Source organism: Streptomyces sp. NPDC006997, from assembly GCF_040635175.1.
Taxonomy (GTDB): domain Bacteria; phylum Actinomycetota; class Actinomycetes; order Streptomycetales; family Streptomycetaceae; genus Streptomyces.
This window is the reverse complement of sequence record NZ_JBEYHH010000042.1, coordinates 1-56498: the sequence shown is the minus strand read 5'-3', so window position 1 is coordinate 56498 and position 56498 is coordinate 1. Positions and strand designations below refer to the sequence as shown.

Below are 56498 nucleotides of genomic sequence, written 5' to 3'. Positions count from 1 at the left end.
GAACGTGGGACCCGGACGCCCCCCGCAGGAGCCACCCCTGCCCTCCGCTCCCTCACCGACACGGGGGGACTGGGTCCTGGTCGTGGGATTCACGCGGGACCGCACTCCTGGATCCACGCCTCCGGCTCTGGCCCGCTACCGGGTCGCATCCGTACGGGGCGACAACTTCGTACTGGAGTCAGCGGCGGCCGACCCCGTGCCCCTGTCCGGGGCAACAGTTGTCGACCTGCAAGGCGCTGTGATCGGCATGGTGTACCGAAACACAGGCGACAGGGAAAACCGGCTTCACGCCACAAGGATCCTGCCTTCGTCGCAGACGGCCTCCCGGACCCCGGGGTCCGTTTCGAGCCGCGTCGTGCTCGATCCAGCGCGTTCACGCGCCGTGCTGATCGGAGCCGACAGATACGAGCAGTTCCCAGACCGGCCCAACTCCGCGGAGCAGGCCCTCGCGTTGGCGCGCGCGTTGGGACAGACTCAGGAGTCCGGTCCGTTCGACGATGCCAACGTGTCACTCTTCTGGAACCAGCACTTCCCCGAACCTCTCGTCGGTTCGCTGGAGGACCTCTCCCAACAGGCCGAGCACACGCTTCTCGTCCACTTCACAGGGCATGTGCTGGAAACACCCCGCGGCGTCTTTCTCGCCTTTTCCTATTCCCATCGCGACCGGCCCGATCTCACCGCCCTGTCCCTCCGGCGTCTGGTCTCGCTGATGGAGGACAGCCCCGCCCGGTTCAAGGTCCTCATCATCGACGCCTACTTTGCCGACGCGGACAGAATACGGTCGTTGCTGAACTCCCGATCCATCCATGGGCACTGGTCCCTGATCACCGCGCCCCAGAGCCCCAAGCGGTCGCGGTTGACGCTCACGAACGAGTTCGCCACCGTGCTCACCGAAGGAATCCCCAAAGCTCCGGAGTTCATCAGCCTTGGGGACATGACTGCTCGCATCCGCGACCGCAGGCTTGTCATCGGTATTCAGACCTTTGACGACGCCAGCACCGATTCCCGGGGCCCCCTCCTGCGCAACCCCGCTTTCGCACCGCCCCTCGAAGGCACCGTCAAATGGTTCAACAACGACAAGGGCTACGGATTCATCGCCGTCGACGACGGCCGTAATGTCTTCGTCCACTACTCCGCCATCCAGATGACCGGCTTCCGCGGGCTGGAGGTCGGCCAGCGCGTCCAGCTCCGGATCACGCAGGGTGACCGCGGCCCGCAGGCGGAGAGTGTTCGTCCCCTTCCCACCGAAGTGTGACGCGAATCGCGCAGCGCCTGGGCAAGCTGTTCGCGAACAGCCTGTTCCTTGGCCACCTCCACGGCCGCTCGCCAGCGAGCTTCGCGTTCCGCGCCGGCCCGCTGCCCGTCCTGGCCTTCGCCGAACATCCTCTGCCGCTCGTGCCTCGATCTCACCAAGAATCACACCGAGGGCCTCTTCGCTTGAGGCATCGGATGATTTTGCGTTGGGTCTTGCCTTCCTGGGGGGGCGTTCGTAGCACGCCTGGGTGCGCAGGTCGTGGCGCAGGCGGGTGAAGACGATGCGGTGCAGGACCGCGTTCGCCTGGCGGTCGCCGCCGCGGTTGAACCGGCGCGTGCTCCGCCAGCCGGATGAGTACTCGATGGGGCTGACTCCGCAAAGGGCAGCCAAGGACGCCTCGGTGTTCAGCCGATCAGGTTGTCTCCCATGGTGATCAGGAGCATGACGGCGCTGTCCGGTCCGATGCCCATCCGCTCGAGCAGCTGCTGTGCGTGCGTGGCGTACGACGACCCGGGTCAGGCGCTGGTTCAGCTCATCGATCTGCCCGGTGAGCAGCCGATCTCATGACGAAGCCGCGCCGGAGCTCTCCGGTGCGGCTTCGTCGTCTCACGGCTCCACGCAAAGCCCCCAGGCGGGGCCTCGCCGTATCACTCGTCTATCACACAGCCATCACCAACTGGGCGGACCCTCTCAGAGCAACAGGCCCTGACCTGCTATTCCCTGCCCGCGCTGGACTGGCGTAGACGTCCCTGGACGGTCTCTACAACCTGTGCCATGTGGTACCCAGTGAGGGACCCAGGATCAGGACAGGTGCGTCTTCTGGCCCGTCAAAGCGGTATTGCAGCGTTTCGATCTTGGCTTCGGTCACGGGTTCACACCTTCATCTGTCACGATCTGTCACACGCCCCCTGCGAGACCTCCCCATGCCTCCGCCGCTGGAAGCAGGTCCGCCACGTCCGGCTTCACGCACCACCTCTTCGTCGTCTTCACGTTGGTGTGCCCGGCCCACAGAGCGAGCAGGTGATCCGGCACCCCATCGTTGGCCAGGTACGTGACGCAAGACGCCCGAGCATCGTACAGACGGACCCTACGAAGACCGATTGCGTCCATCATCTTGTAGGCCCGCGTTCGGAGCTGCCGACCGTTCAGCGCGCCCCCAAGTTCATCCACGAGCACATACCCGCCGCCCTCGTACCCCTCACCCACCTCCGAGGCGTTCCATGGCTGGACAACGGGCCTTGACCCCGACTCCCCGACCGTCCTGCCCGCCACGTCAGACGACTGACCGTGTACACCACGAGAAGGCACGAGAAGGGACATGACCACTCACCCGGCAACGGTCACTGACCGCCGACATGTGGGGCAGGAACGGGGCCGCGGCTTTCGCCTGCCGCGCGGCAGGCGAAAGCGATGTTGCCAATGCGACACCGTCGCTTGGAACTTGGTCCGCAGCGTTCCTGTGGATGCGGTCCGGCCGTCCTGGGTGAAGCGCTGCCCAGACCGCATCGCATCATGCGGCGTAAGCTCTCCCGCTGCTGTCAGGGCGGTCAGCGCAGCTTGTTCAGCGCCTGCTGGAAGGCAGCCGCGTGCTTGGCCTCGTCGGCGGCGGTGTCGCGGAAGTAGTCGGCTGCGCCGGTGTCACCGACGGCGGCGGCGCGCTCGGCGAACTCCGGGTACACGTTCCTCGCCTCGTCGTGCTCCCCGGTGACGGCCTTGCGCAGGTTCTCCTTCGTCGTACGGACCAGCCCGGCCAGAACCGCCTCACCGGCGAAGTGCTCCTGCAGCTCGACCTTGGCCGTCCCCTCGAAGAGACGAGCCAGGGCGGGCTTTCCGGTCTGCCGGGCGTGGGCGGCGAAGAGCGAGTACTTGGCCTGGGCGAGCGCCTCGCCGTGCAGGGCGGTGTCGAGGTTGGCCTTGGTGCGGCCGGCCTTCACCTTCGGCAGTCCGGCGGGCACCTTCACCACGTCGGCCGTCGGCGGTGCCGGTACGGTGCCGCGGCCGGTGGACAGGGCGGTGAGGGCTGCGCGGAAGGCGTCGCGATGACGGCCCTCGTCCGCGGCGATCTCGCTGAAGAGCTCCGCTGCCTCCAGGTCTCCGTCCTCACGGGCCTGATCGGCGAAGCGCCGGTACATGACCTGGTGCTCGTAGGTCTCGCCGCTGATGGCCTGATTCAGGTTGGCCGTGTTGAGTCCGACCGTTCCGGCCAGGGCGGCCGCTTCGCGCAGGTGCTCGTTCAGCTCGGTGTGCGCCGTGCTCCGGAAGAGCTTGCCAACTGCCGGCAAGCCCTGGCGATCTGCCTCGGCGGCGAACAGGCGGTAGGCGGCGTAGGCGTACGCCTCACCCTTCATCCCGGTCGCCAGGTCGGCCAGTGTCTGCGGCTGGGGAACACCGGTCGTGGTGTGCGGTGACGGGGGAGCCCCCCCGGCCAGAGCCGGTACTGCCGGCACGGCTGCGGCCAGCGCGCACAGACCCACTGTGAGCGCACGTATCGGATGGCGGAACACCATGTCCTCCTTACCCTGCGCACCCCCGGTGGGTGCGAACGTCCCTTCTCATGCCACCCTCGCCTGCAGGAGACTGCCCCATTACGTCACCCGTAGGAGTGAATACGCACAGTAATCGCACGTCGGTCGGTGCTGGGGAGCTGTTGCACTTCCGGGCTTGAGGGCGGCGTTTTCGCTGGTCGGGCGTAGGGCCGACGGCCCTGTGGGAGTCGTGGTCTGTCGTGTCGCCGCTGCTGTGGAGGTCATGGGTGCCGTTGGTCGTGGGGCTGCTGGCCGCGGCCGAGCGGGAAGGATCTCCGACCTGAGCATCGCGTCGATCAGCGGCGCGGCCTCGTCCACCACCCGCCGAGGCCGCTGATCCGCTGCCGCTCTCTTCGGCGGCGCGAGCGAGGCCCGATCCCTGAGGTACTCGCTGACCGTCCGGCGATTCAGCCCGGTCTCCTTCGCGATCTCCCGCAGGCTCATCGCACCGGACTCGTACAGCGGCCGGAACCGCCTCAACTCCAGCCATCGATGTGGATCCAGGACCACCGTCAGCCGCCTCCCTGCCGCCCCGAAACGGCAGCGGCAGACTCACGGCCGGCACCCCGCCACCGCATCAGGAGGGGTGCGCTTTCATCCGTACGAGGTGGTGCACGTCCGCTTGTACGCCGACACTCGTGAGCAAGCTGGCGTTCAAGGACGCGAAGTCGTCCTCGACACGCTGGAGCGGAGCGCGGCGGCCGTCGCCCCGATGTGCCCGTCCCAGGCCAGCGCCCGGCCGCCGCATCCCGTAGTCAGATGAACCGTCGTGCGACGGTAAGGGCCCGGCGTCCCGAAGCCGGGATGCCGGGCCGGCCCCCTTACCGGGGCGCGATCAGGCGGGGCGGATGTTCTCAGCCTGCGGGCCCTTCTGACCCTGCGTAACGTCGAACTCGACCTTCTGGCCCTCCTGCAGCTCGCGGTAGCCCTGGCTGGCGATGTTGGAGTAGTGGGCGAAGACGTCGGGGCCGCCGCCCTCCTGCTCGATGAAGCCGAAGCCCTTCTCGCTGTTGAACCACTTCACTGTGCCCTTGGCCATGACTGTCTCCTTCGAGGGAAACCGGGCACGCACGCTGCGCGACCGGGAGGTGATCGCCCTGGTCCGGAGAGGCCCTGAACAGCAAGAACGCCCGTGATGGCGATCACGGGCGAACGGAACTTCGGAACCACGACTGCTGATCACAACGCTATAACGGCATGACGGAAGCCGCTAGCGAAAACGCGCCAGCATCCGGCCCGGAAGGAGATCGCACAGGCGATGGATCACCCTGTCCCGCTCTCCGGGTACCGTCAGGGTATGAGTCATCCGCACCCCGAACTGAAAGCCGCCCCGCCTCTTCCCGAGGGAGGACTGCGGGTCATCGCCCTGGGCGGCCTGGGGGAGATCGGCCGCAACATGACCGTCTTCGAGCACGCCGGCAAGCTGCTCATCGTCGACTGCGGCGTGCTGTTCCCCGAGGAGACCCAGCCCGGTGTGGATGTGATCCTGCCGGACTTCACCTCGATCCGGGACCGGCTGGACGACGTCGTGGCCGTGGTGCTCACCCACGGCCACGAGGACCACATCGGCGGCGTGCCGTACCTGCTGCGCGAGCGGCGCGACATCCCCGTCGTCGGCTCGAAGCTGACGCTGGCGTTCCTGGAGGCCAAGCTCAAGGAGCACGGCATCCGGCCGCGCACGGTCCAGGTGCGGGAGGGCGACCGGCGCGGTTTCGGACCCTTCGACTGCGAGTTCGTGGCGGTCAACCACTCCATCCCCGACAGCCTCGCGGTCGCGATCCGTACCCGGGCCGGGATGGTGCTGCACACCGGCGACTTCAAGATGGACCAGTTCCCCCTCGACGACCGCATCACCGATCTGCGCGCCTTCGCCCGCCTCGGCGAGGAGGGCGTGGACCTGTTCCTCACCGACTCCACCAACGCCGAAGTACCCGGCTTCACCACCTCCGAGCGTGAGCTGAACCCGGCGATCGAGCAGGTGATGCGCACCGCGCCGCGCCGGGTCATCGTCTCCAGCTTCGCCAGCCATGTGCACCGCATCCAGCAGGTCCTGGACGCCGCCCACCAGCACGGCCGCAAGGTCGCCTTCGTCGGCCGGTCGATGGTCCGCAACATGGGCATCGCCCGTGACCTGGGCTACCTGAAGGTCCCCTCCGGCCTGGTCGTGAGCACGAAGGAGCTGGAGAAGCTCCCGGACCACCAGGTCACTCTGGTGTGCACCGGTTCCCAGGGCGAACCGATGGCCGCGCTGTCGCGGATGGCCAACCGCGACCACATGATCCGCATCGGCAAGGGCGACACCGTCCTGCTCGCCAGCTCCCTCATCCCCGGCAACGAGAACGCCATCTACCGGGTGATCAACGGACTCACCCGGTGGGGCGCCCACGTGGTCCACAAGGGCAACGCCAAGGTGCACGTCTCCGGGCACGCCAGCGCCGGTGAACTCGTCTACTGCTACAACATCGTCAAACCCCGCAACGTCATGCCGGTACACGGCGAATGGCGCCACCTGCGGGCCAATGCCGACCTCGCCATCCGTACCGGCGTCGACCCCGACCGGGTCGTCATCGCCGAGGACGGCGTCGTCGTCGACCTCGTCGACGGGCGCGCGTCCATCACCGGCAAGGTCCCCGCCGGCAACGTCTACGTGGACGGCATGGAAGTCGGTGGCGCCACCGAAGCGTCCCTCAAGGACCGCCTCACCCTCGCGGAGGAAGGCGTCGTGACGGTGGTGGCGATCGTCGACGCGGACACCGGTGCACTCGCCGAGGCCCCCGACTTTCTGGCCCTGGGCTTCGTCCACGACGACACCACCTTCGAGCCGGTCGTCCCCGTCATCGAGAAGACCCTGGCCACCGCGGCCGAGGAAGGCGTCGGGGACGCGCGCCAGCTCGAACAGCTCATCGCCCGTGCCGTGGCGAACTGGGCGTTCCGCACCCACCGCCGCAAGCCCCTCATCATCCCCGTCATCATCGACGCCTGAGCCACAGCCCGGCGGCACATCCCCCGGCCCCGGTCGCGGCCCCGCCGGCACCGGGGGTTCGCGCATCATGGCCCTCGGTCCGTGCTCGGCGGAGGGCTCCCTGCCCACTGCCGTAGCCGGGGGCCGGCTCCACGGACCGCCCGCGGACGGTGACGCCGAGACTGCCGAAGGTGACCTTGGCGCACTCGCCCCACCGCCCCACTACGGTCGCCCTCGCGCACACCCAAGGTGACACTGGAGACACCAAGAGTCACCGATGCCCGAGTCGGGACGTCCCGCGGCCGCCGCGACGGTCCGGCACGGCACTTCCTCCTCGCGGCATCCGACGAGTCAGGAGGAATCACCATGGGTCACGTCGCCCCGAGAGTCAGGGCCTCACTGACGTGCGCGATACTGCTCGCCGCCGCCGGGTGCGGCCAGCAGCAGGCGGGCACGGGGTCGGGCACGTCCGGCGACCCGATCAAGGCGGGGCTGGTCGCGGACCTGCGGAAGAGCGGGTTCGACGTCAGTCCCGGATACGCCAGGCTGTACACCCAGCAGGATTGCAAGGACTACACGTACCCGAAGCTGAAGAACTGCGAGGCGAACAACCCCGCGGCCCCCTATGTGGTACCCGTCGTGAAGACCTGGCCGGGCGAGTACGTCGACCCGGCGATGGTGAACGCCTTCGGCGCGACACGTCCCGGCTACACGTCGAGCTACCGGCTCAAGGCCCGGGACGCGCTCGTGCTGTACGGCAGGATGCCGCCTCCGGGCCGCTACATGGGCCTGCAGACCTTCGCACTCGGCCAGCAGGGACACTGGAAGACCAGCGACTACCTCAAGTGGCAGCGCACGACCGACGTCGTGCCGATGCAGTACCTGTTCGACACGATCCCGCCCGACGGCCGGACGTCGGACCGGACCCAGAGCTTCTCCTCGCTCGGCGACATCGTCAACAACGTCGGCATGAAGCGGCAGTCCGGTCACTCCTTCGACAAGGACCGGTACTTCATCGTCACCCCCAGCGCCACCACCGACCGCGCCGTACGCCGCGCCCTGCAGGCCCAGGGCGTCCCCGCCGAGGACATCTTCACCGAGCAGATCCCCGACCGCGACAGCCACGGAGAGATCGGGCCGCTCGGCATGGGCAGGAACGCCCTCGACTTCTTCACCGCGTTCCGGTACGCCCTTCCCGACCCCGGCCAGGAACAGGCCGCGGAGAAGTGGCGGAGCAACCCGCCGATGACGGTGATGCGCGTGCGCGCCCCCGCCTCGTCCGGGCCCGTCCAACGCTACGGACCGCTCACCTACGCCAAGCGGACGGCCCACAGCGAGGCCCCTCTGGCGGGCGACATGACCAACCTGATCAGCGCGGTGTGCGACCGCGTCCGCAGCACGACGAACCTGCGGGCCAAGGACTGCGCGCACCCGCTGCCGGAGTCCACCAAGATGGCGGACCCGGTGCGGGACTACGGCTGGACCGGGCCGTACTGCCGCGGGATCAACATGAACTGCCTGGGCGACCAGCAGGACGCCGCCTACTTCCTGGCCCCACCGCTGCCGCTCGACTCAGGAGAGGTCTACGCGGTCGTCGACACCCTCGCCACCGAGACCGGCAACGCGACCTACAGCGCGCTGTCCGTCAACGACGCCTCGCTGCTGGCGGGCGTGGCCAACGTACTGGACACCACCCTCAAGGGCTCCGCCGACGGGTATGGGAAGACGGTCAGGAACAGCGGCAAGTTCTTCGTGCACTACTTCACCCGGGACTGCGCGGTGCTCCGGGGCCTGCCCGGCTGGCCGAAGAACTGCACCTCGATCAGCACCGAGTTGCTGCCGTCGCACCTGGACACCACCGCCGAGGGCGACCCCGCCCTGCACGGCAAGTTCATGACCGCGCTACGTGACTACGTCAAGCCGGGTACCGAGCACGGCCCGGACTCCTCGAAGCTGCTGTCCCCGAGGATCCTGACGTTCACCCAGCCCGGAAAGTAGCACGCGCCCACCGGTCTCCGCCGTACCGACGGACCCGATCCGGCTCACCCACGGGGGGAGCCGGATCGCGGTGGGACGGGGCCGACGGTCCACCAGGACCCGAAGCGGGCCGACGGCACCCCGGGGGCCGGCTCCGCCCCACCGGGGGACGGCCCGCCCCGCCGGCATCCGTGCGGTGCGGCACCGCCGGACGGTCCCCGGCGGCCGCCGGGGGCCAAGGTGCTCCGGCCTGCGCCGCGACGGCTGCGCGGGCGTCGCCGAGGGAGCGCTGCCCCGCCGCAGTCCGCCCCCTACCGGGGCGCCCGGCGGCGGGGCAGCGGCACGAGAGCCAGTCCCGCCACGATGAGCGGCAGGAAGCTGACCAGCAGCATGGTGAGTTGCAGCGCCTGGGTGAAGTCCAGCCCGAGGCGGAGTCCGGAAGCCTGACGGAGCAGGTTGGGATCGTAGACGCTGCCGCCGACGTTCTGTGCCATCGCACTGCGTACGGCATCGACGGCCTGCTGAGCCTCGTTCACGGACAGATCGCGTGACTGCGCGTCCGCCAGCCAGCGCTGCTGGAAGAAGAAGTTGAAGAGCAGGAGGTAGACGGTGGGCCCGAGTGCCGAGCCGGTCATCCCGAAGGCCATCTGCACGGAGGCCACCGTGCCGGACCGCCCCGGCGGTGCCTGGGCGAGGACCGTCTCGGACACCGCCGCGGAGGTCACCACCGCCCCCAGGTTGGTCAGCCAGGTGGCCAGTACGAGCAGCCACAGCGCCATCGTGGGGCTGACGGTACCGGCCAGCAGCAGAGCGCTCGCCGCCATCGCGAGCAGACCGGTGACCATCACCGGCCGGGGACTGTGCCTGCCGACCAGGCGCCCGGCCATGATCACGGCGCCGGCGACGAGAAGCGTGCCGGGCAGGTACAACAAGCCGATCTTCTCGGGGGACAGCCTCAGCACCACGCTGCCGAACTGCCCCAGAACCAGGCTGAGCCCGGCCCCCAGGAAGTTCAGCGTGAGGGCCGCCGCCAAGGCCACACTGAACGGTGCGCTGCCGAACAGCGCCAGATCCAGCGCGGGTTGCGCGGTGCGGCGGCCATGCGGCACGTAGAGCACGACGGCTACCGCACTGATCACCAGCGGTACCCAGGTCTGGGGCCGGGAGACGCCGTTCTGCGCCGCGGCGAGACCGACGACCAAGGCCAGCAGGGCCGCTCCGATCAGGCTGACACCGGTCACGTCCACGGGACGCCCCTGCTGAGCGGGGGTCGGCGGCACATACCGGGCCGTCAGCCACAGCGAGACCAGAGCGAGCGCGGGGGCGATCAGGAACAGGAACCGCCAGCCGACGGCCGCCACCGCCCAGCCCGTGAACGCGGGGATCACCCCGCACAGGGTCATCTCGACGCCCATCAGGACACCGATGGCCGCCGCTCGTTGCTCCTCGGGCACCGACACTTTCAGCAGGGCCAGCGACACCCCCAGCAGCATGGTCATCCCCAGCCCGTCCAGGAGGCGCATCGCCAGCAGGAACCCGTAGCCGGGGGAGAACGCGGAGAGCACGTTGACGACCGTGACGACCACCAGTCCGCACATCAGCAGCCGCTTGAGTCCCACGGTGTCCGCGAGGCTGCCCGCGGCGAGGACGGAAGCGGCCATCACCAGCGTCGCGGCGCCGCTCAGCAGCCCGACGGCCTGGGGCGGCACCTGCAGGGCCCGGTCCACCTGGGCCAGGTTCAGGCTGAGGACCAACGGGTCGACCACCGTGACGGTGAAGGCGAGGGAGAGCCCTAGGACGATCGCCAGAGGCATCCTCCTGGCAGGCGGCCCGACCGCCGGCACGGCAGTACCGCCACTGCTTCCACGTCCCATGCCGGTCGACGCTAGCCGGGTGGCAGCGGACCGTCCGGCTCGCCCGGTCCAACACGCGCGGAAGCCAGACGATCGGGTCAGCGGGGAAACCGGCCCGGCCACCCGGCCCCGGGCTCCGGGACTGCACCAGGCGCAAGTCGGACCGCTCCGGACGCGCCCGGAAGCGCACGGAGCGCGTGCGGGTCGAGGGGCGGGGGGTGGCGAACAGGAGGTCGAAGCGGGTGTGTGTTCGTGGCGCGTGACGACTGCGGCGGCGTCGGTGGGGGCCGCGCGCCCTTGCCCAGACCTCGCACGGGCATCGTGTGGTTCAAGATCTGTCCGGTGCTGCCCATGAAGAGAGACGTCCCGTCCTCCCGCCCCGGCGCTTCACTGGTCGGTGAGCGAACACGCCAGGGAGTGAGGAGACCGCTGACCGCCTCCGCGGCTCTGTTGCTGGTTGCCGGCGTCATCTGAATCGCGGTCCTGCACCAGGATCCGGCGGTTGCCGGTGGTCGACTCCCCGTAGCCCGCGACGACGCACCTGGTCGGGATCGCGTGCGAGACACCCCACAGCAGGACCAGTCCGGCGGCGACATAGGCGAGGACCTCTGCCCTACCTCCAGGGTTCGCCCGCGGCGCGGGCCGTGCAACTGCAATGAGGACAAGGGCGGGTCGACGGGCGCTGCACGGGGGCGCCCCGGTCCACCCGGCCGCCCCGTCGGGCGGCCGGGTGCCGGCACGGGGAACCAGGCCGCAGACTACGCCCCTTCGAACCCCAAGCAGCGGACCTCTCGCAGCCACCGTTCACGTTGCTCCTGCGTCGCCGACCGCATGTGGGCGATCAGGGTGCGCCGGACCGGACGGAACCCGCAGTGGCGGAGGAAGGCCCTGCGCATGTTCCGCCAGAACAGATCCTCCCGTGCCAGGAACGCCACCAGCTGTGGGGAGTTCTGCGGGTAGATCACCCGCGCCGAGCGTCCTTGACTTCCGGCGTCCGGATGGCCGTCGATGACAAGAACGCGTCGCACTCGTGCTCCCGGTGAATGGACAGGCACGGGTGTCCACCCGGGCGCCGACTCGCCGCCCGGGTGGACGGGCCAGATTCCCCGGTTCAATGGCATCACGGGCCCGTACCAAGCAGTGCGCGTGGTCGTCCGCTGCCGACTTCCAGCAGTTTCCGGACTTTCACACGCCGAGGACCGCAACACCGTCTCCGGCACGCCCGGTCACCCTATGCTTCTACGCACCTGTAGAGAACGACCGGGCGTTCCCGGTTGTTCCAGCCACAGGACGGACGCACAACAGACGCACGAAAAGGAGTGAACGCCGCGATGGTGTTCAAACGACTGCTCGGCTCGCTCGGCGTGGGCGGACCCACGGTCGACACGGTCCTCGACCCCGGCACCGCCCGCCCCGGCGGCGCCCTCACCGGGCAGGTCCATCTCAGGGGCGGGGACGCCGACTTCGACATCGAGCACATCGGTCTGGAGCTGGTGGCGCGGGTCGAGGCCGAACACGAGGACGGCGAGAGCGAGGGCGTCGTCACCTTCGAGCGGTACGTCGTCGGCGGCGGCTTCCGGCTCGCCCAGGGCGAGGAACGCAGCGTGCCGTTCAGCGTGCCGCTGCCCTGGGAGACTCCTGTCAGTGAGCTGTACGGCCAGCCCTTGGGCATCGTGCTCGGCGTGCGCACCGAGCTGTCGGTGGCCGGTGCCAGGGACAAGGGCGACCTCGACCAACTCACCGTGGGCCCGCTGCCGGTCCAGGAGGCGATCCTGGAGGCGCTGGGCCAGCTCGGCTTCGGCTTCAGGTCCGCCGACCTGGAGTACGGCCGCATCGGCGGCACCGGACAGCAGTTGCCCTTCTACCAGGAGATCGAGCTCACTCCCGCCCCGCGGTACGCGCACCAGGTCAACGAGGTCGAGCTGACCTTCCTCGCGAACCCGGGCGGGATGGAGGTGGTCCTGGAGGCTGACAAGCGCGGCGGGTTCTTCTCCGAGGGCCACGACGCGCTCACCCGCTTCACCGTCGGGCACCACGACGTCCGCGACTGGAACACCGAGGTCGACGGCTGGATCCGGCAACTGGTCGAGCACCGGTCCTCGTACGGCGTCCCCTCCTCCTGGGGGCACGAGGGCCCTCACGACCACTACGGGCACCACGGTCACGACGACCACCACGAGGGCCACCGCTCCGGCCCGGGCATCGGTACCGCGGTCGCCGCGGGCGCGGCGGGCCTGGCGGTGGGTGTCGTCGGCGGCATGGTCGCGGCCGAGGTCGTCGACGAGATCGGCGACTTCTTCGAGGGTGACGAGGAAGGCGAGGAGGACGAGGGCTGAGCCGCTCAGCCGGGCCGGGCCCAGCTCTCCACGGAGCCGGGCCCGCCCCTTGATGAACGTCTCGGGAACGGCCGGAACTTCTCGGCCTCCCCGCTAGTTTCTACGATGCTGTAGATCTCTTACGGCAACGAACGCACACCCGACCTATGGAGTTCTCATGGCCCTGTGGGACCGCATCAAGGAGTCGGCATCGACGATGCAGACCCAACTCGTGGCGAAGAGGAACGACCTCAAGAGCGGCGCCTTCCGCGACGCGAGCATGGCGATGTGCGCCCTCGTGGCCGCCGCCGACGGCACGATCGACCCAGCCGAGCGGCAACGCGTCGCCCAGCTGATCGCCACCAACGAGGTGCTTCAGAACTTCGACGCCGACGACCTGCGGCGCCGCTTCGAGGACAACCTGAACAAGCTGACCGCCGACTTCGCCTTCGGCAAGGTGAGCGTCCTCCAGGAGGTCGCCAAGGCGAAGAAGAAGCCCGCCGAGGCACGGGCCGTCATCCAGATCGGCATCGTCATCGGCGGCGCCGACGGCGACTTCGACAAGACCGAGCAGGCCGTCGTCCGTGAGGCATGCTTCACGCTGGACCTGCCGCCGCACGAGTTCGACCTCTGAGGTCCAGTGCCCGGCGGCGCTCCGCTACAGGGGCGTCGCCGCGTGCAGCAGGACGGCCAGCGTCAGGGCGGAGTTGGCCGATGCCATGGCCGATACGACCGTACCGGCGGCCGCCGTCCACGCCGCCACCCCCACGGCCGTGAACGCCGACGGCCAGAAGCGCGCCAAGGGGGCCGGGGCGAGCAGGGCGGCCACCCGGCGCGGTACCGGACCGGGAGCCGCCAGTCCCGCCAACGTGGACACCGGAGTGCCACGGGAGACCAGGGCCGCCTTGCCGATCGCGCGGGCCACGGTACGACGGCTGCCGACCGCCTCGGCCGCCTCCTCGTCCGCCCACCGCTCCGCCGCGTAGGACACCGCCATACGCAGCGGATGCAGGAACGGGTTGGCCTGCGCGGCCAGTCGCACCGCGAGCAGGCAGCGGTGGTGGCGGGCGGTGAGATGGGCGCGCTCGTGGGCGAACAGGGCGCGGCGTTCGGCCGGTTCCAGGCGGGACAGCAGGGCCGTCGTCACCACGACCCGGTCACGCGCTCCGCCGGGCAGCGCGTACGCGTACGGTTCCGTGGCGGTCAGTACCGCCACCTCGGTCGGCGGCAGCGCGGCCAACGCCCGGTGAGCACGCCGGCGTACGCGCCAGTGCCGCCAGAGGGTCCTTCCGCACGCGGCGACCACCACGAGGAGAACGGGTACGGCCGCCCGGCCCGCGACCTCGTCGTACGGCACCGCCTCGCGTACCTCCGGGTCCGACCAGCCGTCGGGCAGCGGGTTGCCGGGCAGCTGGGCCGTCCCCACCACCATCAGCAGCCCCAGAGACACCGAACTGCACGTCGCCATGGCCCCCGCCAGACCGGTCAGCAGGCGCGTGGCCGTCCGTGGGTGCAGGTGCTGCTCGGCGAGGCGGGCGATCGGCCACGCCGTCAGCGGCAGGACCAGCGGAAGAAAGACGAACACCCCCATACGGCTTCAGTCTTTCCCTTCCGCCTTCGCCCGGCCCAGCAGTTCCCGCAGGAGCCGTTCGTCTCCCGGTTCCAGGGAGGTGACGAAGCTGGCGAGCACCGCCTCCCGGTCACTCTCGCCGTCCAGCAGCTTGCGCATCTTGTGCGCGGCGAGCCCCGCCTGGTCCGACACCGGCGTCCAGACGAAGGACCGGCCCGTGCGCTCACGGGTCACCATGCCCTTGGCGAGCAGGCGCGTGAGGATGGTGATCACGGTCGTATAGGCGAGGTCACCGCCGAGCCGCTCCCGCACCCATCCCGCGGTCGCCGGCTCTCCGACCTCTCCCAGGACCGCCAGAACCTGCACCTCCAGCTCGCCCTGTCCGCGGCGCCGGGGGCGCTGCCGCTGGTTCGTCACCCCTTCTCTCCCTTCCGCTGCGCTGCCGTTCATGAGCGCTACATCGTAGAGATCCCCTGCACCGCTTCGCTGCCGACGGGCAGCACGCGAGCATCCCCGCACCTTCTCTACGAAATTGTAGAAGCTACGCTGCCGGAACGTTCCCTCCGTGGCACACGAGGGCTGACACGAGGAGAGCGAGAGACATGGGCGTCATCGCGCGGCTGATCCTGGGACTACTCGCCGGGGCGATAGCCAGGGCCCTGCTGACCGGACGCGATCCTGGCGGACTCATCGGTACGAGGGTGATCGGCGTCGTCGGCGCCTTCCTGGGCGGCTGGCTGTCAGCGAGGTTCCTCGACCGTCCGATCCAGCGCGAGTTCTCCGGCGAGCTCTACCGGCACGGGGCGGAGTGGAAGTTCCGCGGCGGCCGGGCAGGCCGGTGTTGACCTGGAGTCCGGAGGCGTTGGTGTGGGTGGTGGTCGCCGGTGCGGCACCTACCCCCGGATCCGCGCGGCGATCAGGGCGGGCGCCGCGCGGATGTGACCCCGGGCGTACGGCGGCTCAGGCGGCTCAGGTGTAGATGATCTGGCCGCCCGCCGCACGCTCGTAGAACTCGCCGACCGTGATGATGCCCTCGATCTGGTCGACGAGGTCGCCCTTGTCCAGTTCGAAGAGGTCCACGGACGCCTGGCAGGCGTACAGGCCCGCCCCGGTGTCGGCGATCATCTCGATGAACTCGGGGATCGGCGGGATGTCGAGCTTGGCCATCTTCCGTTCCATGACCCGGGTGACGAGGTCCGGAACGCCCGGCACACCGCCCAGCAGGGTCGGCAGGTGCAGCCCGGGGTTGCCGACGGTGGCCAGCTTGATGTGCTCCCAGCGCTTCTTGGTGACGGCGTCCAGTCCGAAGAACGTGAAGAACAGGTCGGCCTCGATGCCCTCGGCGCGGGCGCCGTTGGCCAGGATCAGGGCCGGGTAGATCCCTTCGAGGGATCCCTTGGAGACGATGATCGAGACTTTCTCGACGGTGGCGGTGTCGGCCATGACGGCTCGCTCTCCTTCGCTGTCTCCGACGGCTCAGACGCAGCCGCGGGGCTTGGGGATTCCGGCGATCTTCGCGGCCGTCTTCGCCGGTCCCTTGGGGAAGAGCTGGTACAGCTCCTTGACGCTCACCCCGGAGGTCTTGCCGAGGACGCGCACGGTGGGGCCGGTGCCCTTGGCGGCGTACTGGTCGCGCATGAAGCGGATGACCGTCCAGTGCCGGTCGGTCAGCGCCTCGACGCCCGCCTCGCGGGCGAGTTGCTCGGCCATGGGTTCGGTCCACTGGCCGGGGTCGGTGAAGAAGCCCTCGTCGTCGACGGGGACGGTGGTGTCGGCGTAGGTCGCGGTGGGCATGGCGGGGTCCTCTCCCCTCGGACGGATACGTGCCGGTCCCTCAGACGGCCACGTGCTTCTTGCCGCGCTCGGGCATCGCCGAGCCGATGCCGGGCAGTTCCCGGCCGGGCAGCAGGCTGTGCCAGTACAGCCACTCGAAGGCCAGCTTGCCGAGGTGGCTCGCGTGCGACTCCCGCAGCAGCGGCAGGCCGACCGGCCCCGGGAAGTGCCCGGGCAGCGGCTCGGTGTCGTAGTTGAAGTCGATCAGCAGCGCCTTGTGGAAGCCGGTCTCGACGAAACAGTTGGCGTGCCCGTCGAAGGCGGCGTCCAGCGGCTGACCGGCCAGGAAGCGGCCGATGTTGCGCACCAGCACCTCCCCCTCGAAGTGGGCCACCGAACCGGCCTTGGAGGCGGGCAGACCCGCGGCGTCCCCGATCGCGAACACCTCCGGGTGACCGGGGAGCTGGAGGCTGTGCGGGTCGACGGGCACGAACCCGAGTTCGTCGCCGAGCCCCTCGGAACGGCTGACGTACTCCGCGCCGCCGTGCAGCGGCACGACCACCGCCAGGTCGTACGGCAGTACACGCTCGTCGTACGAGACCAGGCGGCCCCCGGCCCCGTCGACCTCGCCGAGCGTGAACTCGGTGACCAGTTCGACGCCCTTCTCCGCCAGCAGCCCGCCCAGCGCCTCGGCCGCGACCGGCTTGGTGAAGGCCGCGTCCAGCGGGGTGGCGTACGTCAGCCGCACGCGGTCGCGGATGCCGCGCCGCTGGAAGTACCAGTCGGCCAGGAACGCGAACTCCAGCGGCGCCACCGGGCACTTGACCGGCAGGTCGGCCACGTCGATCACGATCCGCCCGCCCTCGAAGCGCTCCAGCGCGTGGTGCAGGCCGATCGCGCCGTACAGGTCGTAGAAGGTGAGGACGTTCTCGCCCCAGCCCGGCCCGGTCAGCCCCTCGGTCTCCTCCGGCAGGAGCGTCGCCCCGGTGGCGACCACGAGGACGTCGTACGGCAGCCGGATGCCGCCGGCGAGGTGCACGGTGCGCGCGTCCAGGTCGACCCGGTCGACGCGCGCCTGCTTGTAGTCGACCGCGGGGTTCAGCTGCCGCGGGCGGGACCGCACGAGGTGGTCGGGCTGGGCGAGCCCGAACGGCACGAACAGCAGTCCCGGCTGGTAGAGGTGGTCGTCGTCCTGGTCGACGACCGTGACCCGGCACTCGCGCTGGCCGGGTGCGCGGCACAGGCGGTTGGCCGTCATGGTGCCGGCGGTGCCGCCGCCGAGAATCACGATGTGTTGGCCCATGACCCCACTATCGTGCGGCCGATGGGCCCCCGGGCATGGGCCACTGGTCCCTGGCCGGGTACCCGGGCGGGTATATTTCCGCTTCCCGGTCAGGCGCCGGGAGCGAGCGTGCCCAGACCCGTCAGGGCGCCGACCGGGTCGGCGTCGGGGGTGCCGCGGGGCCACCAGTCGTCGGCGCCCGGCTCGGACTCGTAGGCGTACCACAGGCCCTCGCGGCCCAGCCGGAGCTGGACGTGGCCGCGGGGGTGGGTGAGGCGGTTGCGCCAGGGGCGGAAGGCGGGCAGGTCGGCGGCGAGCAGCAGCGGGCGGGCGCGGTCGAACCGCCCGGCCGGTGGGTCCCAGGGTTCTTCGAGGGCGGCGAGTCCCTCGGGCCCGCCCTGCCGCCAGGCGGCGACGGCGCGCGCCAGTTCGGCGGGGGTACGGCCGGACGCGGCGGCCAGCGAGGAGTACAGGGCGCGGGTGGTGGCGGTGAGCCCGGCGCCGGGGCGGGCCGCGGCGAGCCGTACCGCGTCCTGCCACAGCGTCAGTTCCGCCACCGGGTCCCTGCCGGTGACCAGCAGGGCGTGGGCGCGGGCGGCGGCGTCGGTGGCCAGCTGGTCCAGCGCGAACGGGTCGGGGCCGCCGGGTGCCGCCGGGTAGACCGGGGGCTGCTCGGGGTGCGGGGGTCCGGGCAGCGGGGCGGGCGGGGGCGGGGGTTGGCGGGGGGTCAGGGCGTCGGTGGCGCGGACGCCGGGCAGCGGTTCGGGTTCGCGCTCCTGGGCGGCCCGGGCCGCGCGGGCGGCGTTGCGGCGGGACAGCGCGTCCAGCACCTCGCGCTCGCCGCGGCCACGCAGCAGGAGCAGGACGAAGGGGTCGGCGTCGAGCAGGCGGGCGGTCTGGTAGCAGAGGGCGGCGGCGTGCTTGCAGGGGTGGCCGCTGTCGGGGCAGTTGCACCGGGGGTCCAGGTCGCCGGGACCGGGCAGCAGCGGGACGTCGCCCTCCGCGAGGGCCTGCGGCATCTCCTTGTCCAGCAGTGCGGCGATGTGCCCCGGCCGTTCGGCGGCGGCGTCCAGGAAGCGGTCCCACTCCGCGTCGCCGAGGGTGCGCAGCCGCACCTGCACGCGGTACGGGCGCGGACGGCTGCCGCGCACGTACGCCAGCACCAGGCCCGGCGTGACCGTGATGGCGTCCACCCGCCCGCCCTGGGCGTAACCCCGGCCGCGCGCCAGCCGCATGGCGTCCAGCGCGCCCTCCTCCAGCGCGGTCACCCAGGCGTGCCCCCACCAGGTCTCGGCGAGGGGCGCGTCGTCCGAGGCGCGGGAGGGCAGCGGGGGGAACGCCGGGAAGGTACGGCGGAGTTCGCCGTCGCGGTGGGGGGCGGCCATGGAGCGGGGGGTGGTGGGTGAGGGCGGGGGTGGTGCGGGGGTGTCCTCGGCGGGTGGGGTGATCGGCGCCGGGCGACGAGCCGCCGTCGTGCCGGGTGTGGGTGCGGCGTCTTTCGCCTTCCCCGCGTCGGCGTGCTCCCGGCGGGCGGCGCGCAGGGCTTCGCGGGCGGCGTCGCCGGGGCGGGGGGATGGGGCGGACGGGGTCGGCTTGCGGGCCGGTGCCGGGGCGGGAGCGGGGGCGGGAGCGGGGGCGGCAGGCTCGGGCGTGGGCGTGGGGTGCTCGCCGGGGTGGGCAGCTCCGTCTCCGGCCGTCGCCTTCGCCGGGCCCTGGTGCGCCGCCCACCGCAGCGCCGCACGGGCCGCGTCCCCCGGACGGGGCTCACCGCTCACAGCGGGCCGGGCCGCCGCACGGGCCACCGGAGCCTCCTGGTCGCCGACCGCACCCGGCGCCGCTGACTCGCCGGACGCCGCGCGAGCCGCCCGCAGCGCACGACGGGCCACATCGGCGGGCCGCTCCCCGGACACCCCCCGCGCCTCTACCTCAGCGGGCCGCTCCCCCGACACCCCCGGCGCCTCCACCTCAGCCAGCCGCTCCCCCGACACCCCCAGCGCCCCCTCCTCAGCCAGCCGCTCCCCCGGCACCCCCGGCGTCTGCTCCCCGCTCATGACGCCCTCCGCAAGGACACCAGGTCCGACAGCTCGCGGTCGGTCAGTTCCGTCAGGGCCGCCTCGCCGGAGCCGAGGATCGCGTCGGCGAGGGCGCGCTTGGCCTGGAGCATCTCGGCGATGCGGTCCTCGACGGTGCCCTCGGTGATGAGCCGGTGGACCTGGACGGGCTGGGTCTGGCCGATGCGGTAGGCGCGGTCGGTGGCCTGCTCCTCCACGGCCGGGTTCCACCAGCGGTCAACGTGGATGACATGGCCCGCGCGGGTGAGGTTGAGGCCGGTGCCCGCGGCCTTGAGGGAGAGCACGAGGACCGGCGTCTCGCCGCTCTGGAAGCGGTCCACCATGCGCTCCCGCTCGGGCACCGGGGTGCCGCCGTGCAGCAGGTCCACCGGGACGGCGCGGGCGCCGAGGTGGGCGGTGATCAGGCGGGCCATGCCGACGTACTGGGTGAAGACGATCGCCGAGCCGTCCTCGGCGAGGAGGGTGTCGAGGAGTTCGTCGAGCAGGGCGAGCTTCCCGGAGCGGGCGGCGAGGCCGTCGCCGGTGCCGGGCGGGTGGTCCTCCCTGAGGTAGAGCGCCGGGTGGTCGCAGATCTGCTTGAGCGAGGTGAGCAGCTTCAGGACGAGGCCGCGGCGGGCCATGCCGTCGCTGGTCTCGATGGCGAGCAGCGACTCGCGCACCACGGCCTCGTACAACGCGGCCTGTTCGCGGGTGAGCGGCACCGGGTGGTCGGTCTCGGTCTTCGGCGGCAGCTCGGGGACGATGCCGGGGTCGGACTTCCTGCGGCGCAGCAGGAAGGGCCGGACCAGCCGGGCGAGCCGGGTCACCGCCTCCTCGTCCTCGCCGGTCTCGACCGCGCGGGCGTGCCGGGCGCGGAAGGACTTCAGCGGGCCGAGGAGTCCGGGGGTCGTCCAGTCCAGCAGGGCCCACAGCTCGGAGAGGTTGTTCTCCACGGGGGTGCCGGTCAGGGCGACGCGGGCGGGGGTGGGGACGGTGCGCAGCGCCTTCGCGGTCGCGGAGTAGGGGTTCTTGACGTGCTGGGCCTCGTCGGCGACGACCATGCCCCAGGGCTGTTCGGCCAGGGCGGGGGCGGCCGAGCGCATGGTGCCGTAGGTGGTGAGGACGAAGCCGCCGGGCAGGTCGTCCAGGGTGCGGTCGGGGCCGTGGTACCGGCGGACGGGGACGCCGGGCGCGAACCGGGTGATCTCCCGCTGCCAGTTGCCGAGCAGGGAGGCGGGGCAGACCACGAGGGTGGGTTCGGTGCGGGCGCGTTTGAGGTGCAGGGCGATGACGGTGACGGTCTTGCCGAGGCCCATGTCGTCGGCGAGGCAGCCGCCGAGGCCGAGGGAGGTCATCAGGTCGAGCCAGGCCAGTCCGCGCAGCTGGTAGTCGCGGAGGGTGGCGTGCAGCCCGGCGGGCGGCTCGGCGGGCCGCACGCCCGCGGTGAGCCGGTCGCGCAGGGCGGCCAGCGCGCCGGTCGGGACCGCCTCGACTGTCTCGCCGTCGACCTCGGCGGTGCCGGTGAGGGCGACGGACAGCGCGTCGACCGGGTCGAGCAGGCCCAGTTCGCGTTTGCGGGCCTTGCGGACCAGGGCCGGGTCGACCAGCACCCACTGGTCGCGCAGCCGGACGACCGGGCGGTGGGCCTCGGCCAGGGTGTCCATCTCGGCCTCGCTGAGCTGCTCCCCGCCGAGCGCGAGCTGCCAGCGGAACTGGAGCAGGTCCTCACTCTCGAAGAAGCCGGTGCCGTCGGTCGCCGTGCCCGGCGCGGGCCGCACCACGGCGGCGGCGGTGAGGTCCTGCGCCAGGTCGCGGGGCCAGTGCACGGCGACCCCGGCCGCCGCGAGCCGGGTGGCGGCGACGCCCAGCAGGTCGCTCAGCTCCTCCTCGGAGAGCGCCAGCACGTCCGGGACGTCCTGCTCGGCGAGCCGGTCCAGCGGCGGCCAGACACGCGCCGCGCGCCGTACCGCGAGGGCGGCGTCCACGCGCGCGCGTGGCCCGAAGACGGCGTCCGCCTCCCCCGCCCACAGGGCGCTGGCGTCGGCGACGAGGGTGGGGTCGGCGAGGCTGTGCACCTGCACGACGGCCGCGCCCGCCCGCCGCGCACCGCCACCGCCGTCGTCGTTGACGGTGTCGAACAGGTCGTGCGCCGACAGGTCGAGGCGCAGGGAGATCCGCACGCCCGCGTCCATCCCGGCGGCGACCTCGGCGGCCCACGCGTGGGCGTCGGGCAACCGCTGCGGCCGGGTGTCGGCGAAGGGCCTGCCGCAGGCGTGCGGCGCGGCGGGGGTGCGCGGGAGGGTGTCCGCGACGGCGTCGAGGAAGGACCGCAGCAGCGCCTCCGGCTCCGGCAGCCGCAACGGTCCGGGGCCGGGCAGCGGGACGGCGTGGCCCTCGGGCGGCAGGGCGGCGGCGATGGCACGCAGATGCGCGATGTCGTCGGGGTCGAGGGGGCCCGCCCGCCAGGCGTCGTAGCCGGAGGGACTGAGGCCGGGCAGCAGACGGCCGCGGGCGGTGAGCCGCAGCGCGTGCAGGGCGGCGGCGCCCCAGCAGGCGGTGGCCGGGTGGGCGGCCGGGTCGTGCCGGGCGCGCACGAGCAGCGGGAGCGCGGCGCCGACCGGCAGCTCCAGCGCGGGGGTCCGCCTGCGGCGCGCTCCGGCACCGTGACGTCGTACGACCGTCAGTTCGGTGGTGGCGCCGGGGAGGGGGGCGGTGCCGTCCGGGTCCCAGAAGGCGAGGCGGGAGTGGCGGGGCAGGGGGGCGGGGAGGAAGACGGCCGCGAGGCGGGTGGCGACAGCGGACGGGTCAGCCGTCCGGTCCGTCAGTGCCGTGTCGCCCATACGTCCTGTCACCTCCCGCCCGTCGTGTCGGATCAGTCGTCTCCGACTCTACGGGCGGGGTCTGACAATCGGCCCCGGGGCGCCGGTCAGGGCACCGTGCGCGAGACGACGTACACCATCGGGTAGCGGGAGTTCTGGGTGTTCACGACCACGTCCTGGGACGGTGTGGGGTTCTTCTCCTTGTTGGACAGGCCCCAGTAGCCGCCGAGCCGGGCGCCCGGGCCGGAGAACTTCCAGCCGACGATGTTCCGGTCGCGGTCGCTGATGGTGATGTCGTTCTTCTTCAGGTCGTCCCGGCTGACGCCGATGTCCCGCAGGAACACGTCCAGACCGTCGTGCGTGGTCTGGAACTGGACGTAGAGACGGCTGGTCCGCCAGTTGTTCGTCTCGTAGTACGCGACCTGGTTCGACGGGTGCGGGATCGGGATGTCGTAGACGCGCCGCTGCACCTTCGCGGGCCAGTCGTGGGTGAGTCCGCGCGCGGAGTACTTCTGTTCCTTGGTCCTGCCGCTGTTCCGGCTCTGCTCGGCGGAGATCACCAGGTAGCCGGCGGGTACGCCGATCAGCAGCACGATGGTGATCAGGGTGAGCACCCGGCGGCGGACCACCCGGCGCCGCTCCTGGGGCGACCGCGGCGGCCCCTCCGGGTCCACGGCGGCCTGCTGGGGCAGTGAGGCGGTCACAGCGACTCCCGCATTCCCCGGGCCTGGGCGGCGAACCGCTCGTAGCGCTCGTACCGCTCCACCCGGCGCCGTTTGGCGCGCCGGAAGCGGCGGGCGACCAGCCGGGCCAGGTCGGCGGCGCCGACCATCCCGGCCTCGGGGCCGAGCTGGGCGCGGACGATCCGGGCCTCGGGGCGGTAGCCGCGGCCGGTGAGGTGCCGCTTGAACGCGTCCCGCGCGGGACCGATCAGCAGGTCGTCGGCCGCGCTGACGCCGCCGCCGATCACGAAGCAGGACGGGTCGAGGGCGGCGGCGAGGTTGGCGATGCCGACGCCGAGCCACTGCCCGATGTCCTGGAGCAGTTCGATGCACATGGCGTCGCCGTCCCGGGCCAGCTCCGTGATCACGGGGCCGGTGATGTCGGCGACGTTGCCCTTGACGTGCTCGATGATGCCGTAGGCCACCGGCGAGTCGGCGGCGGCCAGCTCGCGGGCCTCGCGGACGAGCGCGTTGCCGGAGCTGTACTGCTCCCAGCAGCCGCGGTTGCCGCACGGGCAGCGGTGGCCGCCGGGGACGACCTGCATATGGCCGAACTCCCCCGCGACGCCGTACTTGCCGCGCTTGACCTGGCCGTCCTCCAGGATCGCGCCGCCGATGCCGGTGCCGAGGGTGATCATGACGAGGTGGTCCTCGTCACGTCCGGCGCCGAACCGCCACTCCGCCCAGGCCGCCGTGTTGGCGTCGTTGTCGACCAGCACGGGCACGGCGAGGCGCCCGGCGATGCGGTCGCGCAGCGGCTCGTTGCGCCAGGACAGGTGGGGCGCGAACAGCACGCGGTTGCGGTCTGCGTCGATCCAGCCGGCGGCGCCGATACCGACGGCGTGCACGTCGTGCCGGTCGGAGAGGTCGAGGACCAGCTCGACGATGGTGTCCTCGACGACCTTCGGGCTCTTGGACTTGTCCGGCGTCTCGGTGCGGAGCTTCTCCAGGATGTTGCCGTCGGCGTCGACGACGCCCGCCATCACCTTGGTGCCGCCGATGTCGATGCCGACCGTGGGCACCCGGGGCGCGGTCAGGTGGGAGCGGCGCTCCCGGGTGCCGATGGTGCGCAGCGCCGGGGCTCTGCGGGAGCCGATGGGGGCGGTGAAGGTGCCGTAGGTGCTCATCGTCGCCGATTGTGCCTCACGGGGGTGCGGGGTGCCGAACAGGTGGGTCGTCGTGCGTTGCCGGGGCGGGCGCGTCGTGGTTTCCCGCGCCCGCGCGGCGGAGCCGCCGATCGGCACCGCCCCGCGCTCCCGGGGCGTGTTGCGGGAGTCCCGCCTGCCGCCCGACGCCTGGCGTGCCCTAACCGCGCTGTAGTTCATGGCGCAGATCGTCCAGATCCGTTCCGCCTGCCATCTGGGTCGTCAGGTCGTCCAGGGTGATCTCGTCCCGCCCGTACGTGCCCACCATCGTGCCGCGTCTCAGCAGGACGAAGCGGTCGCCGACCAGGTAGGCGTGGTGGGGGTTGTGGGTGATCAGGACGACGCCCAGGCCCTGGTCGCGGGCCGCGGCCACGTACTTCAGGACCACGCCGGACTGCTTGACGCCGAGGGCCGCCGTGGGCTCGTCCAGGACGAGGACCTTCGCGCCGAAGTGCACCGCGCGCGCGATGGCCACGCACTGGCGCTCGCCGCCGGAGAGGGTGCCGATGGGCTGGTCGACGTCGCGCAGGTCGATGCCCATGCGCAGGAGTTCGGCGTGGGTGGTGCGGCGCATCTGGTCGACGTCCATGCGCCGGAAGGGGCCGACGCCCTTGCGGGGTTCGGAGCCGAGGAAGAAGTTGCGCCAGACCGGCATGAGGGGGACGACGGCGAGGTCCTGGTAGACGGTGGCGATACCGCGGTCCAGGGCCTCGCGCGGGGAGGTCAGGCGGGTCTCCTCGCCGTCGACGGCGAGGGTGCCGCCGTCGTGCTCGTGCAGCCCGGCGATGATCTTGATCAGGGTCGACTTGCCCGCGCCGTTGTCGCCGAGGACGCAGGTGATCCGCCCGGCGTCGACCTCCAGGGAGACGCCCTCCAGGGCGCGGACGTTGCCGTAGTGCTTGCTGACGTCGGTCAGCCTCACGAGCGTCACTTGGTGGCCTCCGCGCGCTTGCGGACCCAGGCGTTGAGCAGGGTCGCGAGGAGCAGCATCGCTCCGAGGAAGAACTTGAACCAGTCGGGGTTCCACTCGGCGTAGACGATGCCCTTGCTGGTCATACCGAAGAGCAGGGCGCCGACGGCCGAGCCGACGGCGCTGCCGTAGCCGCCGGTGATCAGGCAGCCGCCGATGACGGCGGCGATGATGTAGATCAGTTCGTTGCCGACGCCCTCGCCGGACTGGACGACGTCGTACGAGAAGAGCAGGTGCTGGCCGGAGACCCAGGCGCCGAAGGCGACGCCCATGTAGAGGCTGGTCTTGGTCCTGGCGACGGGGACGCCGACCGCGCGGGCGGCGTCCTCGTTGCCGCCGACGGCGAAGATCCAGTTGCCCGCGCGGGTGCGCAGCAGGATCCAGGAGGCGAGGGCGACCAGGCCGAGCCACCACAGGATGGTGACCTTGAAGTCGACGCCGCCGACGGTCAGCGTGGAGGCGAAGACGTCCCTCGCGGCGGGGAAGCCCTCCATGTCGGCGATGGACTTGGTGGAGACGGTGTCGTCGATCAGCTTGGTGAAGCCGAGGTTCATGCCGGTCAGCATCAGGAAGGTGCCGAGCGTGATGATGAAGCTGGGCAGGTTGGTGCGGGTGAGTACGAAGCCGTTGAAGGCGCCGAGGGCCAGGGTGGTGAGGAGGGACACCCCGACGCCGACCCAGACGTTCGCGGTCATCTGGTAGCTGAACATCGACGAGACCAGCGCGGAGGACGTCACGAGGACGCCCGCCGACAGGTCGAACTCGCCGCCGATCATCAGCAGCGCGACCGGGACGGCCATGATGCCGATGGTCGAGGAGGCGTACAGGACGGTGCTGAGGCTGGTGGCGCGCAGGAAGCTGTCGGCGGCGACGGCGAAGAAGACGAAGACGGCGAGCGCGCCGACGACCGAGCCGAGTTCGGGACGGCCGAGGAGGGCGCGGAGTCGGGGCTTCGGGCGGAACGTTTCTGCAACGGCGCTCATCGGGTGCCCCGCTTGGTGTACTCCTCCAGCGCGGCGGCCTGCTCCCTGGTGACGATCTGCGGGCCGGTGAGGACCGGCTGGCCGCCGCCGAGGGCGTCGGCGTTGTAGCGGTACAGCCACAGCAGGTCGACCGCCTCGTAGCCCTGGAGGTACGGCTGCTGGTCGACGGCGAAGCCGAGGGTGCCGTCCTTCAGACCGGCGGCGACCTTGGCGTTCAGGTCGAAGGTGTCGATCTCGGCGTCGCTGCCCGCGCCCTGCCGGGCCTTGACGGCGGTGTCGGCGTACGGGGCGCCCAGCGTGACGACGGCGTCGACGGACGGGTCCGCCTGGAGCTTGGCCTCGATGGCGGACTGCACGTCCGGCATGTTGGTGCCGTTGACGTGCAGGCGCCGCACGGTGCCGTCGAAGGTCTCCCCGACGCCGTCGCAGCGCTGCTCGTGGCCGACGTTGCCCTGCTCGTGCAGGACGCACAGCGCCTTCTTCTTCCCCCGCGCGTTCAGCTCCTCGCCGACGGCCCGCCCGGCGATGGTCTCGTCCTGGCCGATGTGAGTGAGCGCGCCGAACTCCCTGGACTGGGCGGAGCCGGAGTTCACCGTGATCACGGGGATGCCCGCCCGCACCGCGCGGGCGACGGCCGCCCTCATCGCGTCCGGCTTGGCGAGGGTGACGATGATGCCGTCCACCTTCTTGTCCACGGCGGCGTCCACCAGCTGCGCCTGCTGCTGGGCCTCGTCGTCGTGGGAGTACAGGAAGTTGATGTTGTCCTTGGCGGCGGCCTCCTTGGCGCCGCTCTGGACGATGTCCCAGAAGGTGTCGCCGTCCCCCGAGTGGGTGATCATCGCGAAGGTCCAGCGCGGGGTGCTCACCGTGGCCCCGCCCCTGGCCGCGGCGGCCTCGCGGGCGTCCTCGGCGCGCTTGCCGCCGGTGCTGCTGCACGCGGCGAGGGACGCGCACAGCGCCCCCGCCACCGCGATGCCTGTCCAGGTCCGAAAACGTGCCACGAGGCCGTGCCCTTCTTGCCGTGTTCTGTCGTGCGTGGGGGCCGGTGTTCCCACCAGCCCCAAACGCCCCAGTATCGAACACAGGGGTGGGGGCCACGGCGTCCGGGGACGGTGACGCCGCTCACTTGTCCGGACAATACGACGAGAGGAACGAGGGAAAGGGGGCCTACGGCCGTACGAGGAGCTGGAACTCGAAGGAGTAGCGGGCCGGACGGTAGGTGTGGGTGCCGTACTCGACCGCGCGGCCGGTGTCGTCGAAGGTGGTGCGCCGCATGGTGAGCAGCGGGGCGCCCTCGGGTTCGGTGAGCCGCTCGGCCTCGGCGGCGGTGGCGGCGCGGGCGCCGATGGACTGGCGGGCGCTGTGCAGGGTGATCCCGGCGGACCGCATCAGCCGGTACAGGCCGGTGGCCTCCAGCTGCGCGGTGTCCAGGTCGAGCAGCCCGGGGGGCAGGAAGTTGCACAGGTACGCCATCGGTTCGCCGTGCGCCAGCCGGAGCCGCTCGACGCGGTGGACGTCGCCGCCCTCGGGGACGCCGAGCGCGGCGGCCACCTCGGCGGAGGCGGCGACCACGGTGTTGACCAGCACCTGCGTCGCCGGGCGCTGGCCGGCCGCCTCCAGGTCGTCGTAGAGACTGCTCAGCTCCAGCGGGCGCTTGACCTGGCTGTGCACGACCTGGGTGCCGACGCCGCGGCGGCGCACCAGCAGGCCCTTGTCGACCAGGGACTGGATGGCCTGGCGGACCGTGGGCCGGGACAGCCCGAGCCGGGCGGCCAGCTCGATCTCGTTGCCGAGCAGGCTGCCGGGGGTGAGCGTGCCGTGTTCGATCGCGGCCTCCAGCTGCTGCGACAGCTGGAAGTACAGCGGGACCGGTGAGCTGCGGTCCACGCTGAGGGCGAGCGACACGGTCGGGTCCACTTCTGGTTTCGGCACGGCCTGAGCGTAGCTCCGTGAGCTGTTGACGGGAAGTTGTGTAGTCCGATTGTCCGGACATACACATTGACAGGGCGGTGGCTGGCACCCCACCGTGATTCCATGCGCATCGGGGTCATCGGCACGGGCCGCATCGGCACGTTGCACGCCAGGACGCTCAGCGGGCACCGGGACGTGGGATCGCTGATCCTCACGGACGCCGACCCCGTCCGGGCCCAGGAACTGGCGAACCGGATCGGGGAGACGGCGGCGCCGGGCGTCGACGAGATCTTCAAGTGGGGCGTGGACGCGGTGGTGATCACCACGGCGACCTCCGCGCACGCGGAGCTGATCGGGCGGGCGGCGCGCTCCGGGCTGCCGGTGTTCTGCGAGAAGCCCATCGCCCTCGACCTGCCCGGCACGCTGCACGCCATCGCTGAGGTGGAGACGGCGGGCACCATCCTCCAGATGGGCTTCCAGCGCCGCTTCGACGCGGGGTACGCGGGCGCGCGGGAGGCGGTGCGCGCCGGGCGGCTCGGACGGCTGCACACCATCCGGGCGATCACCTCCGACCCGGAGCCGCCCCCGGCCGCGTACCTGTCGCAGTCCGGGGGGCTGTTCCGGGACACGCTGATCCATGACTTCGACGTGCTGCGCTGGGTGACCGGGCGCGACGTGGTCGACGTGTACGCCGCCGGGTCCGACGCCGGTCCCGCGGTGTTCCGGGAGGCCGGGGACGTCGACACCGCCGCCGCGCTGCTCGTCATGGAGGGCGGCACCCTGGCGACGGCCACCGCGACCCGGCTGAACGGCGCGGGCTACGACGTGCGCATGGAACTCGCCGGGGAGCGGGACCAGATCGTCGTCGGCCTGGACGACCGTACGCCGATCGCCTCCACCGAGCCGACCGGGCCGCCCGCGGCGTCCAAGCCGTGGACCGGGTTCCTGGAGCGCTTCGGACCGGCCTACGAGGCCGAACTGCACGCCTTCGTCGAGGTGGTCCGGGGCGAGCGCGCCAACCCCTGCGACGGGCGCGAGGCGTTGCAGGCGCTGCGGATCGCCGAGGCGTGCGACCTGTCCCGCCGGGAGCACCGGTCGGTACGGCTGTCGGAGATCCCGGGGCGGATCGAGCCGGTGATGGGGTGAGCGGCGGGGTCCTGGGGCCTGTCTGACGGTTCCCGTCGTCGCCCGGAGGGCGGCACTGCGGCGTCATGGAGGTCCCCCTGCCTGAACGGAGCCGAGACCTTGGGGGACCGTGCTCTGGGGGTCCCCCGGCCGCAGACTGCGGAAGGGCGGGCCCTGACCCGCGTACCGGATGTGCGCGGGTCAGGGCCCGGTACGGCGGGAGCGCGTGCACGGCGTCGCGGAGCAGGCGGTGATCGTCAGACAGGCCCTAACGGGTCTGCTCGTCGTCCGGTTGCTCCAGGAGGCCCGCGTCGTGGGCGAGGAGGGCGATCTGGACCCGGTTGCCGAGGTCGAGCTTGGCGAGGACGCGGGAGACGTGGGTCTTGACGGTGGCGACGCTCATGTAGAGGGCCGAGGCGATCTCGGCGTTGGCGAGGCCCCGGCCGACCGCCACGGTGACCTCGCGCTCCCGGTCGTTGAGGGCGGCGAGGCGCGCGCGTGCGCGGGAGCGGCGGGTGTCGGTGGTGGTTCCTGCCGCGTGGGCCATCAACTGGCGGGTGACCGTGGGCGACAGCACCGGGTCACCGGCCGCGACCCGGCGCACCGCGTCGAGGATCTCGGCGGGCGCGGTGTCCTTGAGGACGAACCCGGCGGCGCCCGCGCGCAGGGCCCGCAGCACCTGTTCGTCGGCGTGGAAGGTGGTGAGGACCACGACCTGCGGGGCGTCCGCGCGGGCGCGCAGCCGTTCGGTGGCGGTGAGACCGTCCACGACGGGCATCCGGAGGTCCATCAGCACCACGTCGGGCCGGGTGCGGGCGGCCACCGCCTCGGCCTGCGCGCCGTCGGCCGCCTCGCCGACGACCTCGATGTCGTCGGCTCCGCCCAGCATGAGGGAGAGCCCGGCCCGCACCAGCGGGTCGTCGTCGACGAGCAGCAGCCTGATCGCAGTAGCAGTCATGGGGTTACGAAACCACGCCCGGCCGTCCCGCCACGCGCGCGTACCGCCCGGCCCGGGCCCCGGCCCGGTCATCCCCAGGGCAGCCACGCCCGCACCGCGAAGCCGCCGTCCGGTTCCGGTCCGTGCTCCAGCCGTCCCCCGGCCAGCGTGGCCCGCTCGGTCAGCCCGATGAGCCCCTGCCCCGAGCCGGGCACGGACGGCACGTCGCCCTCGGGGGCCGGGTTGCGCACGCCGACGGTGATCCCGTCGCCCTGGGCGCCGCGGACGGAGACGGTGACCTCGGTGCCGGGGGCGTGCTTGCGGGCGTTGGTCAGGGCCTCCTGCGCGATCCGGTAGGCGGTGCGGCCGACGGAGGCGGGCACGCCGCCGGGGTCGGTGACCCGGTTGTCGAGGGTGGCCTTCATCCCGGCCGCGCGGGACTCGGCGACCAGCGTCTCCAGTCCCACGAGGGTCGGCTGCGGACGGCCCGCGTCCTCGGGCTCCGCGGCGCGCAGTACGCCGATGATCGCCCGTAGGTCCTGGAGGGCCTCGTGCGCGCTCTCCCGGATGACCCCGGCGGCCCGCCCGACCTCCTCGCGGGGCGCGTCCGGCCGGAACTCCAGGGCGCCCGCGTGCACGCTGAGCAGCGTCAGCCGGTGGGCGAGGACGTCGTGCATCTCCCGGGCGATGGCCTCCCGGGCCAGCCGCTGCGCCTGCTCCGCCCGCAACCGTGCCTCGGTCTCGGCCCGCCGGGCCTGGTCGCGCAGACTCAGCATGAGCTGCCGCTGGGACCGGACGAACATGCCCCAGCCACCGGCCGTGGCGAGCAGCAGCACGGTGAGCACGACGGCCGTCGTATACGTCATCGTCGGGTCCGGGCGCAGCCAGTAGAGCACCGGCGTCATGGCGAGGTTGGCGCCGCCGGTCCAGGCCAGGTACCGGAAGGGCCGGTGCACGGCGACGGTGAACAGGACGACGAGGCTCGCCCCGCCGGAGGTGACGGAGACGGGCGCGAGGACGGTCAGCGCCACGGCCAGCCCGACGGGCCACCGGCGCCGCAGCCAGACGGCGGCGCAGGCGAGGGCGCCCAGCACCTGGTCGAGCGCGGCGAGGGCCGCCGGGGTGGTGGGGTCGTCCCCGACCACGTCGGCGCTGGTGATGCCGATGACGACGGCCACGAGGAAGCAGGAGAAGTCGACGACCCAGTCACGCGCGGTGCGCCGGGGCCGCCGCCCGTCCCGTCCGCCGTCCGTGCCGGGGTCGAGCTGGTGCACGAGGGCGGACGGGAACAGCCAGCGGCGTCCCGCGAAGTCCGGAACCGAGGACGGGGCCCCCGCCGGTGTCGTCGCCGGCGCGGATGCCGGTGGCCGTGTCGTGCCGTTGTCGCTCACGGTCGACGAATGTACGCGGCGCGGGGCCGGGCGGGCGCTCCGCGCGGGTGGCCGTCGACCAAAGTCGGCACATCGTCGACTTTGGTCGACGGTGTCTGGCCCCGCGGCCGACGCGGGTACGGGCCTCGCGTGGCGAGGCTGTTCGCCATGAGGCAGTTGCTTGAGCTACTCGGATTCCTCGCCCTGGTGCAGGGGGTGCTTGGCCTGGTGCACGAGTTCACCGGCTGGGAGGCGGGGTTCGTCCAGCGGATCGGGGCCTTCGACGGCTACGAGCTCTTCGTCAGCGTCGCCCTCCTGGTACTGGCGGGCGCCCTGTTCGCCGCCGCGGAGAGCCTGCGCGGGCCCTGAGGTCCCGGGTGCCCGCCGGGGTCGGCGCCCTCGGCGGCACCGGCTGCCCCGGAGGCCGCCTCGCGTGCCGCACAGCCGGTCGGCGAGCTGCGAGTTCCGTGTCCGTTCGCCGCCAGCATTCCGGGGCGGCCGTCGCTGCAATGGGGGCATGACTTCTCAGACACCTCATACGACATCTCAGGCACCGCTCACCGGGCAGCGGATACTCGTCACCGGCGGCAGCCGGGGCATCGGCGCGGCGACGGCCGTACGGCTGGCGCGGGAGGGCGCGGACGTGGCCGTCACCTACGTGCGCGGCAAGGAGGCCGCCGAGGACGTCGTACGGACGGTGGAGGCGCTCGGGCGGCGGGCGGTGGCGCTGCGGGCGGACTCCGCGGACCCGGTCGAGGCGGCGGACGCGGTGGCGTGGGCCGCCGAGGCGCTCGGCGGGCTCGACGTACTGGTGAACAACGTGGGCGTGGGGGTGCTCGGGCCGCTGTCCGAGCTGTCCCTCGCCGACGTGGACCAGGTCCTCGCGGTGAACGTGCGGGGCGTCTTCCTGGCCTCGCAGGCCGCCGCCGCGCGGATGGCGGACGGCGGCCGGATCATCACCGTCGGCTCCTGTATGACGCAGCGGGTACCCGGGCCCGGCGGCACCCTGTACGCCATGAGCAAGTCGGCCCTGACCGGGCTGACGCGGGCGCTGGCCCGGGAACTCGGCCCGCGCGGGATCACCGCGAACATCGTCCACCCGGGGCCCGTCGACACCGACATGAACCCGGCCGACGGGCCGTACGCCGCCGGTCAGGCGGCGCTGACCGCGCTCGGCCGGTTCGGCACCGCCGACGAGATCGCGGCGACGGTCGCCCATCTGGCCGGTGCCACGTATGTCACCGGCGCCGAGTTCTCGGTGGACGGGGGCCACGCGGCCTGACGTCCCGGAGGGCGCGGGGTCAGCCGCCCAGCTCCTGGTGACGGGCGGTCAGCCGCCGTGTCCCGTCGTCCGTCAGGGTGCCGAAGAGGCGCAGGCGGGAGATCCCGCCGTCCGGGAAGATGTCCACGCGCGCGTGGGTGCCGGTGACGGGGTCCGGCAGGACGAAGCGGTGGTTGGTGTCGGGCTGGAGGCGGGTGCGGGGCAGCGCCTCCCGCCAGGCGCCGCCCTCGCCGCCGCCGACGTTCTCGCCGCCGCCGACGTTCTCGCCGTCCCGCAGGGAGACCGACGCCCAGCCCGCGCTGTTGCCCTTGAGGTACGCGGTGTCGATCTCGACGGCGCGGACCTCGGCGCGGGCGACGAGCCGGTAGCGGATCCAGTCGTGGCCCTGGTCGCGGCGGCGCCGGGTCTCCCAGCCGTCGTCCATCTTGCGGGACCGGCCCGGCTGGATGGTGTGCGTGGCGGGCGAGTAGAACAGGTCGGAGGCGTCCTCGACCCGGCCGCCGTTCTCCAGGGCGACGACGTCGAAGGTGCCGAGGGCCGCCAGCCAGGCCGGGTCGGGGACCACCTCGCCGTACACGCGCAACCGGGCGATGCCGCCGTCGGGGTGCTGCCTGACGCGCAGGTGGGTGAAGCGCTGTTCCAGCGACACGGCGAACCCGTTGGCGGCGTGGCCGCCGACCGGGGTGCGCGGGACGAGGGTCGTCCACCGCACGCCGTCGCCGAGCAGCTCCTCCGGCGCGGCGGCGCCCGGCGCGGCGGTGGCCTCGACGGACACCGCCTGCGGGTAGTTGCCGCGGAAGTGGGCGGTGTCGACGACGACGCCGCGGACCACGCCGGGCGCGCCGAGCCGGACGAGGGCCCAGTCGTGGTCGTCGGCGGCGGGCCAGGGGTGGGCGGCGGAGACGCCGCGGCGGCGCCGGGTCTCCCAGCCGTCCATGACCTTGCCCTTGTGCCCGAAGTGCTCCGGGTCGAACCCGGCCCGCTCGGGCACCAGCAGGTTCTCCCGCTGGGCGAAGAACTCGTCGTTGGCGGCGATGACACCGGCGCCGAGCCGCCGGTCGGCGAGGTTGGCGTACCGGGCGAAGGGGAAGTCGGCGGCGCGGTAGTCCGCGTACGGGTCGCCGCCCGCGTAGGGGTGCGCGTCGCCGGTGAAGCGGGGTATCGCCGTCACGGTGATCAGGTCTGCCTTTCGTCGGGTCGGCCGCCGCGGGCGCGGACGCGTGCGGGGTCAGTGGGGTCGCTGGAGGAGTCGTCCCTTCGGTGCGGTGAACCGGCCGTCCGCGACGACGCGTTCGCCGCGCAGCCAGGTGGACCTGACGACGCCGCTGAGGGTGCGGCCCGCGTACGCCGTGACGCGGTTGCGGTGCTGGAGGGCGGCCGGGTCCACGGTGAAGGTCTCGTCGGGCGCGAGGACCGCGAAGTCGGCGTCCCGGCCGACGGCGATGGCGCCCTTGCGGTCGTCGAGGCCGACGAGTCGGGCGGTGCGCGTGGACATCCAGCGCACGACGTCCTCCAGTGCGTGGCCCCGCCGGCGGGCCTCGGTCCAGACGGCGGGCAGGCTGAGCTGGAGGCCGGAGATGCCGCCCCACGCCGTGGCGAAGTCGGCCGTCTTGAGGTCGGCCGTGGACGGGGAGTGGTCGGTGACGACGCAGTCGATGGTGCCGTCCGCGAGCGCCTCCCAGAGCAGGTCCTGGTTGGCGGCCTCCCGGATGGGCGGGCAGCACTTGAACTCGCTGGCGCCGTCGGGCACTTCCTCGGCGGTCAGGGTGAGGTAGTGCGGGCAGGTCTCGACGGTGACGCGGACGCCCTCGGCGCGGGCGGCGCGGATCAGCGGCAGCGCGTCGGACGACGACAGGTGCAGGACGTGCACGCGCGCGTGGAGGCGTTTCGCCTCGGCGAGGAGGGTGGCGACGGCGGTGTCCTCGGCGCCGCGGGGGCGGCTGGCGAGGAAGTCGGCGTACCGGGGGCCGCCCCGCTGCGGGGCGGCGGCGAGGTGGCCGGGGTCCTCGGCGTGCGCGATGAGCAGGCCGCCGAAGCCCGCGATCTCGGCGAGGGAGCGGGCGAGCTGCTCCCGCCCGAGGTGCGGGAACTCGTCCACGCCGGACGGTGACAGGAACGCCTTGAAGCCGAAGACCCCGGCCTCGTGCAGCGGGCGCAGGTCCGCCGTGTTGTCGGGCAGGGCGCCGCCCCAGAAGCCGACGTCGACGTGCGCCTTGGCGGCGGCGGTCTCCTGCTTGACGCGGAGGGCGGCGACGGTCGTCGTCGGCGGGAGGGAGTTGAGCGGCATGTCGACGAGGGTGGTGACGCCTCCGGCGGCGGCTGCGCGGGTGGCGGTCCAGAAGCCCTCCCACTCGGTGCGGCCGGGGTCGTTGACGTGGACGTGGGTGTCGACCAGGCCGGGCAGCAGGACGTCGTCGCCGAGGTCCTCACAGCGGGCGCCGGACGGGACCGGGGCGTCGTAGGGCGCGACGGCCGTGATGCTGCCGCCGGTCACCGCGACGGAGGCGGGCCGGGTCCCCTCGGGGGTGAGGACGCGCGTCGAGCGCAGCACCAGTTCAGCGTCGGACACCCGGGCCCCTTTCGCGACTTCGCGGATCGACTGGGCGAATCGTCTTGGCGAATCGACTTGGCGGCTTGACTTGGCGGCTTGACTTCCGCTTAACGGAATTCAACTTTCTGTTGAGGGAGTCTCACCTCCCGGCCTGTCGCCGTCAAGGGGCACACTTTCCACCGTGCGCCACACGCCAGGTCCTGGATTTTTTCCGCAGAGTGGAATTAGAATTCCGCAAAGCCTGTCAGTCCGAAAGGAACGCGCCGTGCCGACCAGCGCCAGCACCACCGACTCCGGCAAGTCCGCCAGCGGTGGCGTCCAGTCCCTTGAGCGCGCCTTCGACCTGTTGGAACGGATGGCGGACGCGGGCGGCGAGGTCGGCCTGAGCGAGCTGTCCGCGAGCAGCGGGCTCCCGCTGCCCACCATCCACCGCCTGATGCGCACCCTGGTCACCTGCGGCTACGTCCGCCAGCAGCCCAACCGCCGCTACGCGCTCGGCCCGCGCCTCATCCGCCTCGGGGAGTCCGCCTCCCGGCTCCTGGGCACCTGGGCGCGCCCTTATCTCGCCCGGCTGGTCGAGGAGACCGGCGAGACGGCGAACATGGCGCTGCTCGACGGCGACGAGGTCGTCTACGTGGCCCAGGTGCCGTCCAAGCACTCGATGCGGATGTTCACCGAGGTCGGCCGACGCGTCCTGCCGCACTCCACCGGCGTCGGCAAGGCCCTGCTGGCGGGTCTCACGCCGGACGAGGTCCGCGCCCTGCTGGCCCGCACCGGGATGCCCGCGGCCACCGAGAAGACGATCACCACGCCGGACGGCTTCCTCGCGGCGCTGGCGGACGTCCGGCGCCTCGGCTACGCGGTGGACGACAACGAGCAGGAGATCGGGGTGCGCTGCCTCGCGGTGCCGGTGCCGGACTCCCCCACCGCGGCGGCGATCTCCATCTCCGGCCCCGCGGGAAGGGTCACCGAGACGGCGACGGAACGGATCGTGCCGGTACTCCAGCAGGTGGCGGCGGAACTCTCCCAGGCGCTGACGACGCCGGGCACCCCGGCGAACTGACGCCTTGCGGAGCCGGTCGGCCCGCGTCAGCCGCGCGGCGGCTCGCCGAACAGCTCCACCGCTTCCCGCACCTGGGTGAGCCCCTTCGCCAGGGCGCTCACCGAGCCGATGGCGCCCGCGATGAGCAGCAGGGAGCGGCGCAGCCGGGGGATCTCGGGGGCGCCGCCGGAGGTCATCGAGGCGAGGGCGGCGAGTTCCTCCTCGGCGATGGCCCGGTCCGGGAACTCGGCCGGGTGTGCGGCGAGTTCACGGCGTAACCGGGAGACGGCGGTCCGCAGTCCAGCCACCCTCGGGTCCTCGTCGCTGCCGGTCACTCGCTTCTGCCCCAAGCTCCGCAACACAGCTCTCCCCCCTCGCACGCCAGGTGCGCGGTTGTGTTCGTCGCCCCGGACCCTCCCGGCCCCATGACTCCCCGGCCCGGTGACGCGGGCCAGTAAACGCCTTCCCGGGTGGATGCGCCACCGCGCGGACTGAAATTCAGCCCCCGGACGTCCGGAAGTCGACATGCCGTCAGGTATGCAGGACGTATGACCGAAAAAACTGAAGTCGGCGCCGTCGCCGGACTGCTGCTCGCCGCGGGGGGCGGACGGCGGCTCGGCGGACACCCCAAGGCCCTGCTGACGCACCGCGGGCGCCCGCTCGTGGAGCACGCGGTGGGCGTGTTGCGCGCGGCGGGGTGCGCGCGCGTGCACGTGGTCCTGGGGGCGCACGCCGACGCCGTACGCGAGCAGGCGACCGGACTGGCCGACTGTGTGCTGGTGGAGAACCCGAGGTGGGAGCAGGGTATGGGCGGTTCGCTGCTCGCGGGCCTGGAGTCACTCGTCGGGACGGAGGCGCGGGCGGCGCTGGTGCTGCTGGTGGACCAGCCCGGCATCGGGGCGGAGGCGGTGGCACGGGTGCGGGCCGCGTACCGGGACGAGTCGTCGCTGGCGTCGGCGGCGTACGACGGCGTGCGCGGCCATCCGGTCCTGCTCGGGGCGGCCCACTGGGCGGGCGTCGCCGGGGCCGCGAGCGGCGATCGCGGGGCGCGTGACTACCTCCGGGAGCGGGAAAGCGCTGTCACGCTGATCGAGTGCGGGGATGTGGCACGCCCGTACGACATCGACACCGAGGCCGACCTGGGCCACCTGGAGTGAGCGGGACCGCGCCGGGCGCCGCGGTGCCTCGACCCGGAGAATCTCGACATCAACAAACCATTGAAGTTCCACGATGAGGAAACTACTATCCACCGCCCAGGGTCTGTTCAGAGGCAGGCAGCCACACTCGCTGAAGGAAGTGACAGCTGATGTCCGCACCAGCGCCCTCCCCGCTGGCCATCGTCGACGCCGAGCCCCTGCCCCGGCAGGAGGAGGTCCTCACGGACGCGGCACTCGCCTTCGTGGCGGAGCTGCACCGCAGGTTCACGCCCCGGCGTGACGAACTCCTCGCCCGCCGCGCCGCGCGCCGCACCGAGATCGCCCGCACCTCCACCCTGGACTTCCTCCCCGAGACCGCCGCGATCCGCGCGGACGACTCCTGGCGGGTCGCCCCGGCCCCCGCCGCCCTGAACGACCGCAGGGTGGAGATCACCGGCCCCACCGACCGCAAGATGACGATCAACGCGCTCAACTCCGGCGCCAGGGTGTGGCTCGCGGACTTCGAGGACGCCTCCTCGCCCACCTGGGAAAACGTGGTCGGCGGCCAGCTCAGCCTGATCGACGCCTACACCCGCCGCATCGACTTCACCGACGAGCGCTCCGGGAAGTCGTACGCCCTGCGCCCGGACGCCGAACTCGCCACGGTCGTCATGCGCCCGCGCGGCTGGCACCTGGACGAGCGCCACCTCCAGCTGGACGGCACCCCGCTCCCCGGCGCCCTGGTCGACTTCGGCCTGTACTTCTTCCACAACGCGCGGCGCCTCCTCGACCTGGGCAAGGGCCCGTACTTCTACCTCCCGAAGACGGAGTCGCACCTGGAGGCGCGGCTCTGGAACGATGTGTTCGTCTTCGCGCAGGACCACCTCGGCATCCCCCGGGGCACCGTCCGCGCCACGGTCCTGATCGAGACGATCACGGCCGCGTACGAGATGGAGGAGATCCTCTACGAGCTGCGCGACCACGCCTCCGGGCTGAACGCGGGCCGCTGGGACTACCTGTTCTCCCTCGTGAAGAACTTCCGGGACGGCGGCCCGAGGTTCGTCCTGCCGGACCGCAACGCGGTCACGATGACGGCCCCGTTCATGCGGGCGTACACCGAACTCCTCGTCCGCACCTGCCACCGGCGCGGCGCGCACGCGATCGGCGGCATGGCGGCGTTCATCCCGTCGCGGCGGGACGCGGAGGTCAACAAGGTCGCCTTCGAGAAGGTCCGCGCCGACAAGGACCGCGAGGCGGACGACGGCTTCGACGGCTCCTGGGTCGCCCACCCCGACCTGGTGCCGATCGCCATGGAGTCCTTCGACCGGGTGCTGGGCGACAAGCCCCACCAGAAGGACCGGCTCCGCGAGGACGTCCACGTCGAGGCGGCCGACCTGATCGCCGTCGACTCCCTCGACGCCCGGCCGACGTACGCGGGCCTGGTCAACGCCGTGCAGGTCGGCATCCGCTACATCGAGGCGTGGCTGCGCGGTCTCGGCGCGGTCGCCATCTTCAACCTCATGGAGGACGCGGCCACCGCCGAGATCTCCCGCTCCCAGATCTGGCAGTGGATCAACGCGGGCGTCGTCCTCGACAACGGCGAGACGGTCACCGCGGACCTGGCCCGCCAGGTCGCGGCGACGGAGCTGGCGGCCATCCGGGCGGAGCTGGGCGAGGAGCCGTTCACCACGGGGAACTGGCAGCAGGCCCACGACCTGCTGCTGAGGGTCGCCCTCGACGAGGACTACGCCGACTTCCTGACACTCCCGGCGTACGAGCAGCTCAAGGGCTAGGCCGTGGCGCGGCCGGTCACTCCAGGTGGACCGACCAGTCCTGTTCCGCGGCCGGTCGGCCGTGCAGGTCGGGGACCCGCTTGAGCCAGTCCGGCCGCCCGCGCCGGGTCCGCGCCGCGCGCTGGGCCTCCTCGGCGGCGACCTCCTCCCGGGTGGGGAAGCCGGTCGGCAGCCAGGCCGCGGAGGCGCGCACACGCGCGTGGAGGTAGCCCACGTACGCCTCCCGGACGGCGTCCGGCGTGGCGAAGTCCGCCTCCTCGGCCAGCCAGGCGTCCGGCACCTCGGCGACCACCGCGCGCAGCAGCTCCTCGGTCACCTCCGGCGCCAGCTCGGCGTCGGCGGCGCGCAGGTCGGGGCCGTACTGGCCCAGGGCGTGGTGCCGGAAGTCGTACACCTTCCCCGGCGCCGAGAGGTCCCAGCGGTGGTGGAAGACGAGCGCCGCGCCGTGGTCGATCAGCCACAGCCGGGGCGGGGCGGCCCCGGCGGTGGGCCACACCATCAGGTTGGAGCTGTGGACCGTGCGGTCCACGTTCACCGTCAGGGCGTCCAGCCAGACGACCCGCCCCGCCTCCACCGGATCGACCGGGAACGTCTCGGCGACCTCGGGCGTGAAGTCGCGCGCACCCGGCAGCCAGTCCATCCCGAGGTTGACCCCCGCGCTGGCGCCGTGCAGGTCCCGCACCTCCTGGTGCGGCTCGTCCGCGGCGATCGCCGGGTCGAAGTGCACCAGCACCAGCTCCGGGAACCGCAGCCCCAGCGCCCGCGCCAGCTCCCCGACGATCACCTCGGCGACCAGTGCCTTGTGCCCCTGCGCGGAGCCGGTGAACTTCACGACGTACATGCCGAGGTCGTCGGCCTCGACGATCCCGGGCACGGAGCCGCCGGAGCGGAGGGGTTCGACGTACCGGGTCGCGGTGACCTCTCTCAACATCTTCCAAGGCCCCGTAGCTCGATTGCCTTACATTTCACGGCACGCTCCCACGCGGTGCGATCCAGGGGATCCTCCCCGCTCAGCGCTGGGGAGACTCCGCGGAGTTCCTGCCGGCGTACTCGTCCCTCGTTCTCCCCGGTTCGTCCGCCCGTGGCGGTGCGCCGCCTGCTTCCGGCCTCCGGCATGAGGTGAGCATAGTGACCAGACGTGACAGCCGGGGAGGAGACCCGGACCACCGTGCCGGCGGCACCGTGGCGTCCCCCGCCTCCAGCATGACCGAGGCGCTCCTTCGGCGCCCTCGGCCGGCGCACGGACCTCGCGCGCACGGGGTTCCGGGCGAGCCGCTCGTCGTCGACGGCTGCCGCCGGGATGCCCGGCAGCTCAGACGGGACGCCACGCCGGTAGTCGACGGGAGAGACCGTGGCCGCCAGCTTGGCCGTGTGCGCGCGAGGTTCGGCCGCCGTGCTCTTCCGGGGCGGGAGTTCTCACCGACGCGGAACGATGTGAAGGCGCGCGCCGCGCTCCTGGTCCTCCGGGGTCTCGGGAACACCGCTGGTACCCGGCGCCCGGTGCGAGGCGACGTAGTCGGCCGGCGCGATGGATCCGTCGCGCGGGTCCACGGGCTCCCCGGCGTGTGTGGAGGAAGAGCGAGGTACTCGGACGCGTCCTTCACGTAGAGGAACGCGGCACGTCGGATGACGGTCGGGAACGGCCCCCGAGGGGCGGGTATGGCGGCTCAACGACCGTTCGGCGTCACACCCGCCCCTCGTCGACGGCGACGACGCGGATCCGCGTCGTGAGAAGCCGTCAGTGGAGCACGTCGTCCACCGTCACTTCGCGAGGAAGTCGCGCAGCGCGGTGTTGACCTCTTCGGCGTGGGTCCAGAGCAGGCCGTGCGGCGCTCCCTCGACCTCGACGTAGTCGGCCTCGGGGAATGCCTCGTGGAAGCGGCGCCCGGTGGCGTCGATCGGGAGGATGTTGTCCTTCGTCCCGTGCAGGATCAGTGCGGGCCTGCCGCTCGCGCGGACCGCCTCGACATCGTCGCGGAAGTCCTCGATCCATGCCGGTACCACGGCGTACGCGGCCACGGGAGCGCTGCTGATCGCGACGTTCCAGCTGCCGGTCACGACCTCCTCGCTGATACGCGTGCCGAGGTTCTCGTCGAGGTTGTAGAAGTCCGCGTAGAACTGCTTGTACCAGGCGTACCGATCCGCCTTCGCGGTCGCGGCGATGCCGTCGAAGACCTCCTGCGGCACGCCGTCGGGGTTGTCGTCGCGGGCGACGAGGAACGGTTCGAGCGAGGCGAGGAAGGCGAGCTTCGCGACACGCTCATGACCGTAGCGACGCACGTAGCGAGCGAGTTCCCCGGTGCCCATCGAGAAACCCACGAGGACGACGTCGTTCAGGTCCAGGGTCTCAAGGACCGTGTTCAGGTCGGCGGCGAAGGTGTCGTAGTCGTAACCGGAGTTCACCTTCGACGACTGGCCGAAGCCCCGACGGTCATAGGTGATGACCCGATAGCCCTGGGCGAGCAGCTCGCGCGTCTGACGTTCCCAGCTGTGCCCGTTCAGGGGGTAGCCGTGGATCAGGACGACCGGCTGTCCGGAGCCCTGGTCCTCGTAGTAGAGCTCGACCGGCGTGCTGTTCTCCGTGCCGACGGTGATGTAACCCATGTCTTCTTCCCTTCCGGGCCGGCGCGGACGCCGGCCGACATCATGCGTGTGAAGTCTCGGTGGTAACGGGGGGTGGATCGAGGTCGCGGCTCCGCGTCGGCCTGCGGCGGGGCGCGAATTCCACCCAGCGGGTTCAACCGGTCCGGCCTCCTCCCGCGGTCGCTGCGTGGAAGGCAGGGCGACGCATATCGTGGGGAGTTCGCCCGTAGGTTTCCTGAGGCACGGCTGCTGCGGGCTCAGCCCTGTGAACGGGCCGACTCCATGAGGGCTCCGAGGCCCTGGTCACACCAGCCGCGGCACGATCATCCCACCCCTGACCAGCAGTTACGGGAGACCGCTAAGGACGGTGACTCGGCCGCCATTACCGGGGTCGGGATCGGGAACGATCGATTCTGGATCGACGAGGTAGACGTCGTGACCATTCAGCGTCAGTCGGCGTGCGACTTCCAGCAGCATACGCCGCGCAACGTCGTCGATCGAATGGACCCTTGTCAGGTCCAGGGCCACCCTGACGTCCGAAGGTGAAATGCCCTCGGCTTCCTGGGAGATTCTCTCCGCGCCGGCGAAGCCGATGCCGCCCTGCAGTTGCAGGACCCGGAGCGCCTCCGGTCCATCGCCGACGACGTGGTGGGACCGCACGACGGCCCGCGATGCGGCGGGGACCTCCATCACATGCAGACCCATGTCCGAAGAGAACCGCTCGAACAGTGACACCCCGCGAACACTGTTCCCGTGTCTGTCCAGCCGTGGAGAGAACGTGGCAATACCGATCTGCCCGGGTAGCGCGCCGATCAGGCCCCCGGCCACCCCGCTCTTCGCCGGGATGCCGACCTGGGTCGCCCAGTCACCGGCGGCGTCATACATTCCACAGCTGAACATGACGCTCAGCACCTGACGTACCACCGCTTCCGGCACCACCTGCTCACCCGAGAGAGGGTTCTTCCCCCGGTTGGCCAACGTCGCGGCCATCATGGCCAGATCTCGTGTGGTGACGAGCACGGAACACTGGCGGACATAGCCGTCCACGATGGATCTGGGATCGTCGGTGAGGACGTCATGACTGCGGAGCATGTGCGCGATGGCGAGGTTGCGGTGCGCGTTCTCCATCTCTGACGCGCATACCGAGTCATCCGTCCGCAGCTGACGACCCGCGAAAGCCGAGAGACCTCGGAGTACGCGTTGCGCACGCTCCGTCGGCGTCAGTTCCTCCGCGCCGGTCAGTGAGTGCACAGTGATCGCGCCGGCATTGATCATGGGATTGAGGGGGCGTCCGGTGTCGCTTTCGAGGGAGATCTCGTTGAACGCCTCTCCGGACGGCTCGACACCGACCTTGGCGAGCACCGGGGCGAATCCGCGGTCAGACAGAGCCAGCGCGTACGCGAACGGCTTGGAGATCGATTGAATGGTGAACTCGATATCGATATCGCCCGCGCCGTAGACCTCTCCGCCGGTCATGGCAAAAGCCACTCCGAGGCGCTCGGGGTCCGCCATTGCCAGCTCGGGAATGTATGCCGCCAGGGCTCCGGACGTATCCGACCTCACATCTCCCAGCACCTCGGCCAAGTAGTCGGGAATGATCGGCCGCATTCGTCCTCCATGCACAATCGAAATCCTCACGCTGCGCGAGCCGCCGGGCGCGCCCCCCATCGGGCTGCGACTGACAGCATTTCACGGTCACATTGTCGACGCGGTCAGGGAGACGACCTCACGCTTGCACGAGTGCGGCGATCACTCGTGGATATCCATCGCGTTCAACGCTTTCGTCGTGTCGGGGTGCGGTGGCGTCGCTCGTGACGACCGTCCCGGGCGACCTAGGCGAGTTCTCCGCCGACCGGGCCCCGTGTGTCGTCGTCCTCCAGCGGTTCCCACGCAGACGATCAGAGGGTCCCGTGAGCCGGGCGCCGGAGACGCCGCAGCAAGCGCACCGGGTTCGCTGACGTGTGGTCGTACCCACCACGTCGGCATCTAGTTGACATGTAAACCAGAGCGGTGTAAAAGTTTACATGTCAACTAGATCGGCGGAGGTGGCGTGGGGAACCAGGCGGATGGGGAAGGCAGCGGTGAGTCGACCGCGACATGGCCGTCCTACACCCGGACCGACATCGCCGGCGATCTGGTCGCACTGATCGAGCACCTCGGCGGTCCCGCGGTGCTGGTCGGCCACTCCATCTCCGGCGGTGCCGCGACGATCGCCGCCGCCAAGGCGCCGACGCTCGTGAGCGCCGTCGTCGAACTGGCGCCGTTCACCCGCAAGGTGGAGTTCTCGCTGAGCGCCCTGGGCCTGTCCCGCTACCGCAGGGGCGCGTCGGCGATCTCGGCCGTCGCGGTGCTTGGCAGCCGTAGGCAGTGGCGGAAGTACCTGGAGATCGCGACGCCGGAACCGCGTCCGGCGGACTGGGCCGCGAGCCTGGAGCGCACCGACGCGATGCTGCGCGAGCCGGGCCGTATGAAGGCGCTGCGGAAGCAGATGAACAGCGCTGCCGACGCCGGTGCCCAGCTCGGTCACGTGCGCTGCCCGGTCCTGGTCGTCATGGGCACCCTCGATCCCGACTGGGGTGACCCGAAGGCCGAGGGAGAGGCCATCGTGGCCGCGCTGCCGGAGGGCGTCGGCCGGCTCGAGATGCTCCCGGGGGCCGGCCACTACCCGCACGTCCAGTTCCCCTCGGACGTGGTCGGCCTGGTGCGCTCGTTCCTGGGGAGGGCCGGTGCCTAGGGCCGGACTCGACCGGGCCACGGTCGTCGCGGCCGCGTCCGAACTCGCCGACGAGGTCGGCCTCGCCGGGTTGACCATGGTCCTGCTGGCCAAGCGAGTCGGCGTGCGGACACCGTCGCTGTACAAGCACGTCGATTCGCTGGACGCCCTCCAGCGGGGCGTCGGCCTCCAGGCCGTCCGCGACATCGGCGCCGTCCTGGCCCGGGCCGCCGTCGGCCGGTCCGCTCCGGACGCCGTCCGGGCGATCGCCCAGACGTACCGAAAGTGGGCCCTCGACCACCCCGGCCGGTACGCCGCCAGCATCCGCGTCCCGCCCCCCGAGGACGAGGAGTACCAGGCCGCGGCCCAGGAAACGGTGCAGGTCCTGTTCGACGCGGTCGCGGGCTTCGGGCTGACCGACGAGCGCGCCATCGACGCGGTCCGAGCCCTGCGCACCGTCATCCACGGCATCGTCGGCCTGGAAGGCGACAACGCCTTCCAGATGGAGCGCGACCCCGCCGACAGCTACCAGTTCATCGTCGACACGCTCATCAGCGGTATGCGGGCGGAGGCCGCCAACGGGGGACCCGACGCCGCGCCGCTCCATGCCGGAGAGGGGCCGTTACCCGGGCCGCCGACTCCCGGAACCGCAGCGCCACCGCTCCAGGGCTGAGGTTCCTGACCGAGGCGGTCGGCTGGACGGCCACCCCGCGGGTGCTGGACCCGCCTCGACCCACCGGTGGCGATCCCCGGCGCGGCGATGTCCCTGCCCGTGCTCCTTTGCTCGTGCTCCTTGGGGAAGCACCCCATGACCCGCTTCCGGTCCTGCGTGACAAGGTGGCCGACCGACCTCGTCGAGCCCTTCGCGGACGCGCCCGTTTCCCCGGGACGCGGGCGCATCGGGCTCCGCGTCCCCCGGGCAGGTGACTGCGGACCGGTCAGTCGGGCTGCTTCTCGAGGTGCTCCAGGACATGGGCCGAGATCCTGGCGAGGGTGGCGAGCTCGTCCTTCGTCAGGGCGTCGATGAACAGTCGGCGGACGTGCTCGACGTGCAGGGGCGCGGCGTCCTCGATCGCCTGGTAGCCGGCCGGGGTGGCGACGATGAAGGCTCCGCGCCCGTCGTCGGGGCACTCCTCCTTGGCCACCAGGCCACGCTTCACCATCCGTCCGACCTGGTGGGACATGCGGCTCTTCTCCCACTCCACCAGCTTGGTCAGGTCCATGAAGCGCATCCGCCCCCCGGCTTCGGTGAGCTTGGCCAGCACGATGAAGTCGGAGGCGGACATCCGGGAGTCGGCCTGGACGTTGCGGGAAAGGCGTCCGATGAGCTTCTCCTGCATGCGGATGAAACCGTCCCAGGCAGCCTGCTCCTCCCGGGTCAGCCAGCGAGGTGATGCGTTCATGGAGCGAGCCTAACGAGATCTTCGGGAGCTCATCCATACCGCCGACCGCGGCTGGTGACGATGGCTGTCCGGATCACGCAGGCGTCGGGGCGTCGGGGGCGTTCTTCGCGGGTTGCGGTTCGTGACGCCGGTCACGGAAGACGGTCCGAGCCGAGGCGCGCCCGGGCCGACGGCCCGGTCGTCGCGCTACGGCCGGGGGTTGCGAGGACGGTCCGCGGGGCGGGCAGCCGACGAGGGTGACCGACCGCGAGCGGCGAACGTCTCCGGGGCGGTCGGGTTCACGGACACCGACCCGCCCGACCCGCCCGATCCGCCCGACCCGCCAGATCCGCCCAATTCGCCCGATCCGCCCGATCCGCCGGACCAGGCTCACAGGTCGCCCGCGGCGCGGACGCCCCGCCGCGGCATTAAGTTGATACATCAACCGAGCCGGGGTAGCGTGGAGACCTCGCCGACGGGGACCCGTCGAGCGAGTGGTGGCGGGCCCCAAGGAGGACACATGGCAGTCGAGGTCAGCGACGCTCCCGAGGCGAAGCGCTACGAGGCCCGCGTCGACGGGGAATCCGAGCCCGCGGGCATCGCGCAGTACATCCGCACGACGGAGCTCATCGCGTTCGTGCACACCGAGGTCGAGCCGCGGTACGAGGGCAGGGGAGTGGGGTCCGCGCTGGCCCGCACCGCGCTCGACGAGGCACGCGCGGCGGAGCTGCGGGTGCTCGCCACCTGCCCCTTCATCGCGGGCTGGATCGCCCGGCACCCCGAGTACCAGGACCTGCTGTACCAGTCCCGCAGCAAGGTCAGTGACTGAGATGACGCGTACAGCGAGGACGGAGGCGGGCATGAGCCGCGAATCCGAGCAGAGGGCGTACGAGGCAGCGTCGATCACGGTGACCTTCGAGGCCAGGCGCTGTCTGCACGCCGCCGAATGCGTCCACGGCCTGCCCGAGGTGTTCGACCCGACGAAGCGTCCCTGGATCCAGCCGGACAACGCCACGGCCGATCAGCTGGCCGAAGTGGTGCGGCGCTGCCCCTCGGGCGTCCTGCAGTACACACGCGCCGACGGCGGGGCGGAGACACCCGACCGGCCCACCACGATCACCCGCGGTCTCACCGGTGAGCTGATCGTGCGCGGCGAGCTGCGTGTGGACACACCGCAGGGCCCGCAGGCCGAGACCCGAGCCGTGCTGTGCGGCTGTGGACAGAGCCGCCTGCAGCCCTACTGCGACCACGCGGGGCCCTGCGGCCGGTGAGGCCGCCGTACCCGCGTGGTGCCCTCGCAGGACCGTGACCAACTCCGCTCCCCCGGTGTCGAACCGGTCGCCTACGGCGAGGGCTTGGTCGACCGCGTTCGAGCGCTCTCTGCCCAGGGCGTCGACGCGGTCCTCGACGCGTGCGGCCGCGGTGAGATCCCGGACTCGATCGCGCTCGCCGGTGGCCCGGCACGCGTCCTCCCCCGCGTGGCCCATCGCCGCAGGCCCCGCCGCTCGGTCGTCCCAGACGGGCATCTCATGAGGTGCGCATGGCACCGAAGCGGGTGTCGAAGGCGACGAAGCGTAGTTCCGAGGTGTAGCGGCGGCCTTCGTCGTCGGTGAGCCAGGTCTGCTCCGGGGTGGGGAGCATCTCCGTGATCGTGACCGTGCCGTGCGGGTCCTTGCGGGCGAGGCGGCGGAGGGCCTTGGCGAGGATGGTGACGTAGACCGGGCTGTCGAAGTCGACGTAGAAGGGGCGGGACTCGGTCGGGGAGACGACGAAGACGTAGCGGGGCAGGTCGTGGCGGGCGCGCCACTGCCGGGCCTGGACGAAGCGGCGGGCCTCGTCCTTGGCGTCGGCGAAGGGGGCGTCCGCGGCGGGCAGGCGCCAGGTCTCGCGGGCGATGACCAGGCGGTCGACGGTGACGCGCGGGGTGTGCGCGGCGGCGGGCAGGAACTGGCACAGGTCCATCGACAGCGTGGTCAGGACGTGCGCGAAGACGTCCACCGCCGGGAAGACCGCGCCGTCCGGGAGGCGGACGACGAGGGCGCCGTCGTGTTCCTCGACGACGGCGTCGGCGCTGCGGACGGCCCGGGGGTGGGCGGGGTCGGCGGTGAAGTCGGTGAGGGCGACCTGGTAGTCCTCGGGCCGCACCAGCGTCTGCCGGACCCGGGTGGAGAGGCGGGCTCGGTGTTCCTTGGGGATCACGGGGAGCAGGCGTGGGCCGGGGTGGTCGCGGTCGGTGAGGGCGAACAGCTCCTCGACCGCCGGGTGCTGGTGGGTGAAGAGCGAGGCCGCCAGCGTGTTCGAGGCCAGGTGGAGTTCGCCGAGGACGAGGGTGAGGTCACCGCGCGCGGCGGCCTCCGGGCCGTCGGCGGCGATCATGATGTCCGGGCTGAGGTAGCGGGCGGCGGTCCAGCCACCGCCGCTGTCGCCGAACTCCCGGCGTACGGCCTCCTCGACGTCGGCCGAGCGGGCGTGCACGCGGCGGGCTCCCTCCGGGACCGCGAGGACGCGCTGCCAGCGGGCGGCGAACTCCCGTTGCAGGTCCGCCGCGGCGGCGCGGGCGGTGCCGTGCAGGACCGGCAGGCACCCGAACCAGAAGGAGGCCAGGTCCACCGGGCCGTCGGCGGCGAGCCGGTCGTACACCGTACGGGCCTCGGCCGCGACGGTGGCGGCCAGCCGGGCGGTGAGCCAGCCCGCGCTGTCCATCACCGGGCGCAGCGGGGACAGCGCGTCGAGGACGGCGGGGCCGAGGCGGGCGGTGGCGGAGCGCCGGGTGTCGGAGTAGACGAGGGCGCGGCAGGGCGCCGTGGACGCGGACTTCTCCCGGACGGCGGCGGTGTCGGTCAGGTCCGTGAAGTCGCGTTCCAGCTCCTGGAGCGCGGCGACGAGGGTGTCCGCGTCGGTGGCGGCGGCGACCTTCGCCCGGCCCTCCTCCAGGCGGTCCAGGGCGGCGAGCGCGCGCTGCCGGGGGCCCGGTTCGCCGACCGTGTCCAGCCAGGCGCGCAGGGCGCGGTCGGGGTGGGTGCCCGCGGGGACCTCCAGGCGCCAGGTCACCCAGCGGCGGGCGACCAGGTCGGCCAGGACCGCGGGGACGTCGGTGCCGGGCAGGGCGGCGGCGATGTCGCGGGCCCGGTGGACGCCGTCGCAGCGGGTGAGGACGGCGGCCGTCCCGGCGTCCACGGTCGTCGGGCGGCGGCCGGGTACCCGCACCAGGTCGCCGTCCACCGCGACGAACGGCACCCGGCGCGGGGCGGTCCAGTCACGCAGCGCCGGGTCCGCGTCCAGGAGCTTCGCCAGGGCGTCGATGCCCCAACTGGCCCAGTAGACGGTGGAGTCGGCGATCAGGCCGGACCCGGTGTCGACCGCGGCGCCGGACGCCTCGGCGTCCCAGTGGCCCCAGCCGACCGGGCCGAAGAAGCCGATGGTGTCGTTCTTCACGCAGAACCGCTGCCAGTAGTGGGCGACGAGTTCCTCGCGCTGGCGGGGCATACTGCTGCGCGCGTCCACGCCCGGCGTCCAGCGCAGGAACGGGGCGATGCCGGAGGTGAGCACGGGCCGGTTCTGCCAGGCCACCGCCTGCCGGAAGGCCGGGGTGCGGGCGATGTCCTGGAGGACGTGGGCGGTCTCCACGGCCGCCGTGGCCAGCTCCTCGGTGAAGCCGTCCCACTCGGGGCCGGCCAGCGGGGTGCCGGGGCCGAACTTGTCGGCGGCCTCGGCGAGTCCGGGCGGGGCCAGGCGCAGCACGCCGTCGGCGGGGAAGCCCGGCCCGCGCAGCGCGAACTGCTGCCACAGCCGCCAGCGGCCGAGGGACGGGGCGAGGTCGTCGGTCATCGCGGCACTCCTTGACGGGCGCGGAAGGGGATGGGGGGTGGGGCGGGGGTGGCGGGCGCTCCGGTTCCCCGGCCCCGTACGGGTCAGGGGGGCGGGGCCGGGAACCGGTGGGGCGTGCCGCCGTGGCGGGTCAGGCGCGGCCGTAGTCGGCGTCGACGACCTCGGCGAGGTCGCGGGGCGTCGGGTAGGCGAAGACCAGGGAGACCGGGATGTCGTCGGCGCCGAGGAGTTCCTGGAGGCGGCCGGTGATCTGGAAGGCGGTCAGGGAGTCGCCGCCCGCCTCGTAGAAGTCGGTGTCCGCGGTGAGGTCGGCCAGGTCCAGCACGTCGCGGAAGACGTCGACGAGCAGGTCGAGGGTGCTGACGGCGGTGGCGGTGTTCTCGGTCATGGCGTGGGCTCCTCGGCGGTGGTGGGTGGGTGGGTGGTGCGGGGTGAGCAGGCGGGCGGCGGTGTTGCCGCCCGAGACGATGGCCACGGCGGGTCCACGGCGGCCGGCGCGCAGCGCCCCGGCCAGGGCGACGGCCCCGCTGGGTTCGGCGTCGACGCCGTGGCGGCGCAGCAGGGTGGTGGCGGCGAGGATCTCGGCCTCGCCGACGGCGACCAGGTCGTCGACCCGGTCGCGGATGACGGGGTAGGTGGTGTGTCCGGGGCACTGGCCGCGCAGGCCGTCCGCGACGGTGGCGCTCGGCGGCAGCGTGACGGGGTGTCCGGCGGCGAGGGAGCGGGCGTAGCGCGGGGTGAGGGCGGGTTCGACGCCGACCACGCGGACGGGGTGGTCCGCGGCGGCGAGGCAGACACCGGCGAGGAGGCCGCCGCCGCCGACCGGGACGTACACCGTCTCGGCGTGGGGGGCGTCGGCGAGGACTTCGAGGCCGACCGTGCCCTGCCCGGCGACCACCAGGGGGTGGTCGGAGGAGGGGACGAGGGCGGCGCCGGTCGCGTCGGCGAGGGCCCGGGCGCGTTCCTCGCGTTCGGCCACTCCCCCGCCCACCCGGACCGTCTCGGCGCCCAGCGCCTGGATGGCGGCGGCCTTGGCGGGCGCGGAGCCCGCCGCGAGGACGACGGTCAGCCGCAGGCCGAGGGTGCGGGCGAGCCGGGCGAGGGCGATGCCGTGGTTGCCGGACGAGCCGGTGACGACGTGCCGGGCGCCGAGGGCGAGGACCGCGTTGGCGGCCCCGCGCGTCTTGAACGAGCCGCCGAGCTGGCGGTGTTCGGCCTTGAGCAGCAGGTGGGGACCGCAGGCGGCGGTCACCGGGCCGGGCAGCAGCGGGGTGCGGACGGTGTACGGGGCGATGCGGGCGGCGGCGGTGGCGAGGTCGGCGGGGCGGGGCGGGCCGAGGAGGCGCGCCGGGGGCGCGGGCGGGCCGGGGCGGTGGCTGGTGGTGGTGGGCGTGCTCATGCGGGGCTTCCGGCGACCAGGCGGCGGCGGTCGGCCTTGCCGCCGCGGGTGGTGGGCAGGGTGGTGTGGCGGTGGAAGTGGCGCGGCAGGAGGTGCGGCGGCAGGGTGCGGAGCAGATGGGAGCGGAGGGCGGCGTCGGTGGTGACGGGGTCGCCGGTGAGGTGGGCGGCCAGGTAGGCGCGGCCCCGGTCGTCGGTGTGCGCGGTGACGACGGCGCCGGTGACGCCGGGGTGGGTGAGCAGGGCGCCCTCGATCTCGGCGGGGTCCACGCGGTAGCCGCGGATCTTGACCTGGCGGTCGCCACGGCCCTCGTAGCGCAGGCCCTCGGGGCTCCACCGGCCGAGGTCGCCGGTGCGGTAGAGGCGGGAGCCGGGTGGGCCGTAGGGGTCGGGGACGAAGCTGGCGGCGGTGCGGGCCGGGAGGCCGCCGTAGCCGCGGGCGACGCCGGTGCCGCCGATGTACACCTCGCCCACGGTGCCGTCGGGGACGGGCGTGAGGTCGGGGCCGAGGACGCGCACGACGGCGCCGGTCCGGGGCGGGCCGACGACGTCGTGGGCCGGGTCGGGGTCGGCGGGGACGTCGTGGCGGGTGGTCGTCATGGTGCACTCGGTCGGGCCGTACTGGTTGACGAGGCGGCCGGGGACGAGGCGGCGCCCGCCGGAGGCGAGGAAGGGGCGCAGGGACTCGCCGCTGGAGGCGACGAGGGCGACGCCGGTCAGCGGGTCGGGCAGGTCGCGCTGGGCCGCCAGGTGGGTGAGGAAGGACGGGGTGACGCTGAGCAGGGCGGTGACGCGGTGCTCGCGCACGGTACGGGCGAACTCGGCGGGGCGCAGCAGCCGGGCGCGTTCGACGAGGACGAGGCGGGCTCCGGCCAGCAGGGGCGCGAAGGTGTCGCGGATCGAGGCGTCGTAGCCGAGCGGCGCGGTCTGCAGGGCGACGGTGTGCGGGCCCAGGCCGAGGGCGTGGGCGGTGTCGCGCAGGTAGCCGTCGAGGGCGTGGTGCTCGACGAGGACGGGGCTCGGTTCGCCGGTGCTGCCCGAGGTGTGGCTGACGTAGGCGAGCGCCCGGGGTTCGACGGGCCGCGGCGGCGGGTCCCCGGCGGGGGCCGGGCGGTCCAGGGAGAGGACGGGGAGGCCGAGGTCGAGGGTGCGGGCGTGGGCGGGGGTGGTCAGCAGGAGGCGGGCGCCCGCGGTGCGGACGAAGGACGCCAGCCGGTCGCGGGGCTGGCCCACGTCCAGGGTGAGGAAGGCGGCGCCGCGGCGCAGGACGGCGGCGATGGCGGCGACCGCGTCCCGGCCGTGCTCGACGGCGACGGCGCACACGGTCTCCGGGCCGACGCCGTGGGCGTGCAGCAGGCGGGTCAGCTCGGTGACGCGGGCGTCGAGCTGGCCGTAGGTCACCGTGCCGTCGGGGGTGTCCAGGGCGATCCGCTCCGGATGCCGGGCGGCGTGCTCGGCGAGGTCGTCGGCGAGGGTGCGCATCACCGCTCCTCACCGGAGCGGACGGTCTGGTCGACGGCCACGAACCGGAGCTCGGAGGTGTAGCGCCGCCCCTCGGCGTCGGTGAGCCACGCCTGTTCGGGGGTGGGCAGCATCTCGCTGACCTTCAGCCGGGCCCCGGGGTCCTTGCGGGCGAGGCGGCGGGCGGCCTTGGCGAGGATGGTCGTGTACACGGGGCTGTCGAAGTCGACGTAGAACGGGCGGGGTTCGGTCGGGGAGACGACGAAGACGAAGCGCGGCAGGTCGTGGCGGCGCTGCCAGTGCCGGGCCCGGACGAACCGCGCGGCCTCCGACTTCTCGTCGGCGAAGTCGGCCTCGCCGACCGGGAGGTTCCAGGTCTCGCGGGCGAGGGTCATGCGGTCGACGGTGACGCGCGGGGTGTGCTCGCCCTCGGGGCGCAGGGTGAAGCGGTCCATCACCCGCTGGGTGAGGGTGTTGGCGTAGACGTCGAGGAGGTCGTAGCGGGTCCCGTCGGGCAGGACGGCGGTCAGCCTGCCGTCGCCGTCCTCGACCAGGACGTCGGCGCTGAGCACGGTGCGCGGGCGGTGCGGGTCCCCGGTCTGGTCGACGAGGGCGACGTAGTGGTCCTCGTCGCGGTCGAGTGCGGGGCGGCTGCGGGTGGACCACTTCTGGGGCAGTTCCTTGGGGAGCATCGGCAGCAGGCGGGGGCCGGGGAAGTCACGGGTGGTCTCCGCCAGCAGCTCGTCGCGGTCGGGGTGCTGGTGGACGAAGAGGGAGGCGCCCATGGTGTTCAGGGCGCAGTGCATCTCGCCGAGGACCAGCTGGACGTCGCCGCGGGCCAGGGCCGCCGCGTCGTCCGCGACGACCAGGACGTCGGGGCTGATGTAGCGGGCCAGGGACCAGCCGTCGCCGGGTTCCTCGAACTCCGCGCGGACCCGGTCGGCGAGGTCGGCGGTGGTCAGCCGGACGCTGCGCGCGCCGGGCGGGATGGCGAGCAGGCGGGTCCACTTGGCGCGGAGTTCGGCCTGGACGGCGTCGATGAGGTCGCCCGCCTCGGGGTGCGGGGAGGGCAGGGTGTGCAGCCACAGGGTGGCGAGGTCCACGGGGGCGCCGGCCGCGGCGAGCCGGTCGTACACGGTGCGCAGGCGGGCGCGGATGCCGTCGGCGAAGCGGTTGGTCATCCAGCGGGCGGCGGTCAGGCAGAGCTGGAGAGGCTCCAGGTGGGCGAGGAGGCCGGGCCCGGCGGTGGCGGTGGCGGCGCGGCGCGTGTCGGAGTAGACGAGGCCCCGGCAGGGCGCGGTACGGGCGCCCTTGGCGCGCTGCGCCTCGGCGTCGGTGAGGGCGGCGAAGTCGGCCTCCAGGGCGCCGATCGCCGCGGTCAGCGCCTCGGCGTCGTCGCCCGCGGCGCGCACGGCGTCGCGGCGCTCCTCCAGGACGGTCAGCTTGGCCAGCGCGCGGTCGCGGGCCGCCGCGTCGGGGACGCGCTCCAGGATGGCGCGCAGGGCGCGGTCGGGGTGGGTGGCCGCGGGCACCTCCAGGCGCCACTGGGCCCAGCGGCGCCGTACCAGCTCCCGGACGCACCCGGTGACCTCCTCGACCGGCAGGTCCAGTTCCGTGGCGATCGCGGCCACCGGCCGGGTGCCGTCGCACAGGTCGAGGACGGCCGCCTCGCGTTCCCCGACCGGCTGCGCGGGGCGGCCGGGCACCCGTACGGTCCCGTCGGCGGCGCGGACGATGGAGACGCGGCGCGGCGGGACGCAGCGCATCAGGTCGGCGTCCTCGGCCAGCACCTTGGCCAGGGCGTCGATCGCCCAGCCGGAGAAGTAGACCTCGCCCGCGGCGAGGAAGCCCTCCCCGGGGGTGGTGGCGACGGCGTCCGGCGCGGCGAGGTCCCAGTGGCCCCAGCCGACCGGGCCGAAGAAGCCGATGGTGTCGTTCTTCACGCAGAACCGCTGCCAGTAGTGGGCGACGAGTTCCTCGCGCTGGCGGGGCATACTGCTGCGCGCGTCCACGCCCGGCGTCCAGCGCAGGAACGGGGCGATGCCGGTGCGCAGGACGGCGGGGTTCTGCCAGGCGAGGGCCGCCTGGAAGCGGGGGCGGGCGGCGACCTGCTGGAGGTGGCGGGCGGTGTGCACGGCCGCCGTGGCCAGCTCCTCGGTGAAGCCGTCCCACTCGGGGCCGGCCAGCGGGGTGCCGGGGCCGAACTTGTCGGCGGCCTCGGCGAGTCCGGGCGGGGCCAGGCGCAGCACGCCGTCGGCGGGGAAGCCCGGCCCGCGCAGCGCGAACTGCTGCCACAGCCGCCAGCCTCCGCCCGGCAACAGGACAGGTGCGTGCTCGTCCGACATCGCGTGCTCCTTCCGTGGAACGGGGGGTACGGGGAGGCGACCGGCCCTGGGACGGACGGTGGCCCGTCCCGGGTGTGCCGGGTTCTCCGGCCGGACAGCACCGTCCCGCGCGGCGGGGGCGTGCCGACAGAGAAGATCCGGCAGCAACGCGCGCCGCGGGTTCGGCGCGTTCGTCCCTGACCTCGGCCGGGGTCCCGGGGGCACGCTGTCGGCGTCGGTCGCGACCTGCGGCCGGTCGCACTCACCCGCGGGAGGTTCACCGTGACGCAACCCGACTTCGCGAACGGCGCGGACGCCGAGGAGGTCCGCACGGGCACCGACGAGGAGTACCTCGTGGTGCGCAACGACGAGGAGCAGTACTCGATCTGGCGGGCGGACCGCGAACTCCCCGCGGGCTGGCACCCGGAGGGGACGCGCGGCGGCAGGCAGGCGTGCCTGGACCACATCGACGTGGTCTGGACGGACATGCGTCCGCTCAGCCTGCGGCGGCGGCTGGCCGGGGCAGATGCCTGAGGGACACCCGGGGCTGCTGCCGGGCCCGTCGGCCCACGACCCGCCGGTGGCGCCGTCCGGGGCCCCGGAGCCGTCCCCGGTCCTGCCGGAACGGCTGTGCCCGGCCGTCCTCGACCTGTCCGGGCTCGACCTGTCCGGGGTACGGGCGCGGGCGCCGGTGCCCCGGGCCCTGCGCGGCCCGCTGGAGTTGTACCTGGCCCGGGTCGGCGAGCAGGACGGCGCGGCGCTGCGGCAGGCCGGGACGGTCCTGGACGCCGAGGAGCGGGCCCGCGCCCGCGCCTTCCGGCACGACCGCGACCGGGACGCCTACGTCGTCGCCCACGCGGCGCTGCGGGGCGTGCTGAGCGTCGTGCTCGGGATGCGCGCCGAGGCGCTGCCGCTGGCGCGGGAACCGTGCGCGGGCTGCGGCGGTCCGCACGGGCGTCCCGTGGTGCGCACGCCCGGGGTGCACTTCTCGCTGTCGCACAGCGGCGGCCTGGTGCTGGTGGCGCTCGCCCCGGCGCCGGTGGGTGTGGACGTGGAGGAGCTGGCCACCGCCCAGGCGGTGCTCAGCGCGCAGTCCGCGCTGCACCCGGCGGAGGCGGACGAGCTGGCGCGGCTGCCCGGCTACGGGCGTCCGGCCGCGTTCACCCAGGCCTGGGTGCGCAAGGAGGCGTACCTCAAGGCGCTGGGCACGGGGCTGGTGCGCGACCCGGCGCTGGACTACCTGGGCACGGGACCGGCGCCGACCGACCCCGCGCCGGGGTGGGCGGTCCGGGACGTCGTCGTCCCGGCGGGGTACGCGGCGGCCGTGGCCCGGCGCGCCCCCTGACCGCCCGCGGGACGGAACACGACAGCGCGGCGGGGACCGGTGGGAGTGCCCCCCGCGCCCCCCCCCCGGGGCGGGGGGGGGGGGGGCGGGGGGCAAGGCCAGCGCGGGGGCGGGG

48 protein-coding genes and 3 pseudogenes (1 of these 51 running past the window's edge) are annotated in these 56498 nt (G+C 72.6%); 19 read left to right on the top strand and 32 right to left on the bottom strand.

Features of this window, described 5'->3' with window-relative positions; all coding sequences use genetic code 11:
• A protein-coding gene (locus ABZ659_RS30845; RefSeq protein ID WP_360226433.1) for an SAV_2336 N-terminal domain-related protein crosses the window boundary here: on the top strand, positions 1-1255 show its 3' portion. The gene continues 2795 nt to the left of window position 1, outside the view; 1255 of the gene's 4050 nt are visible here — the last part of the coding sequence; its start codon lies off the left edge, out of view; its stop codon occupies positions 1253-1255.
• 291 nt (positions 1256-1546) lie between these two features.
• Here the strand turns inward: ABZ659_RS30845 and ABZ659_RS30840 are convergent.
• The 4 genes and pseudogenes from ABZ659_RS30840 to ABZ659_RS30825 all read right to left on the bottom strand — a co-directional run.
• Positions 1547-1645 (bottom strand): annotated as a pseudogene (locus ABZ659_RS30840) (transposase); the annotation flags it as partial.
• Between the two features lie 1157 nt (positions 1646-2802).
• Positions 2803-3702, bottom strand: coding sequence for a ferritin family protein (locus ABZ659_RS30835; protein ID WP_360226430.1), 900 nt, complete (start codon positions 3700-3702; stop codon positions 2803-2805).
• A 345-nt stretch (positions 3703-4047) separates the two neighbouring features.
• Positions 4048-4290: pseudogene (locus tag ABZ659_RS30830) on the bottom strand (IS21 family transposase); the annotation flags it as partial.
• A gap of 325 nt (positions 4291-4615) precedes the next feature.
• Positions 4616-4819: a cold-shock protein gene (locus tag ABZ659_RS30825; protein ID WP_014670069.1), complete on the bottom strand. Its 204-nt coding sequence runs from the start codon at positions 4817-4819 to the stop codon at positions 4616-4618.
• 258 nt (positions 4820-5077) lie between these two features.
• Here ABZ659_RS30825 and ABZ659_RS30820 point away from each other — a divergent pair, with 258 nt between their 5' ends.
• Positions 5078-6763: a ribonuclease J gene (locus ABZ659_RS30820; protein WP_360226427.1), complete on the top strand. Its 1686-nt coding sequence runs from the start codon at positions 5078-5080 to the stop codon at positions 6761-6763.
• A 345-nt stretch (positions 6764-7108) separates the two neighbouring features.
• A complete protein-coding gene (locus ABZ659_RS30815) occupies positions 7109-8740 on the top strand; it encodes a hypothetical protein (protein ID WP_360226424.1) in 1632 nt (543 codons plus the stop codon).
• Between the two features lie 290 nt (positions 8741-9030).
• Here the strand turns inward: ABZ659_RS30815 and ABZ659_RS30810 are convergent, their stop codons facing one another.
• Positions 9031-10533 (bottom strand): MFS transporter, encoded by a 1503-nt coding sequence (locus ABZ659_RS30810; RefSeq protein ID WP_360226421.1) that lies wholly within the window; start codon positions 10531-10533, stop codon positions 9031-9033.
• 797 nt (positions 10534-11330) lie between these two features.
• Positions 11331-11600 carry a hypothetical protein gene (locus ABZ659_RS30805; RefSeq protein WP_360226418.1) on the bottom strand — a complete coding sequence of 90 codons (270 nt, stop codon included), beginning with the start codon at positions 11598-11600 and terminating at the stop codon, positions 11331-11333.
• A 303-nt stretch (positions 11601-11903) separates the two neighbouring features.
• On the opposite strand from ABZ659_RS30805, the gene ABZ659_RS30800 reads away from it, so the two are divergent.
• The gene (locus ABZ659_RS30800; protein ID WP_360226415.1) at positions 11904-12908 is read left to right on the top strand and encodes a sporulation protein; all 1005 of its coding nucleotides are present in this window, start codon (positions 11904-11906) and stop codon (positions 12906-12908) included.
• 157 nt (positions 12909-13065) lie between these two features.
• Complete coding sequence (locus ABZ659_RS30795; RefSeq protein ID WP_360226412.1) at positions 13066-13521, top strand: TerB family tellurite resistance protein; 456 nt, start codon at positions 13066-13068, stop codon at positions 13519-13521.
• Between the two features lie 24 nt (positions 13522-13545).
• Here the strand turns inward: ABZ659_RS30795 and ABZ659_RS30790 are convergent, their stop codons facing one another.
• Together ABZ659_RS30790 and ABZ659_RS30785 are read right to left on the bottom strand one after the other, a co-directional pair.
• Entirely contained in the window at positions 13546-14478 is a 933-nt protein-coding gene (locus ABZ659_RS30790) for a M56 family metallopeptidase (protein ID WP_360226409.1), read from the bottom strand.
• 6 nt (positions 14479-14484) lie between these two features.
• The gene (locus tag ABZ659_RS30785) at positions 14485-14907 is read right to left on the bottom strand and encodes a BlaI/MecI/CopY family transcriptional regulator (RefSeq protein ID WP_360226406.1); all 423 of its coding nucleotides are present in this window, start codon (positions 14905-14907) and stop codon (positions 14485-14487) included.
• 152 nt (positions 14908-15059) lie between these two features.
• Between ABZ659_RS30785 and ABZ659_RS30780 the strand changes: the two genes are divergently transcribed.
• Positions 15060-15302 carry a GlsB/YeaQ/YmgE family stress response membrane protein gene (locus tag ABZ659_RS30780; RefSeq protein ID WP_360226403.1) on the top strand — a complete coding sequence of 81 codons (243 nt, stop codon included), beginning with the start codon at positions 15060-15062 and terminating at the stop codon, positions 15300-15302.
• Between the two features lie 124 nt (positions 15303-15426).
• Here ABZ659_RS30780 and ABZ659_RS30775 read toward each other — a convergent pair whose 3' ends face one another.
• The 11 genes from ABZ659_RS30775 to ABZ659_RS30725 all read right to left on the bottom strand — a co-directional run bounded on the left by ABZ659_RS30775 (position 15427) and on the right by ABZ659_RS30725 (position 28107).
• On the bottom strand, positions 15427-15900 hold the full coding sequence (locus tag ABZ659_RS30775; protein WP_360226400.1) for a DsrE/DsrF/DrsH-like family protein: 474 nt from the start codon (positions 15898-15900) through the stop codon (positions 15427-15429).
• 33 nt (positions 15901-15933) lie between these two features.
• Entirely contained in the window at positions 15934-16251 is a 318-nt protein-coding gene (locus tag ABZ659_RS30770) for a TusE/DsrC/DsvC family sulfur relay protein (RefSeq protein WP_360226397.1), read from the bottom strand.
• Positions 16252-16291: 40 nt separating this feature from the next.
• Positions 16292-17533, bottom strand: coding sequence for an FAD-dependent oxidoreductase (locus ABZ659_RS30765; protein WP_360226394.1), 1242 nt, complete (start codon positions 17531-17533; stop codon positions 16292-16294).
• An 89-nt stretch (positions 17534-17622) separates the two neighbouring features.
• Entirely contained in the window at positions 17623-19563 is a 1941-nt protein-coding gene (locus ABZ659_RS30760; protein ID WP_360226391.1) for an SWIM zinc finger family protein, read from the bottom strand.
• A complete protein-coding gene (locus tag ABZ659_RS30755) occupies positions 19560-22403 on the bottom strand; it encodes a DEAD/DEAH box helicase (RefSeq protein WP_360226388.1) in 2844 nt (947 codons plus the stop codon). Before ABZ659_RS30755 ends, ABZ659_RS30760 begins: the two co-directional genes overlap by 4 nt.
• 86 nt (positions 22404-22489) lie before the next feature.
• Entirely contained in the window at positions 22490-23086 is a 597-nt protein-coding gene (locus ABZ659_RS30750) for a sugar kinase (RefSeq protein WP_360226385.1), read from the bottom strand.
• On the bottom strand, positions 23083-24231 hold the full coding sequence (locus ABZ659_RS30745) for an ROK family glucokinase (RefSeq protein WP_360226448.1): 1149 nt from the start codon (positions 24229-24231) through the stop codon (positions 23083-23085). The genes ABZ659_RS30750 and ABZ659_RS30745 overlap by 4 nt, the downstream gene beginning before the upstream one ends.
• Positions 24232-24409: 178 nt before the next feature.
• Positions 24410-25180 carry an ATP-binding cassette domain-containing protein gene (locus ABZ659_RS30740; RefSeq protein ID WP_360226382.1) on the bottom strand — a complete coding sequence of 257 codons (771 nt, stop codon included), beginning with the start codon at positions 25178-25180 and terminating at the stop codon, positions 24410-24412.
• A complete protein-coding gene (locus ABZ659_RS30735; protein WP_360226379.1) occupies positions 25177-26202 on the bottom strand; it encodes an ABC transporter permease in 1026 nt (341 codons plus the stop codon). The genes ABZ659_RS30740 and ABZ659_RS30735 overlap by 4 nt, the downstream gene beginning before the upstream one ends.
• Positions 26199-27203, bottom strand: coding sequence for a sugar ABC transporter substrate-binding protein (locus tag ABZ659_RS30730; protein WP_360226376.1), 1005 nt, complete (start codon positions 27201-27203; stop codon positions 26199-26201). Before ABZ659_RS30730 ends, ABZ659_RS30735 begins: the two co-directional genes overlap by 4 nt.
• Positions 27204-27369: 166 nt before the next feature.
• Positions 27370-28107: a GntR family transcriptional regulator gene (locus ABZ659_RS30725; protein WP_360226445.1), complete on the bottom strand. Its 738-nt coding sequence runs from the start codon at positions 28105-28107 to the stop codon at positions 27370-27372.
• 129 nt (positions 28108-28236) lie between these two features.
• On the opposite strand from ABZ659_RS30725, the gene ABZ659_RS30720 reads away from it, so the two are divergent.
• Positions 28237-29259 (top strand): Gfo/Idh/MocA family oxidoreductase, encoded by a 1023-nt coding sequence (locus tag ABZ659_RS30720; protein WP_360226373.1) that lies wholly within the window; start codon positions 28237-28239, stop codon positions 29257-29259.
• Positions 29260-29506: 247 nt separating this feature from the next.
• Here ABZ659_RS30720 and ABZ659_RS30715 read toward each other — a convergent pair whose 3' ends face one another.
• Together ABZ659_RS30715 and ABZ659_RS30710 are read right to left on the bottom strand one after the other, a co-directional pair.
• On the bottom strand, positions 29507-30196 hold the full coding sequence (locus tag ABZ659_RS30715) for a response regulator transcription factor (RefSeq protein ID WP_360226371.1): 690 nt from the start codon (positions 30194-30196) through the stop codon (positions 29507-29509).
• Positions 30197-30264: 68 nt separating this feature from the next.
• Complete coding sequence (locus ABZ659_RS30710; protein ID WP_360226442.1) at positions 30265-31467, bottom strand: histidine kinase; 1203 nt, start codon at positions 31465-31467, stop codon at positions 30265-30267.
• A gap of 246 nt (positions 31468-31713) precedes the next feature.
• Between ABZ659_RS30710 and ABZ659_RS30705 the strand changes: the two genes are divergently transcribed.
• Positions 31714-31914 (top strand): hypothetical protein, encoded by a 201-nt coding sequence (locus tag ABZ659_RS30705; protein ID WP_360226368.1) that lies wholly within the window; start codon positions 31714-31716, stop codon positions 31912-31914.
• Between the two features lie 148 nt (positions 31915-32062).
• Positions 32063-32827 carry an SDR family oxidoreductase gene (locus ABZ659_RS30700; RefSeq protein WP_360226365.1) on the top strand — a complete coding sequence of 255 codons (765 nt, stop codon included), beginning with the start codon at positions 32063-32065 and terminating at the stop codon, positions 32825-32827.
• Between the two features lie 19 nt (positions 32828-32846).
• Here the strand turns inward: ABZ659_RS30700 and alc are convergent, their stop codons facing one another.
• Positions 32847-33998, bottom strand: coding sequence for an allantoicase (gene alc / locus ABZ659_RS30695; protein WP_360226362.1), 1152 nt, complete (start codon positions 33996-33998; stop codon positions 32847-32849).
• A 57-nt stretch (positions 33999-34055) separates the two neighbouring features.
• The gene (gene allB / locus ABZ659_RS30690) at positions 34056-35396 is read right to left on the bottom strand and encodes an allantoinase AllB (protein WP_360226359.1); all 1341 of its coding nucleotides are present in this window, start codon (positions 35394-35396) and stop codon (positions 34056-34058) included.
• Between the two features lie 247 nt (positions 35397-35643).
• On the opposite strand from allB, the gene ABZ659_RS30685 reads away from it, so the two are divergent.
• The gene (locus ABZ659_RS30685; protein ID WP_360226356.1) at positions 35644-36441 is read left to right on the top strand and encodes an IclR family transcriptional regulator; all 798 of its coding nucleotides are present in this window, start codon (positions 35644-35646) and stop codon (positions 36439-36441) included.
• Between the two features lie 26 nt (positions 36442-36467).
• Here the strand turns inward: ABZ659_RS30685 and ABZ659_RS30680 are convergent, their stop codons facing one another.
• Positions 36468-36755 (bottom strand): DUF5955 family protein, encoded by a 288-nt coding sequence (locus ABZ659_RS30680; protein ID WP_360226439.1) that lies wholly within the window; start codon positions 36753-36755, stop codon positions 36468-36470.
• Between the two features lie 213 nt (positions 36756-36968).
• On the opposite strand from ABZ659_RS30680, the gene ABZ659_RS30675 reads away from it, so the two are divergent.
• A complete protein-coding gene (locus ABZ659_RS30675; protein WP_360226353.1) occupies positions 36969-37577 on the top strand; it encodes a nucleotidyltransferase family protein in 609 nt (202 codons plus the stop codon).
• 149 nt (positions 37578-37726) lie between these two features.
• On the top strand, positions 37727-39349 hold the full coding sequence (aceB, locus tag ABZ659_RS30670; RefSeq protein WP_360226350.1) for a malate synthase A: 1623 nt from the start codon (positions 37727-37729) through the stop codon (positions 39347-39349).
• Between the two features lie 16 nt (positions 39350-39365).
• Here aceB and ABZ659_RS30665 read toward each other — a convergent pair whose 3' ends face one another.
• From ABZ659_RS30665 to ABZ659_RS30655, 3 genes are all read right to left on the bottom strand, one after another.
• Positions 39366-40280, bottom strand: a complete 915-nt coding sequence (locus ABZ659_RS30665; protein ID WP_360226347.1) for a HipA family kinase — start codon at positions 40278-40280, stop codon at positions 39366-39368.
• A gap of 830 nt (positions 40281-41110) precedes the next feature.
• A complete protein-coding gene (locus ABZ659_RS30660) occupies positions 41111-41953 on the bottom strand; it encodes an alpha/beta hydrolase (RefSeq protein WP_360226344.1) in 843 nt (280 codons plus the stop codon).
• 324 nt (positions 41954-42277) lie between these two features.
• Positions 42278-43540, bottom strand: coding sequence for a glutaminase (locus ABZ659_RS30655; RefSeq protein WP_360226341.1), 1263 nt, complete (start codon positions 43538-43540; stop codon positions 42278-42280).
• A gap of 442 nt (positions 43541-43982) precedes the next feature.
• Between ABZ659_RS30655 and ABZ659_RS30650 the strand changes: the two genes are divergently transcribed.
• On the top strand, positions 43983-44666 hold the full coding sequence (locus ABZ659_RS30650; RefSeq protein WP_360226338.1) for an alpha/beta hydrolase: 684 nt from the start codon (positions 43983-43985) through the stop codon (positions 44664-44666).
• Positions 44659-45318 carry a WHG domain-containing protein gene (locus tag ABZ659_RS30645; RefSeq protein WP_360226335.1) on the top strand — a complete coding sequence of 220 codons (660 nt, stop codon included), beginning with the start codon at positions 44659-44661 and terminating at the stop codon, positions 45316-45318. Before ABZ659_RS30650 ends, ABZ659_RS30645 begins: the two co-directional genes overlap by 8 nt.
• Before the next feature lie 265 nt (positions 45319-45583).
• On the opposite strand, the gene ABZ659_RS30640 is transcribed toward ABZ659_RS30645, so the two are convergent.
• A complete protein-coding gene (locus ABZ659_RS30640) occupies positions 45584-46048 on the bottom strand; it encodes a MarR family transcriptional regulator (protein ID WP_360226332.1) in 465 nt (154 codons plus the stop codon).
• Positions 46049-46547: 499 nt separating this feature from the next.
• Here ABZ659_RS30640 and ABZ659_RS30635 point away from each other — a divergent pair, with 499 nt between their 5' ends.
• The 3 genes and pseudogenes from ABZ659_RS30635 to ABZ659_RS30625 all read left to right on the top strand — a co-directional run.
• Positions 46548-46856, top strand: a complete 309-nt coding sequence (locus tag ABZ659_RS30635) for a GNAT family N-acetyltransferase (protein ID WP_360226329.1) — start codon at positions 46548-46550, stop codon at positions 46854-46856.
• A 31-nt stretch (positions 46857-46887) separates the two neighbouring features.
• On the top strand, positions 46888-47298 hold the full coding sequence (locus tag ABZ659_RS30630) for a (4Fe-4S)-binding protein (RefSeq protein ID WP_360226326.1): 411 nt from the start codon (positions 46888-46890) through the stop codon (positions 47296-47298).
• Between the two features lie 36 nt (positions 47299-47334).
• Positions 47335-47499, top strand: a pseudogene (locus ABZ659_RS30625) (NADP-dependent oxidoreductase); the annotation flags it as partial.
• A 55-nt stretch (positions 47500-47554) separates the two neighbouring features.
• On the opposite strand, the gene ABZ659_RS30620 reads toward ABZ659_RS30625, so the two are convergent.
• From ABZ659_RS30620 to ABZ659_RS30605, 4 genes are all read right to left on the bottom strand, one after another.
• Positions 47555-49855 (bottom strand): lantibiotic dehydratase, encoded by a 2301-nt coding sequence (locus ABZ659_RS30620; protein WP_360226323.1) that lies wholly within the window; start codon positions 49853-49855, stop codon positions 47555-47557.
• A gap of 130 nt (positions 49856-49985) precedes the next feature.
• Positions 49986-51254, bottom strand: coding sequence for a pyridoxal-phosphate dependent enzyme (locus tag ABZ659_RS30615; RefSeq protein ID WP_360226320.1), 1269 nt, complete (start codon positions 51252-51254; stop codon positions 49986-49988).
• Entirely contained in the window at positions 51251-52735 is a 1485-nt protein-coding gene (locus ABZ659_RS30610) for an amino acid adenylation domain-containing protein (RefSeq protein WP_360226317.1), read from the bottom strand. The genes ABZ659_RS30615 and ABZ659_RS30610 overlap by 4 nt, the downstream gene beginning before the upstream one ends.
• Positions 52735-55059 carry a lantibiotic dehydratase gene (locus ABZ659_RS30605; protein ID WP_360226314.1) on the bottom strand — a complete coding sequence of 775 codons (2325 nt, stop codon included), beginning with the start codon at positions 55057-55059 and terminating at the stop codon, positions 52735-52737. Before ABZ659_RS30605 ends, ABZ659_RS30610 begins: the two co-directional genes overlap by 1 nt.
• 261 nt (positions 55060-55320) lie before the next feature.
• Between ABZ659_RS30605 and ABZ659_RS30600 the strand changes: the two genes are divergently transcribed.
• Positions 55321-55572, top strand: a complete 252-nt coding sequence (locus ABZ659_RS30600) for an MbtH family NRPS accessory protein (protein ID WP_360226311.1) — start codon at positions 55321-55323, stop codon at positions 55570-55572.
• Positions 55565-56383 (top strand): 4'-phosphopantetheinyl transferase superfamily protein, encoded by an 819-nt coding sequence (locus ABZ659_RS30595; RefSeq protein ID WP_360226308.1) that lies wholly within the window; start codon positions 55565-55567, stop codon positions 56381-56383. The genes ABZ659_RS30600 and ABZ659_RS30595 overlap by 8 nt, the downstream gene beginning before the upstream one ends.
• Positions 56384-56498: the final 115 nt, after the last annotated feature.

Coding starts and splice junctions, on each gene's coding strand:
- ABZ659_RS30825 (WP_014670069.1), bottom strand. CDS start 4,819: ATGGCCAAGGGCACAGTGAAGTGGTTCAACAGCGAGAAGGGCTTCGGC.
- ABZ659_RS30820 (WP_360226427.1), top strand. CDS start 5,078: ATGAGTCATCCGCACCCCGAACTGAAAGCCGCCCCGCCTCTTCCCGAG.
- ABZ659_RS30815 (WP_360226424.1), top strand. CDS start 7,109: ATGGGTCACGTCGCCCCGAGAGTCAGGGCCTCACTGACGTGCGCGATA.
- ABZ659_RS30810 (WP_360226421.1), bottom strand. CDS start 10,533: ATGCCTCTGGCGATCGTCCTAGGGCTCTCCCTCGCCTTCACCGTCACG.
- ABZ659_RS30800 (WP_360226415.1), top strand. CDS start 11,904: ATGGTGTTCAAACGACTGCTCGGCTCGCTCGGCGTGGGCGGACCCACG.
- ABZ659_RS30795 (WP_360226412.1), top strand. CDS start 13,066: ATGGCCCTGTGGGACCGCATCAAGGAGTCGGCATCGACGATGCAGACC.
- ABZ659_RS30790 (WP_360226409.1), bottom strand. CDS start 14,478: ATGGGGGTGTTCGTCTTTCTTCCGCTGGTCCTGCCGCTGACGGCGTGG.
- ABZ659_RS30785 (WP_360226406.1), bottom strand. CDS start 14,907: ATGAACGGCAGCGCAGCGGAAGGGAGAGAAGGGGTGACGAACCAGCGG.
- ABZ659_RS30780 (WP_360226403.1), top strand. CDS start 15,060: ATGGGCGTCATCGCGCGGCTGATCCTGGGACTACTCGCCGGGGCGATA.
- ABZ659_RS30775 (WP_360226400.1), bottom strand. CDS start 15,900: ATGGCCGACACCGCCACCGTCGAGAAAGTCTCGATCATCGTCTCCAAG.
- ABZ659_RS30770 (WP_360226397.1), bottom strand. CDS start 16,251: ATGCCCACCGCGACCTACGCCGACACCACCGTCCCCGTCGACGACGAG.
- ABZ659_RS30765 (WP_360226394.1), bottom strand. CDS start 17,533: ATGGGCCAACACATCGTGATTCTCGGCGGCGGCACCGCCGGCACCATG.
- ABZ659_RS30760 (WP_360226391.1), bottom strand. CDS start 19,563: ATGAGCGGGGAGCAGACGCCGGGGGTGCCGGGGGAGCGGCTGGCTGAG.
- ABZ659_RS30755 (WP_360226388.1), bottom strand. CDS start 22,403: ATGGGCGACACGGCACTGACGGACCGGACGGCTGACCCGTCCGCTGTC.
- ABZ659_RS30745 (WP_360226448.1), bottom strand. CDS start 24,231: ATGAGCACCTACGGCACCTTCACCGCCCCCATCGGCTCCCGCAGAGCC.
- ABZ659_RS30735 (WP_360226379.1), bottom strand. CDS start 26,202: ATGAGCGCCGTTGCAGAAACGTTCCGCCCGAAGCCCCGACTCCGCGCC.
- ABZ659_RS30720 (WP_360226373.1), top strand. CDS start 28,237: ATGCGCATCGGGGTCATCGGCACGGGCCGCATCGGCACGTTGCACGCC.
- ABZ659_RS30715 (WP_360226371.1), bottom strand. CDS start 30,196: ATGACTGCTACTGCGATCAGGCTGCTGCTCGTCGACGACGACCCGCTG.
- ABZ659_RS30705 (WP_360226368.1), top strand. CDS start 31,714: ATGAGGCAGTTGCTTGAGCTACTCGGATTCCTCGCCCTGGTGCAGGGG.
- ABZ659_RS30700 (WP_360226365.1), top strand. CDS start 32,063: ATGACTTCTCAGACACCTCATACGACATCTCAGGCACCGCTCACCGGG.
- ABZ659_RS30675 (WP_360226353.1), top strand. CDS start 36,969: ATGACCGAAAAAACTGAAGTCGGCGCCGTCGCCGGACTGCTGCTCGCC.
- aceB (WP_360226350.1), top strand. CDS start 37,727: ATGTCCGCACCAGCGCCCTCCCCGCTGGCCATCGTCGACGCCGAGCCC.
- ABZ659_RS30665 (WP_360226347.1), bottom strand. CDS start 40,280: ATGTTGAGAGAGGTCACCGCGACCCGGTACGTCGAACCCCTCCGCTCC.
- ABZ659_RS30660 (WP_360226344.1), bottom strand. CDS start 41,953: ATGGGTTACATCACCGTCGGCACGGAGAACAGCACGCCGGTCGAGCTC.
- ABZ659_RS30655 (WP_360226341.1), bottom strand. CDS start 43,540: ATGCGGCCGATCATTCCCGACTACTTGGCCGAGGTGCTGGGAGATGTG.
- ABZ659_RS30640 (WP_360226332.1), bottom strand. CDS start 46,048: ATGAACGCATCACCTCGCTGGCTGACCCGGGAGGAGCAGGCTGCCTGG.
- ABZ659_RS30635 (WP_360226329.1), top strand. CDS start 46,548: ATGGCAGTCGAGGTCAGCGACGCTCCCGAGGCGAAGCGCTACGAGGCC.
- ABZ659_RS30630 (WP_360226326.1), top strand. CDS start 46,888: ATGAGCCGCGAATCCGAGCAGAGGGCGTACGAGGCAGCGTCGATCACG.
- ABZ659_RS30620 (WP_360226323.1), bottom strand. CDS start 49,855: ATGACCGACGACCTCGCCCCGTCCCTCGGCCGCTGGCGGCTGTGGCAG.
- ABZ659_RS30615 (WP_360226320.1), bottom strand. CDS start 51,254: ATGAGCACGCCCACCACCACCAGCCACCGCCCCGGCCCGCCCGCGCCC.
- ABZ659_RS30610 (WP_360226317.1), bottom strand. CDS start 52,735: ATGCGCACCCTCGCCGACGACCTCGCCGAGCACGCCGCCCGGCATCCG.
- ABZ659_RS30605 (WP_360226314.1), bottom strand. CDS start 55,059: ATGTCGGACGAGCACGCACCTGTCCTGTTGCCGGGCGGAGGCTGGCGG.
- ABZ659_RS30595 (WP_360226308.1), top strand. CDS start 55,565: ATGCCTGAGGGACACCCGGGGCTGCTGCCGGGCCCGTCGGCCCACGAC.